The sequence below is a fragment of the Nocardia sp. NPDC051981 genome (assembly GCF_040680715.1).
Classification (GTDB): Bacteria; Actinomycetota; Actinomycetes; order Mycobacteriales; family Mycobacteriaceae; genus Nocardia.
Map to the genome: position 1 here is coordinate 115,849 of NZ_JBFAXK010000018.1, position 55,489 is coordinate 171,337.

Annotated in this window: 57 protein-coding genes, 2 tRNA genes and 3 pseudogenes (1 of these 62 cut by a window edge); 24 read left to right on the forward strand and 38 right to left on the reverse strand. The window is 67.0% G+C overall.

Features of this window, described 5'->3' with window-relative positions; translation table 11 throughout:
* Positions 1-96: 96 nt before the first annotated feature.
* From AB0L60_RS27875 to AB0L60_RS27885, 3 genes are all read right to left on the reverse strand, one after another.
* Positions 97-549 (reverse strand): universal stress protein, encoded by a 453-nt coding sequence (locus tag AB0L60_RS27875; RefSeq protein ID WP_364619463.1) that lies wholly within the window; start codon positions 547-549, stop codon positions 97-99.
* A 460-nt stretch (positions 550-1,009) separates the two neighbouring features.
* Positions 1,010-1,426, reverse strand: coding sequence for a DoxX family protein (locus AB0L60_RS27880; protein WP_364619466.1), 417 nt, complete (start codon positions 1,424-1,426; stop codon positions 1,010-1,012).
* An 87-nt stretch (positions 1,427-1,513) separates the two neighbouring features.
* Positions 1,514-2,341: a helix-turn-helix domain-containing protein gene (locus AB0L60_RS27885; RefSeq protein ID WP_364619468.1), complete on the reverse strand. Its 828-nt coding sequence runs from the start codon at positions 2,339-2,341 to the stop codon at positions 1,514-1,516.
* 125 nt (positions 2,342-2,466) lie between these two features.
* Here AB0L60_RS27885 and AB0L60_RS27890 point away from each other — a divergent pair, with 125 nt between their 5' ends.
* Complete coding sequence (locus AB0L60_RS27890) at positions 2,467-2,937, forward strand: VOC family protein (protein WP_364619470.1); 471 nt, start codon at positions 2,467-2,469, stop codon at positions 2,935-2,937.
* Between the two features lie 200 nt (positions 2,938-3,137).
* Here the strand turns inward: AB0L60_RS27890 and uvrB are convergent, their stop codons facing one another.
* A complete protein-coding gene (gene uvrB / locus AB0L60_RS27895) occupies positions 3,138-5,303 on the reverse strand; it encodes an excinuclease ABC subunit UvrB (protein ID WP_364619473.1) in 2,166 nt (721 codons plus the stop codon).
* Between the two features lie 606 nt (positions 5,304-5,909).
* On the opposite strand from uvrB, the gene AB0L60_RS27900 reads away from it, so the two are divergent.
* Entirely contained in the window at positions 5,910-6,287 is a 378-nt protein-coding gene (locus AB0L60_RS27900; RefSeq protein WP_364619475.1) for a DUF402 domain-containing protein, read from the forward strand.
* A 66-nt stretch (positions 6,288-6,353) separates the two neighbouring features.
* Here the strand turns inward: AB0L60_RS27900 and AB0L60_RS27905 are convergent, their stop codons facing one another.
* Entirely contained in the window at positions 6,354-6,776 is a 423-nt protein-coding gene (locus AB0L60_RS27905; RefSeq protein WP_364619478.1) for a hypothetical protein, read from the reverse strand.
* A 210-nt stretch (positions 6,777-6,986) separates the two neighbouring features.
* On the opposite strand from AB0L60_RS27905, the gene AB0L60_RS27910 reads away from it, so the two are divergent.
* Positions 6,987-7,511: a DUF402 domain-containing protein gene (locus AB0L60_RS27910; protein WP_364619480.1), complete on the forward strand. Its 525-nt coding sequence runs from the start codon at positions 6,987-6,989 to the stop codon at positions 7,509-7,511.
* Between the two features lie 73 nt (positions 7,512-7,584).
* Here the strand turns inward: AB0L60_RS27910 and coaE are convergent, their stop codons facing one another.
* Positions 7,585-8,556 carry a dephospho-CoA kinase gene (gene coaE, locus AB0L60_RS27915; RefSeq protein WP_364619483.1) on the reverse strand — a complete coding sequence of 324 codons (972 nt, stop codon included), beginning with the start codon at positions 8,554-8,556 and terminating at the stop codon, positions 7,585-7,587.
* A 268-nt stretch (positions 8,557-8,824) separates the two neighbouring features.
* Between coaE and AB0L60_RS27920 the strand changes: the two genes are divergently transcribed.
* Positions 8,825-9,043: a hypothetical protein gene (locus tag AB0L60_RS27920; RefSeq protein WP_364619486.1), complete on the forward strand. Its 219-nt coding sequence runs from the start codon at positions 8,825-8,827 to the stop codon at positions 9,041-9,043.
* Between the two features lie 144 nt (positions 9,044-9,187).
* Here AB0L60_RS27920 and AB0L60_RS27925 read toward each other — a convergent pair whose 3' ends face one another.
* On the reverse strand, positions 9,188-10,711 hold the full coding sequence (locus tag AB0L60_RS27925; RefSeq protein WP_364619489.1) for an alkaline phosphatase family protein: 1,524 nt from the start codon (positions 10,709-10,711) through the stop codon (positions 9,188-9,190).
* Between the two features lie 313 nt (positions 10,712-11,024).
* On the opposite strand from AB0L60_RS27925, the gene AB0L60_RS27930 reads away from it, so the two are divergent.
* The 3 genes from AB0L60_RS27930 to AB0L60_RS27940 all read left to right on the forward strand — a co-directional run bounded on the left by AB0L60_RS27930 (position 11,025) and on the right by AB0L60_RS27940 (position 12,183).
* Entirely contained in the window at positions 11,025-11,216 is a 192-nt protein-coding gene (locus AB0L60_RS27930) for an MMPL family transporter (protein ID WP_364619492.1), read from the forward strand.
* Complete coding sequence (locus AB0L60_RS27935; RefSeq protein ID WP_364619495.1) at positions 11,213-11,365, forward strand: hypothetical protein; 153 nt, start codon at positions 11,213-11,215, stop codon at positions 11,363-11,365. The genes AB0L60_RS27930 and AB0L60_RS27935 overlap by 4 nt, the downstream gene beginning before the upstream one ends.
* 62 nt (positions 11,366-11,427) lie before the next feature.
* Positions 11,428-12,183 carry an MMPL family transporter gene (locus tag AB0L60_RS27940; protein ID WP_364619498.1) on the forward strand — a complete coding sequence of 252 codons (756 nt, stop codon included), beginning with the start codon at positions 11,428-11,430 and terminating at the stop codon, positions 12,181-12,183.
* 170 nt (positions 12,184-12,353) lie between these two features.
* Here AB0L60_RS27940 and AB0L60_RS27945 read toward each other — a convergent pair.
* Both AB0L60_RS27945 and rpsA read right to left on the reverse strand, forming a co-directional pair.
* Positions 12,354-12,500, reverse strand: a pseudogene (locus tag AB0L60_RS27945) (TetR/AcrR family transcriptional regulator); the annotation flags it as partial.
* Between the two features lie 113 nt (positions 12,501-12,613).
* Positions 12,614-14,077, reverse strand: a complete 1,464-nt coding sequence (gene rpsA, locus AB0L60_RS27950; protein ID WP_040856871.1) for a 30S ribosomal protein S1 — start codon at positions 14,075-14,077, stop codon at positions 12,614-12,616.
* Positions 14,078-14,358: 281 nt separating this feature from the next.
* Between rpsA and AB0L60_RS27955 the strand changes: the two genes are divergently transcribed.
* Complete coding sequence (locus tag AB0L60_RS27955) at positions 14,359-15,231, forward strand: class I SAM-dependent methyltransferase (RefSeq protein WP_364619502.1); 873 nt, start codon at positions 14,359-14,361, stop codon at positions 15,229-15,231.
* 94 nt (positions 15,232-15,325) lie between these two features.
* Here AB0L60_RS27955 and AB0L60_RS27960 read toward each other — a convergent pair whose 3' ends face one another.
* The 3 genes from AB0L60_RS27960 to AB0L60_RS27970 all read right to left on the reverse strand — a co-directional run bounded on the left by AB0L60_RS27960 (position 15,326) and on the right by AB0L60_RS27970 (position 17,855).
* Entirely contained in the window at positions 15,326-15,484 is a 159-nt protein-coding gene (locus AB0L60_RS27960; protein ID WP_196054659.1) for a hypothetical protein, read from the reverse strand.
* Positions 15,484-16,362: an SPFH domain-containing protein gene (locus tag AB0L60_RS27965; RefSeq protein ID WP_354846126.1), complete on the reverse strand. Its 879-nt coding sequence runs from the start codon at positions 16,360-16,362 to the stop codon at positions 15,484-15,486. Before AB0L60_RS27965 ends, AB0L60_RS27960 begins: the two co-directional genes overlap by 1 nt.
* A gap of 128 nt (positions 16,363-16,490) precedes the next feature.
* Positions 16,491-17,855: an FAD-binding oxidoreductase gene (locus AB0L60_RS27970; protein ID WP_364619507.1), complete on the reverse strand. Its 1,365-nt coding sequence runs from the start codon at positions 17,853-17,855 to the stop codon at positions 16,491-16,493.
* A 71-nt stretch (positions 17,856-17,926) separates the two neighbouring features.
* Between AB0L60_RS27970 and AB0L60_RS27975 the strand changes: the two genes are divergently transcribed.
* Positions 17,927-18,847, forward strand: coding sequence for a LysR family transcriptional regulator (locus AB0L60_RS27975; protein WP_364619509.1), 921 nt, complete (start codon positions 17,927-17,929; stop codon positions 18,845-18,847).
* A gap of 120 nt (positions 18,848-18,967) precedes the next feature.
* On the opposite strand, the pseudogene AB0L60_RS27980 reads toward AB0L60_RS27975, so the two are convergent.
* A pseudogene (locus AB0L60_RS27980) lies at positions 18,968-19,348 on the reverse strand (DUF4383 domain-containing protein); the annotation flags it as partial.
* Positions 19,349-19,453: 105 nt separating this feature from the next.
* Between AB0L60_RS27980 and AB0L60_RS27985 the strand changes: the two are divergent.
* Together AB0L60_RS27985 and AB0L60_RS27990 are read left to right on the forward strand one after the other, a co-directional pair.
* Positions 19,454-19,885, forward strand: coding sequence for a helix-turn-helix domain-containing protein (locus AB0L60_RS27985; RefSeq protein ID WP_364619512.1), 432 nt, complete (start codon positions 19,454-19,456; stop codon positions 19,883-19,885).
* Complete coding sequence (locus AB0L60_RS27990) at positions 19,882-20,721, forward strand: alpha/beta fold hydrolase (protein WP_364619515.1); 840 nt, start codon at positions 19,882-19,884, stop codon at positions 20,719-20,721. The genes AB0L60_RS27985 and AB0L60_RS27990 overlap by 4 nt, the downstream gene beginning before the upstream one ends.
* 75 nt (positions 20,722-20,796) lie before the next feature.
* On the opposite strand, the gene AB0L60_RS27995 is transcribed toward AB0L60_RS27990, so the two are convergent.
* From AB0L60_RS27995 to AB0L60_RS28010, 4 genes are all read right to left on the reverse strand, one after another.
* Positions 20,797-21,549 carry an amino acid ABC transporter ATP-binding protein gene (locus AB0L60_RS27995; protein ID WP_364619646.1) on the reverse strand — a complete coding sequence of 251 codons (753 nt, stop codon included), beginning with the start codon at positions 21,547-21,549 and terminating at the stop codon, positions 20,797-20,799.
* A gap of 90 nt (positions 21,550-21,639) precedes the next feature.
* Entirely contained in the window at positions 21,640-22,590 is a 951-nt protein-coding gene (locus tag AB0L60_RS28000; protein WP_354846108.1) for an amino acid ABC transporter permease, read from the reverse strand.
* 6 nt (positions 22,591-22,596) lie between these two features.
* Positions 22,597-23,505, reverse strand: coding sequence for an ABC transporter substrate-binding protein (locus AB0L60_RS28005; protein WP_364619517.1), 909 nt, complete (start codon positions 23,503-23,505; stop codon positions 22,597-22,599).
* A gap of 153 nt (positions 23,506-23,658) precedes the next feature.
* Complete coding sequence (locus tag AB0L60_RS28010) at positions 23,659-24,744, reverse strand: isocitrate/isopropylmalate family dehydrogenase (RefSeq protein ID WP_364619519.1); 1,086 nt, start codon at positions 24,742-24,744, stop codon at positions 23,659-23,661.
* Positions 24,745-24,833: 89 nt separating this feature from the next.
* On the opposite strand from AB0L60_RS28010, the gene AB0L60_RS28015 reads away from it, so the two are divergent.
* Positions 24,834-25,349 (forward strand): 2'-5' RNA ligase family protein, encoded by a 516-nt coding sequence (locus AB0L60_RS28015; RefSeq protein ID WP_364619521.1) that lies wholly within the window; start codon positions 24,834-24,836, stop codon positions 25,347-25,349.
* Positions 25,350-25,430: 81 nt separating this feature from the next.
* Positions 25,431-25,796, forward strand: coding sequence for a thioredoxin (gene trxA / locus AB0L60_RS28020; RefSeq protein ID WP_120739276.1), 366 nt, complete (start codon positions 25,431-25,433; stop codon positions 25,794-25,796).
* 140 nt (positions 25,797-25,936) lie between these two features.
* Here trxA and AB0L60_RS28025 read toward each other — a convergent pair whose 3' ends face one another.
* The 3 genes from AB0L60_RS28025 to polA all read right to left on the reverse strand — a co-directional run bounded on the left by AB0L60_RS28025 (position 25,937) and on the right by polA (position 29,732).
* A complete protein-coding gene (locus AB0L60_RS28025; RefSeq protein ID WP_364619525.1) occupies positions 25,937-26,368 on the reverse strand; it encodes a 2-keto-3-deoxygluconate kinase in 432 nt (143 codons plus the stop codon).
* Between the two features lie 91 nt (positions 26,369-26,459).
* On the reverse strand, positions 26,460-26,603 hold the full coding sequence (locus tag AB0L60_RS28030) for a hypothetical protein (RefSeq protein WP_364619528.1): 144 nt from the start codon (positions 26,601-26,603) through the stop codon (positions 26,460-26,462).
* Positions 26,604-26,942: 339 nt separating this feature from the next.
* Positions 26,943-29,732, reverse strand: coding sequence for a DNA polymerase I (gene polA / locus AB0L60_RS28035; protein WP_364619530.1), 2,790 nt, complete (start codon positions 29,730-29,732; stop codon positions 26,943-26,945).
* 92 nt (positions 29,733-29,824) lie between these two features.
* Between polA and AB0L60_RS28040 the strand changes: the two genes are divergently transcribed.
* Positions 29,825-29,897: transfer RNA gene (locus AB0L60_RS28040), tRNA-Trp, on the forward strand.
* Positions 29,898-29,959: 62 nt separating this feature from the next.
* On the opposite strand, the gene AB0L60_RS28045 is transcribed toward AB0L60_RS28040, so the two are convergent.
* The 6 genes and pseudogenes from AB0L60_RS28045 to AB0L60_RS28070 all read right to left on the reverse strand — a co-directional run bounded on the left by AB0L60_RS28045 (position 29,960) and on the right by AB0L60_RS28070 (position 36,188).
* Positions 29,960-30,655 carry an ABC transporter ATP-binding protein gene (locus AB0L60_RS28045; protein WP_364619648.1) on the reverse strand — a complete coding sequence of 232 codons (696 nt, stop codon included), beginning with the start codon at positions 30,653-30,655 and terminating at the stop codon, positions 29,960-29,962.
* Positions 30,656-30,817: 162 nt separating this feature from the next.
* Positions 30,818-31,768 (reverse strand): annotated as a pseudogene (locus AB0L60_RS28050) (ABC transporter ATP-binding protein); the annotation flags it as partial.
* Positions 31,765-32,994 carry a branched-chain amino acid ABC transporter permease gene (locus AB0L60_RS28055; protein ID WP_364619532.1) on the reverse strand — a complete coding sequence of 410 codons (1,230 nt, stop codon included), beginning with the start codon at positions 32,992-32,994 and terminating at the stop codon, positions 31,765-31,767. The pseudogene AB0L60_RS28050 and the gene AB0L60_RS28055, both read right to left, overlap by 4 nt.
* A complete protein-coding gene (locus AB0L60_RS28060; protein ID WP_364619534.1) occupies positions 32,991-34,031 on the reverse strand; it encodes a branched-chain amino acid ABC transporter permease in 1,041 nt (346 codons plus the stop codon). Before AB0L60_RS28060 ends, AB0L60_RS28055 begins: the two co-directional genes overlap by 4 nt.
* A 75-nt stretch (positions 34,032-34,106) precedes the next feature.
* On the reverse strand, positions 34,107-35,291 hold the full coding sequence (locus AB0L60_RS28065) for a branched-chain amino acid ABC transporter substrate-binding protein (protein WP_364619536.1): 1,185 nt from the start codon (positions 35,289-35,291) through the stop codon (positions 34,107-34,109).
* Between the two features lie 273 nt (positions 35,292-35,564).
* Entirely contained in the window at positions 35,565-36,188 is a 624-nt protein-coding gene (locus AB0L60_RS28070) for an ANTAR domain-containing response regulator (RefSeq protein WP_213560578.1), read from the reverse strand.
* Positions 36,189-36,410: 222 nt separating this feature from the next.
* On the opposite strand from AB0L60_RS28070, the gene AB0L60_RS28075 reads away from it, so the two are divergent.
* Positions 36,411-36,497: transfer RNA gene (locus tag AB0L60_RS28075), tRNA-Leu, on the forward strand.
* A 225-nt stretch (positions 36,498-36,722) separates the two neighbouring features.
* On the opposite strand, the gene AB0L60_RS28080 is transcribed toward AB0L60_RS28075, so the two are convergent.
* On the reverse strand, positions 36,723-37,133 hold the full coding sequence (locus AB0L60_RS28080) for a helix-turn-helix domain-containing protein (RefSeq protein ID WP_364619539.1): 411 nt from the start codon (positions 37,131-37,133) through the stop codon (positions 36,723-36,725).
* Positions 37,134-37,239: 106 nt separating this feature from the next.
* Here AB0L60_RS28080 and AB0L60_RS28085 point away from each other — a divergent pair, with 106 nt between their 5' ends.
* From AB0L60_RS28085 to AB0L60_RS28110, 6 genes are all read left to right on the forward strand, one after another.
* Positions 37,240-37,728, forward strand: a complete 489-nt coding sequence (locus AB0L60_RS28085) for an SRPBCC family protein (protein ID WP_364619541.1) — start codon at positions 37,240-37,242, stop codon at positions 37,726-37,728.
* A gap of 550 nt (positions 37,729-38,278) precedes the next feature.
* Entirely contained in the window at positions 38,279-39,289 is a 1,011-nt protein-coding gene (locus tag AB0L60_RS28090) for a glycosyltransferase (RefSeq protein WP_364619544.1), read from the forward strand.
* A gap of 279 nt (positions 39,290-39,568) precedes the next feature.
* Entirely contained in the window at positions 39,569-39,898 is a 330-nt protein-coding gene (locus AB0L60_RS28095) for a hypothetical protein (protein ID WP_364619547.1), read from the forward strand.
* Positions 39,899-40,043: 145 nt separating this feature from the next.
* Positions 40,044-40,721: a phenylacetaldoxime dehydratase family protein gene (locus tag AB0L60_RS28100; RefSeq protein ID WP_364619550.1), complete on the forward strand. Its 678-nt coding sequence runs from the start codon at positions 40,044-40,046 to the stop codon at positions 40,719-40,721.
* 60 nt (positions 40,722-40,781) lie between these two features.
* Complete coding sequence (locus AB0L60_RS28105; RefSeq protein WP_364619552.1) at positions 40,782-41,471, forward strand: low molecular weight phosphatase family protein; 690 nt, start codon at positions 40,782-40,784, stop codon at positions 41,469-41,471.
* Positions 41,472-41,664: 193 nt separating this feature from the next.
* Positions 41,665-42,027, forward strand: a complete 363-nt coding sequence (locus AB0L60_RS28110; RefSeq protein WP_364619554.1) for a hypothetical protein — start codon at positions 41,665-41,667, stop codon at positions 42,025-42,027.
* Positions 42,028-42,209: 182 nt separating this feature from the next.
* On the opposite strand, the gene AB0L60_RS28115 is transcribed toward AB0L60_RS28110, so the two are convergent.
* The 11 genes from AB0L60_RS28115 to AB0L60_RS28165 all read right to left on the reverse strand — a co-directional run bounded on the left by AB0L60_RS28115 (position 42,210) and on the right by AB0L60_RS28165 (position 53,715).
* Positions 42,210-43,073, reverse strand: a complete 864-nt coding sequence (locus AB0L60_RS28115; protein ID WP_364619651.1) for an acyl-CoA thioesterase II — start codon at positions 43,071-43,073, stop codon at positions 42,210-42,212.
* 61 nt (positions 43,074-43,134) lie between these two features.
* Positions 43,135-44,559, reverse strand: a complete 1,425-nt coding sequence (gene pyk / locus AB0L60_RS28120) for a pyruvate kinase (protein ID WP_364619557.1) — start codon at positions 44,557-44,559, stop codon at positions 43,135-43,137.
* 90 nt (positions 44,560-44,649) lie between these two features.
* Positions 44,650-45,318 carry an amino acid ABC transporter permease gene (locus AB0L60_RS28125; protein WP_364619560.1) on the reverse strand — a complete coding sequence of 223 codons (669 nt, stop codon included), beginning with the start codon at positions 45,316-45,318 and terminating at the stop codon, positions 44,650-44,652.
* A 21-nt stretch (positions 45,319-45,339) separates the two neighbouring features.
* Positions 45,340-46,095 (reverse strand): transporter substrate-binding domain-containing protein, encoded by a 756-nt coding sequence (locus AB0L60_RS28130; RefSeq protein ID WP_364619562.1) that lies wholly within the window; start codon positions 46,093-46,095, stop codon positions 45,340-45,342.
* Between the two features lie 190 nt (positions 46,096-46,285).
* Positions 46,286-46,726 (reverse strand): NINE protein, encoded by a 441-nt coding sequence (locus tag AB0L60_RS28135; RefSeq protein ID WP_364619565.1) that lies wholly within the window; start codon positions 46,724-46,726, stop codon positions 46,286-46,288.
* A gap of 20 nt (positions 46,727-46,746) precedes the next feature.
* Entirely contained in the window at positions 46,747-47,925 is a 1,179-nt protein-coding gene (lgt, locus tag AB0L60_RS28140) for a prolipoprotein diacylglyceryl transferase (protein ID WP_364619568.1), read from the reverse strand.
* 193 nt (positions 47,926-48,118) lie between these two features.
* Positions 48,119-48,919: a tryptophan synthase subunit alpha gene (gene trpA, locus AB0L60_RS28145; RefSeq protein WP_364619571.1), complete on the reverse strand. Its 801-nt coding sequence runs from the start codon at positions 48,917-48,919 to the stop codon at positions 48,119-48,121.
* Entirely contained in the window at positions 48,916-50,226 is a 1,311-nt protein-coding gene (gene trpB / locus AB0L60_RS28150) for a tryptophan synthase subunit beta (RefSeq protein WP_364619574.1), read from the reverse strand. Before trpB ends, trpA begins: the two co-directional genes overlap by 4 nt.
* A gap of 8 nt (positions 50,227-50,234) precedes the next feature.
* Positions 50,235-51,053, reverse strand: coding sequence for an indole-3-glycerol phosphate synthase TrpC (gene trpC / locus AB0L60_RS28155; protein WP_354846048.1), 819 nt, complete (start codon positions 51,051-51,053; stop codon positions 50,235-50,237).
* A 149-nt stretch (positions 51,054-51,202) separates the two neighbouring features.
* Positions 51,203-52,183, reverse strand: a complete 981-nt coding sequence (locus AB0L60_RS28160) for a TIGR02234 family membrane protein (protein ID WP_364619577.1) — start codon at positions 52,181-52,183, stop codon at positions 51,203-51,205.
* Positions 52,180-53,715: an anthranilate synthase component I gene (locus AB0L60_RS28165; RefSeq protein WP_364619579.1), complete on the reverse strand. Its 1,536-nt coding sequence runs from the start codon at positions 53,713-53,715 to the stop codon at positions 52,180-52,182. Before AB0L60_RS28165 ends, AB0L60_RS28160 begins: the two co-directional genes overlap by 4 nt.
* A 328-nt stretch (positions 53,716-54,043) precedes the next feature.
* On the opposite strand from AB0L60_RS28165, the gene AB0L60_RS28170 reads away from it, so the two are divergent.
* From AB0L60_RS28170 to AB0L60_RS28180, 3 genes are all read left to right on the forward strand, one after another.
* Positions 54,044-54,247, forward strand: coding sequence for a hypothetical protein (locus tag AB0L60_RS28170; protein ID WP_364619582.1), 204 nt, complete (start codon positions 54,044-54,046; stop codon positions 54,245-54,247).
* Positions 54,248-54,424: 177 nt separating this feature from the next.
* Positions 54,425-54,880, forward strand: a complete 456-nt coding sequence (locus AB0L60_RS28175; RefSeq protein ID WP_364619585.1) for a peroxiredoxin — start codon at positions 54,425-54,427, stop codon at positions 54,878-54,880.
* Positions 54,881-55,068: 188 nt separating this feature from the next.
* A protein-coding gene (locus tag AB0L60_RS28180) for a permease (RefSeq protein WP_364619654.1) crosses the window boundary here: on the forward strand, positions 55,069-55,489 show its 5' portion. It continues 62 nt past the right edge of the window; 421 of the gene's 483 nt are visible here — the first part of the coding sequence; it begins with the start codon at positions 55,069-55,071; its stop codon lies beyond the right edge, outside the window.

Below are 55,489 nucleotides of genomic sequence, written 5' to 3' on the forward strand. Positions count from 1 at the left end.
GCCGTGCCGGGGGGATTGCCCGGGGGCCCCCCCCCCCCCCCGGGGGGGCCCCCCCCCCCCGGGGGCCCCCCCCGCTCCGCTGGAACCAGGATTCGCTCAGCGCACGGTGTGCACGATCAGCACGTCGCAGCGGGACTTGCGCGCCACATCCGACGGCACCGAGCCGAGCAGGCGGCCGGCCAGGGTGTTGAGGCCGCGGTTACCGACGACGAGCAGGTCGGCCTCCACCTCCTTCACCAGGTCCAGCAGCGACTCGACGGGCTCGCCGATGACGGCCTTCTCCACCACGTTCACCGCGCCGACGGCGACGGCCTTGTCCCGCGCGACGCGCAGGATCTCGCTGGTCGGCGCGGAGCCGCGCACCTGGTAGGCCTCGTCCTTCAGCACGTCCGCGGCCGCGGCCACATCGCGGTCGTCGGTCGGGAAATACGCGCAGGCGATGTACAGCGTGGCGCCCTCGTCGCCGGCCAGAGCCGCGGCCCGCTCGACGGCGACGTACGACGAGTCCGAGCCATCGGTACCGACGACGATCGTCCGGTAGGCGGTCATTTCTCCTCCAAGTACAAGGGTCGGGGCCGCGGAATCCTCGACAGTGGGTTTTCACCGCGGCAACTTCGCCTGACAATAGCGGCACAACCGGCGGAAATATTCGATATCGCAACACATCACACTTCCGTGGCGGGATCGGGTACGGACACATTCCGGTTCCCGCCGCGAAGACAGCCTGGGCTACCAGCGAATTTCCCGAGCGCCGCGACGTGGCCCACAATATGCCAACGGTGTTGCCTCCCTGGGAGATTCGTCACAAGCCCGATATCCCCCGGACCGGCCGCGGGCCGTTCGTTGTGACATCGCACAACGAACGGCCCGCGGAACAGTGACTTGGCGTTGCCTCACAGCTCGCGATATTCCGCCCACAACCAGCCGAGAATCGCGCTGAGGATGGACATGCGATCCTCTTCCCCTCCGGCCGATCAATGACGCGCAATACTAACGCGCCCGGATCGGATCAGAGGCTGAAAAGCGGTCCGGTGAGCGTCAATCCGAGATCCCCGCCGGTGTGGGCGAAGAAGGCGAACAGCATCAGCGCCGCGCCCGCGAGCGCGATGTCCTTATTGAAGTGGACCATCTCGGTCTGCTTGGCCTCCGCGTCGGTCTCCTTCCAGAAGGGGTGCATGAGGAGGGCGGTCGGAATCAGGAAGACGAGCAGCAGCAGCGTGCCCAGGTCGGCCCAGACGCCCAGCAGCACGCTCAGCCCACCGGCCAGCAGCAGCACGCCCGATGCCGGCACCGCCAACTCGGCCATGGGCACCCCCTTGAACTGCGCGTACTGCACCATCGTCTTCCGCTGCGCGACATGCCCGAAGCCCGAGCCGAGGAACAGCAGCGCGAACAGGATCCGTCCGATCAATACCAGCACGTCCATGGCCTGCTCCTTCGATGATCGATATGCCATTGGGTGACACGGCAACCAACTTCTGGGGTACCGACATTATTCCCGGACCAGCAGTTGTCAGGATGGTAGCGAGATGCGGGCGTATTCGAGCGGAGGCAATCCGATCTCCTTGGCGAACTCGTTGGAGAAGTGCGCCTGATCGAAGTAGCCGAGCTCGACGGCCAGCGCGGCCAGGTCCGAGGTGCGGCCCTCGGCCAGCAGATGTGCGCCGTCCTGGAGGCGATAGCGGCGCAGCACCCATTTCGGGCCCGCACCGACATAACGGCGGAACAGCCGCTGCAGGGTCCGGACGGGAATGCCGAAACGCTCGGTGACCTGGTCGACGCGGGTCAGATCGCGATCGTGCTCCATGGCCTCGATGACGGCCAGCACCTGGCGGTAGGCGGTGTCGTCGCCCCCACCGGCCTCCTCGCGCCGGACCCCGACCAGGAAATCCTCGATCAGATCCCGGCGGCGTTCGGCATCGGCGGTCGCGAGCACGGCCTCGGAGAGGGCGTCGGCCGCCGGGAAGATATCGGCTGCCGGGACCGAGGCATCACTGAGTGCACCGACGTCCAGGCCCGTGAACGCGCCGAAGCCGCCGGCCCGGAACTTGACGCCGAAAGTCTCGCCCTCCCCGGCCAATTCCCGCACGTACTTGGTGGTCCACACGCCGGTGACGAAGGCGCCGGTGCGTTCGTGGGTGCGTTCGAAGGTGAGGTTCACGCAGGGGTACGACAGCACCTCGGCCTGGAAGGGCGGCTGGCCCCGGCGATCCCAGCGCACCGCCCAGTACCACTCGACATAGCGGGACACCCGCGGGCTCGCGGGCAGCCGGGAGTGGTTGTTGGCCTGGTTCTGCTGACGGGGTCGCAGAATGCCCTTGGCGGTCTCCGGCGGCGGCACCGGCCGCGGTGAGAACCGGCCTCCGGCAGTGCTTCCTCCGACTCCTTCGGCAGTGTTTCCACTGGTCATCGCGCCTGTCGCTTTCTTACAAGACCATCGCCGCCGCGGCGGCGAGAGTGATGCACATGAGCAACGCAGTGAATCCGATCCCCGAGGGCTACCACTCCATCACCTGCTTCCTGGCCGTCCCGGACGCCAATGCGGCCATCGAGTTCTACTCCGCCGTCTTCGGCGCGAAGGTGCTGAGCCGCAACGATCTTCCCGACGGCCAGGCCGCACACGCCGAACTCCTCATCGGCGACTCCACCATCCAGGTCGGCATGCCCATTCCCGACGAGGGCCTGCGCGCCCCCGCCGATGACTGGGTCCACACCAGCGTCGTCCACTACTGCCCGGACGTGGACGCCGTCTCGAAGCTGGCCTCCGAGAACGGCGCCCGCTTCGTCGCCGAACCCGCCACCTTCGTCACCGGCGACCGCTTCGGCCGGGTCATGGATCCGTTCGGCCACCGCTGGATCGTCATGACGCGAGTTGAAGACGTCTCCCGCGAAGAGGCCGAACGCCGCGTAAACGAGTGGATGGCCCAGCAGGCCTGACAAAGTGACTCCCCCGCCCGGCAGACCATCTGCCGGGCGCGGAGCCTTGTCCGTCATCCGCGCGTGCGTTCGGCTGGAATCCAACCGATTTGCCGTGAATCCCGGCCGAGAGCATGAGGTCATGACAAGGGGCACTGCCGTCGGTCGCGCGGCCGGCCCGCCACCTGCCGGTCGAAGGTCCTTGCGCCGCAGGCTTTCTCTCACGAGAGACCGGCGGCATCCATGCCGCGTAGTTCCTTCTTCAGATCGGCGATCTCGTCGCGGAGTCGTCCGGCGAGCTCGAACTGCAGCTCACGGGCCGCGTTCATCATCTGCGCGGTCATGTCCTTGATGAGATCGGCAAGTTCGGCGCGCGGCATGTTCTTCACATCGCGGCCCTCGTAGACACCGGCGCTCACCGCCCGGCCGGGCTCGCCCTGGGCGCGGCGGCCGCGGCTGACATTGCGGCCCGAGCCACCCACCTCGACCTCGGTCTCCTCGGCCTCGCGATACACCTGGTCGAGAATGTCGGCGATCTTCTTGCGCAACGGTTTCGGGTCGATGCCGCGCTCTTCGTTGTAGGCGATCTGCTTGGCCCGGCGGCGTTCGGTCTCGTCGATGGCGTGGCGCATGGAGTCGGTGATCTTGTCCGCGTACATGTGGACCTCGCCCGAGACATTGCGCGCCGCACGGCCGATGGTCTGGATGAGGCTGGTGGCCGAACGCAGGAAGCCTTCCTTGTCGGCATCGAGAATCGCCACCAGTGAAACCTCGGGGAGGTCCAGACCCTCACGCAGCAGGTTGATGCCGACCAGTACGTCATATTCACCCAGCCGCAGCTGTCGCAGCAATTCGACGCGGCGCAGGGTGTCGATCTCCGAGTGCAGATAGCGCACGCGCACACCGAGACCTAGCAGATAGTCCGTGAGATCCTCGGCCATCTTCTTGGTCAGCGTGGTGACCAGCACGCGCTCGTCGCGCTCGGTGCGCAGCCGGATCTCGTGCACCAGATCGTCGATCTGCCCCTTGGTCGGCTTGACCACCACCTGCGGATCCACCAGGCCGGTGGGCCGAATGACCTGCTCGACGAATTCGCCACCGGTCTGACCCAATTCGTACGGGCCGGGCGTGGCCGACAGGTACACCGCCTGCCCGATCCGATCGGCGAACTCCTCCCAGGTGAGCGGCCGGTTGTCCACCGCCGACGGCAGCCGGAAGCCGTACTCCACCAGGTTCCGCTTGCGCGACATATCACCCTCGTACATGCCGCCGATCTGCGGCACGGTCACATGCGATTCGTCGATGACGAGCAGGAAATCCTCGGGGAAGTAATCCAGCAGCGTGGCCGGCGCGGTCCCGGCGGCACGACCGTCGATATGCCGCGAATAATTCTCGATACCGGAGCAGAAACCGACCTGCTTGATCATCTCCAGGTCGTACTGGGTGCGCATCCGAAGTCGTTGCGCCTCCAGCAATTTGCCCTGCTTCTCCAAATCCGCGAGCCGCTCGTCGAGCTCCGCTTCGATATCCCGCACGGCCCGCTCCATGCGTTCCGGTCCCGCCACATAGTGGGTGGCCGGGAAAATCCGGACCATATCCACCTGACGCACCACATCACCGGTGAGCGGGTGCAGATAATAGAGCGCCTCGATCTCGTCACCGAAGAATTCGATGCGCACCGCCAATTCCTCGTAGGAGGGAATGATTTCGACGGTGTCGCCGCGCACCCGGAAACTACCGCGGGTGAACGACATGTCATTGCGGGTGTATTGCACATCCACCAGCAGGCGCAGCAGCCGATCGCGATCGATCTCGGTGCCGACCTCCAGCTGCACCGACCGATCCAGGTACGACTGCGGCGTGCCGAGACCGTAGATACACGACACCGACGCCACCACCACCACATCCCGCCGCGAGAGCAGGCTCGACGTGGCCGAGTGCCGCAGCCGCTCGACATCGTCGTTGATCGAGCTGTCCTTCTCGATATAGGTGTCGGTCTGCGCGATGTAGGCCTCGGGCTGGTAGTAGTCGTAGTACGAGACGAAGTACTCGACCGCGTTGTTCGGCAGCATCTCGCGCAGCTCGTTGGCCAGCTGCGCGGCCAGGGTCTTGTTCGGCGCCATGACCAGCGTGGGCCGCTGCAACCGCTCGATCAGCCAGGCCGTGGTGGCGGACTTACCGGTACCGGTGGCGCCCAGCAGCACCACATCCTTCTCGCCGCCCCGGATGCGCCGCTCGAGCTCCTCGATGGCGGCGGGCTGGTCACCGGCCGGGCGATGCTCGCTGACGACCTGGAACTGCCCATCGACGCGCTCGACGTCGCTGATGGGCCGGTGCTCGGAATGGGCCAGCGGCAGGTCGTCCGGGATCTCGGTTGCAAACGCCATGACCCCAGCCTAGGACCCCCCACCGACAGTTCTGTCCGCCTCCCCGCGCCTTCAGCGGACGGCCGAGAGCCGTTGACCGTGACAACCCGTGCCGGCGGTTGGGCGCCGAACCGATTCTGGTCGTCCCCGGCGAGTTACCCTCGCCTCTCGAAATCAGTCGTCGCTTCGGGCACGGTTGCCGGGGTCCAACTCGGTGTCGACAGGGTCGCCCCCGCTCGGTTCCCCATGCATCACAAACGATTTCGTAAACCATCGGTAAATGTCCGAATTGACCGTTACCCCAAGGGTTTTCGTCCCGTCGATGTCGTGTAGATCTCAGTCGGTTCGCTACGGTTTGAATCGCGCTTCCCGGGTGTACTCTGAGCTCGCTGGTCGCACGATTCGAGAAGAGGCAGGGCGATGACCGGTCTGCATACGCCACAGCGGAATTCCATCAATGGCGCACACCCCTACGGCACGATCGGCAACACTTCTCCGGTGTCTCCGCATCGCCCAAGACTCGAATACTTCAATCTCGCGGATCTGTCGTGGACCGATTATCGCGGGTTTCTCCACCCTGTGGAGCGTTTACATGCAGAACCGTTCGGTCTGTATGTCGAACGGACAGTGGACAACCCACGTTTCCACTACATCGAGTCCTGGCTGCTGCCCGAGCTCACGCTGCGCGCCACGGTCTACCACCTGCGGCCCGGCCACGATCGCAGCCAGACCTACTACCTCGACATCGGCGAGTACGGCGCGTGCGAGGCCAAGAAGTGGCGGGCCGAGAGTCACTACCTGCACGTGGTGGCGCGCCGGGGCCAGGCGCCCGAGCTGGTCGGCATCGACCAGCTGCTGAGCGCCCATGCCGCAGGGCATTTCGACACCGCGCGCACCCATCTCGCCATCGAGCGGGCCACCGCCGTGGTGGACGGCATCGCCGGCTGCGGTCACGATGTCGACCGTTGGCTGGCCGGCCAGGGCATCACGCTCAGCTGGCTGTAGAGACACACCCGCCCGGTCCGTGCGGCACGGACCGGGCGGGCTCGAACGGGTCTGTCCGTCCTCCGACTAGCCGGACAGGCTCGGCAGCAGTCCGTTGAGGCCGCAGCCGAAGCTACCGAAGCTGCTGGCCGGATCCACCTGCACGGTGATCGACTTCGAGATGAGGGTCTGGGTGGCCTTCAGCTCATGCGAACCGGCGGTGCTCGGGGTCCAGTTGATGGTGACCTTGTTGCTCAGCAATGAGGGCGACACCGGGCTGCCCGTCAGCTCGACGCCATTGTCGGTGAACGACACCGAGGTCAGGCGGTCGACCTCGACGCTCGCGGTGAGCGTGTAGGAGCAGCCGACATTGTGAGCAGAGCCCGAGACCTCCAGATTGGACGGCCAGGCACCGGCCTGCGGAGCGACCAGGACGACGGTCCCTGCCACCGCGCCGAAGGTCGTCAATCCCATGCCGACCCGGCGAGCACGGGTTGTGTGTGCGTTCATGCAGTACTTCCCTTGGGTTGAGGCACCCGCCCAGGCGCGGCGAGTGTCGTGCGCGACGAAACGGCGCAGCCGCACATTAGCGAAACACTACCGCTTCAGATCGCGTTTTCGGAAAATTCGCCCCGGTCGGCGCCGGATTCCAGCAATCTGGCGGCGACGCGACATCCGCTCCCCTGGACGACCGCCGCCCGACACGCGATGCTGAATGGCATGACTCGGGCACCCGCGGTAGATCTGCACCGACCCAAGGTGGAGTACTTCAATATCGACGAGCTCACCAATATCGATCCCAAGGGTTTCGTGCGGCAGGTGGAGCGGTACCAGGTCGAGCCATGGGGGATGTACATGGCCCGCACCTCCGACCATCCCGAGTTCCACTACATCGAATCCTGGCTGCTGCCAACGGTGTCCATCCGCGCCACCGTGTTCCACTTCACCCCCGCACACCGGCGCGACCAGGACTACTACATCGACATCGGCGAATTCGCGCAGGTCGGCCCGAAGCAGTGGAAGTCTGTCGACCACTACCTCGATCTGGTGGTCCGCCAGGGCCGCGAGGTCGAACTGCTCGACGTGGACGAGCTGCTCGCCGCGCACGCCGCCGGCTACGTCACCCTGTCCGAGGCTCAGCAGGCCATCGAATCGGCCACCTCGACCATCGACGGAATCGCCGCGCACGGCCACAATTTCGAGGCCTGGCTGGCATCCAAGGGCATCACGCTGACCTGGATGTAGGCCCAAGACGGAGGGGCCGTCCGCACCGAGGGGTGCAGACGGCCCCTCTACCGTCGAGGCGGCTCCGGCCGGGTCAGACGCCGATGATCAGATTGACCGGGCGGCCCGGGTCGGCGTTCGCATGCAGCCATTCCCCTGCCGCAAGATCCACACCCGACGCGGCGAGCAGCGCGTCCCCCGCGGCGGCCGGCGGGAAACCGATGTCCGTCAGGCGATCCCGCAGGCCGTCCACGACGGCGCCGTCGGCGACCGTGATCCGGATGTCGAGGACATCGGCGGCCGGTTTGCCCGCCACCGAGGTCGGCCCGACGTGTTCGATGCTTCGCGCGTCCGCGCCGCACGCCACGGCGAGCCGCGCGATCACCCGCCGGGCCTGCGCGGGCCATTCCGGATTCGCCTCCGCCACGGGCAGTTCCGGCCGGGCGGCGGGTGTGCGGGTGCGCAGGTTGCGTTCGAAGGGAACCAGGCGCTCGTCCCACAGCCGGTGCACCTCGGCATCGATGACACCGGTCGCGCCATTGTTGTCGAGCAGCACGTCGGCCACGGCCCGGCGCTGGGCGTCGGTGGCCTGGGCGGCGATGCGGGCGCGGGCGTCGGCCTCGTCGATGCCGCGGAACTCCACCAGGCGGCGCAGCCGGGTCTCCTCGGCGGCGTCCACGATGACCACCAGGTTCATGAAGGGCGCGAGGCCGTTCTCGACCAGCAGCGGAATGTCCTGCACCACAATGCCGTCCGCGGGGGCGGCGGCGATGAGCGCGGCGGTGCGCCGGCCGACCAGCGGGTGCGTGATGCCGTTGAGGGTGGCACGGGCCTCGTCCGAGGCGAAGGCCTTGGCGGCGAGGGCCGGTCGGTCGAGGCTGCCGTCGGCGGCGAGGATGTCCGCACCGAAGGCCGCGACCAGGGCGGCCAGCCCCTCGGTGCCGGGCGCGACCACCTCGCGGGCGATGACGTCACTGTCCACCAGCACGGCTCCGCGCTCGGTGAGAATGCGGGCCACGGTGGATTTGCCCGCGCCCATGCCTCCGGTGAGACCGATTCGCAACATTCGTTCAGTCTCGCATCAGCGGCGGTCACCGTGCCCATCAGGGTTATCCCCTCCGGGCTGCGGTTTCACCTGCAAGTGCAGTACTTGGCCATTCCGTGACACCCATGAGACCATTTCGCAACTTTTTCGGAGAATACGGACCGTTTGTCGGCAAGATTCCGACACGCCGGGGTGAATGTCGCGCAATATTCGGTGACGCACACTTTTGTTCGGCTATGGTTCGCCGCAGGCGATCTTAGGCCGGTAACACGCAAGAGAAGGAACATCAGTGGGCACCAAAAAACTCCAGACGGGTCGCCACCGTCTGGGCCTGGCGGGCACCGTGCATTGCATCGAGATCCCCGCCGTCGCAGCCGCTCTCGTCGAGCACCGTCGCTCCTGGCTGAGCACACTGCTCAACCCGGCCCGGCACAGCGTCGCGGCCCAGCGAAAACGGTCGCCCGAGACTCGCGTCGTGCGGCGCTGGGTACCCGCCACCGCCGGCTGATCCGGCACGGTCGGCCGATCCGCCGCCCGAGTTGATCCGCTCCCCCGAAACACACAGTGGCCCGGTCCGATTCGGACCGAGCCACCCTTTTGCGTGCGTGTCACACGGTGCCGCTGGGCCGTTCGCCCAGCGGCACCGGAACTCCTACACGATTCCGCTGGGCCGGCGCCGTGTGCCGGGATCCTGCTTGGGCATGGAGTTCGGCGGCACCGGATAGGGCGTGCCGACGGTCGCGGTGCCCAGGGCGAGATTCGGCCCGCACTGCGCGATGGCCGCATCGACCTTCCGATTCGCCGGGGCGAAGGCGGGTTTCGTGGCGTCTGGAGCCGAGGCGAAGTCGAAGGCCGAGGTCATATCGCCGGTCACGCTCCGCCGCCACGCCGTCAGGTTGGGCACGTCCACCCCGAAGCGGCGCTCGATCAGGCGCAGCTGCGAGGTGTGGTCGAAGGTCTCAGAGGCCACCAGGCCGCCGCGGCTGTAGGGCGAGATCACAAAGCACGGCACGCGGTAGCCGAGGCCGATCGGACCGGTGATGCCCTCGAACTTCTTGTCCGTCGGCACCGTGACGAACTCACCCGGCGTGCCGGCGGGCGCGGTCGGCGGGGTGACGTGGTCGAAGAAGCCGCCGTTCTCGTCGTAGGACACGATGAGCGCGGTCTTCTCCCACACCGCCGGGTTGGAGGTCAGGATGTCGAGCACCTGCATGATGCCGACCGCACCGAAAGCCGGTGGCAGCGCAGGATGTTCGCAGTTCAGCAGCGGCGGGATCACCCAGGAGACCGAGGGGAGTGTACCGGCGGCCACGTCGGCGGCGAAGTCCTTCGGGTACTCCGGGGCCTTACCGCGCCGCGCCAGTTCGGAATTCGGGTCGGCGGCCTGCTTGAAGCAGCCCATCATGCCGTCCAGCAGCACCGAGGACAGCGGGCCGATGTCGCGGTTGTTGTAGATCTTCCAGCTGACGCCGGCCTCGGAGAGGTTCTCCGGCATGGTGCGCCAGCTGTAGGCGTTCTGCGGAATCAGCGTCGGGGTCTCGAGCAGCGGTCCGCCGTTGAGGCCGTCCGGATCGATGGTCGCCGAGACCCAGTACAGGCGATTGGGGTCGGTCGGGCCGAGCACCGAGCAGTGGTAGCTGTCACAGAGGGTGAAGGCATTGGCCAGGTCCCAATGCACCGGGATGTCGTCCTGGGTGTAGTAACCCATTGCGGCAGGGCCGTTTCCGGCACCGACGGAGGCGATGGACATGGGCATCCAGCCGTCGTTGCGCCCGTTGTTCCACGCCTTGTGCATGGCCGCCCAGCTGTGGTCCGGGTCGTTGATGCATTCGCCGTCGAGGGTCGCGCCGCGGGTGGTGTCGAGGCGGAAGGGGTTGAGGAAGCCGTCCGCGGTCGGGCCGACGCCAGGCGCGTACCCGTACTGGTTCCAGGCCGGGGACGGATCGTCGAAGCCGCGCACGCCGGACATGGCGCCGAAGTAGTGGTCGAAGGACCGGTTCTCCTGCATGAGCAGCACGATGTGCTCGATGTCGCCGAGCCCGCCCATGCCGGCCGGATCCGCGGCGTAGGCCCGCTCGATGATCGGTCCGGCCAGTGCGGCGAGCGAGGCCGCACCGCCCGTGGCCATGGCTTTCGCCAGAAAATCGCGCCTGTTGATTCCGGCGAACACGCCCATGCTCCGGTAGTGCCTTCCCGCTAGGAGTGAAAGGAATTGAACGCGGCGAACACGCCAGGTCGCTCGTCCAGTTCGCATCCAACCTTCGAATAGTGACGGCTCAGCGAACCATTCGTAACCGTAGTGGGTCCAGTCGTGGGTTCCTGACAGTGACTTGCACCTCATTGCCGGGTCCGCCTCAGCTGTCGGCCATACCTGAGAGTGACTTTCAGGTATCGACCGTGGGAGCCTCCATGACCCGTCCGGAGCTCGCCGATCCGCCCCGATTCCCGGACTCCGCACCGCGATTCGGCGGCGTCGGACGCTGGGGGGCGTGCTGTTCGGGCTGGCCGGTCTGCTGACCTTCGACTCCTTCGTGCTCTCTGTGGCGACCATGATCGGCACCGGCACCGCCATCGACTACGCCATGTTCCTGGCGAGCCGATTCAACGAGGAACTGACCCGGCGCGGGGTGCGAGATCGCAAGGCTCGCCGGGAGATTCGGGCCGCCGCGCATCCCGATTGACTGCCGGGCCGAGTTACGGCATCGACATGGGCCTGAACTCGCTGGGCGATCGGCCCACCGGGCAGGCGACTCGCCTGGCACAGAACGACTTCGGCCCCGGCCTGCTCTCCCCTATTCAGGTCGTGGCCGCCGGACCCTGTCGCAGCTGATCTCATGTGGCTTCCCGTGGGTCATCGCCCTGGTCCTGACGGCCTCGCTGGTCTTCCTGGCGGTGACTTTCCGCTCGATCGTGCTGGCGCTCGAGGCGATCCTGCTGAATCTGCTGGCCACCGGTGCGGCCCTGGGCATTACGGTCACCGTCTTCCAGCACGGTGTCGGCCAGGCCGTGCTGGGTTTCCACAGCGCCGGCTTCCTCCAGGTCTTCCTGCCCATGCTGGTCTTCGCCGTCCTGTTCGGATTGTCCATGGACTACGAGGTTTTCCTCATCCGGCGTATGAAGGAGGCCTGGGAGCGCACCCACGACAATGCCACCGCCGTCGCCGAGGGCCTGCAGCGGACTGCCCGGCCCATCACCGCGGCGGCCGCCATCATGGTCGCGGTGTTCGCCAGTTTCCTGAGCGCGGATGTCATGGAGCTGAAGGAGATCGGCTTCGCCCTGGCGGTCGCGGTCGCCATCGACGCGGTGATCCGTCCGCCTGATCCTGGTCCCGGCCTGCACGCGGCTGCTGGGCCGCTGGAACTGGTGGCTGCCGGCTCCGCGCCGTCAACGGAACATGGCCTCCAGCGCGACCACGATGGATTCGACGACTTCACGGTAGACGTCGCGCAGCCGCACGGCGAAACCCGTTCCGGCCCATGGTCCAGCGCCGCCATGGAACCCCAGATGGCGATCGCGGCCGCCAGCCGCATCTGCACGTCGTTGCGGTCGCGGCCGGTACGGTCGGCGAGCAGTATCCGAAACTGGTCCTCGAGCTCCCGCATCTGCTGCGCCTGTCCGAGTTTCACCTCGGGAATGGTCCGGACATAGCCCATGCGCAGCCGCGTCCGGTACTCGACCTCGTCGGTCACGATCTCGTCGATGAGTACGGGGATGAGTGGCCGCGCGGCCGCCAAAAGGTCGAGGGGAGCCCGGGTTTCGCCGCCGCCGACCGTCCGCACGATTTCCAGGAGCTTCGGATCGGTCTCGTCGTAGAGGACCAGATTCTCCTTGGTCCCGAAATACCGGTAGATCGAACTCGGTGACACACCCGCTCGACGGTGACCTCCCGATAGCCGTGCTCGTCGAACAGCTCCAGCGCTACCCGCTGGATACGGCCCATGGCCTCGATCTTGCGGCGCTCCCACAGCGATGGGCTCGACTCGACGGTGGATTCGGACATGTCATCTCAGAGAATAGCGAAGGTCCCCGAGCCATCGGCTCGGGGACCTTCGACTATCGCTTATCGCGTGTCAGCGAATCAGGCGTTGCCCGACAGCTTCTCACGCAGCGCGGCCAGCTGGGCGTCGCTCGCGAGCGAGCCACCGGCCGGCTCGGAGGACGAAGCCGCAGCCTGCGAACCCGACTCCGAGGAGTAGTTCGACGGACCACCGTTGGCAGCCTCGGCGGCGGCGTCGGCGGCCATCTTCTCCATCTGAGCGGTGTGCATCTTGTGGCGACGCTCGGCCTCGGCGTACCGGGTCTCCCACTCCTCACGCTGCTTCTCGAAGCCCTCGAGCCATTCGTTGGTCTCGGAGTCGAAGCCCTCGGGGAAGATGTAGTTGCCCTGGTCGTCGTAGCTGTCGGCCATGCCGTACTTCGACGGGTCGAACTCGGCGGTGTAGTCCTCGTTGGCCTGCTTCAGCGACAGCGAGATCCGGCGACGCTCGAGGTCGATGTCGATGACCTTGACCATGGCGTCGTCGCCGACGGCCACAACCTGGTCCGGGACCTCGACGTGGCGCTCGGCCAGCTCGGAGATGTGCACCAGGCCCTCGATGCCCTCTTCGACGCGCACGAACGCACCGAACGGAACCAGCTTGGTGACCTTGCCCGGCACGATCTGGCCGATCGCGTGGGTGCGGGCGAACTGGCGCCACGGGTCTTCCTGGGTCGCCTTGAGCGACAGGGAGACACGCTCGCGGTCCAGGTCGACGTCGAGAACCTCGACGGTGACCTCGTTGCCGACCTCGACAACCTCGGACGGGTGGTCGATGTGCTTCCAGGACAGCTCGGAGACGTGCACCAGACCGTCCACGCCACCCAGGTCCACGAAGGCACCGAAGTTGACGATGGAGGAGACCACACCCTTGCGGACCTGGCCCTTCTGCAGCTGGTGCAGGAACTCGCTGCGGACCTCGGACTGGGTCTGCTCGAGCCAGGCGCGACGCGACAGGACCACGTTGTTGCGGTTCTTGTCGAGCTCGATGATCTTGGCCTCGATCTCCTTGCCGACGTACGGCTGGAGATCGCGCACGCGACGCATCTCGACCAGCGATGCCGGGAGGAAGCCGCGCAGACCGATGTCCAGGATCAGGCCGCCCTTGACGACCTCGATGACGGTGCCCTTGACGGCCTCGTCCTTCTCCTTGAGCTCCTCGATCGTGCCCCAGGCCCGCTCGTACTGAGCGCGCTTCTTCGACAGGATCAGGCGGCCTTCCTTGTCCTCCTTGGTGAGAACGAGGGCCTCGACCTCATCGCCCACGGAAACGACCTCGGCCGGGTCGACATCGTGCTTGATGGACAGTTCGCGAGACGGGATCACGCCTTCGGTCTTGTAACCGATGTCGAGAAGGACCTCATCGCGATCGACCTTGACGATGGTTCCTTCGACGATGTCGCCGTCGTTGAAGTACTTGATGGTCTTGTCGATGGCGGCGAGGAAGTCCTCGGCAGTGCCGATGTCGTTGACGGCAACCTGCGGCGAGGTGACAGTGGTGGGCATGTGTTGGGAGGCTCCGGACGGATTGTGGTCGGTAGTGGACATGTGGACTTTCGGTATTGCTGCGAACAGCAGGCGTTGGAACTAACGTTGGTCATGCACAGCACACCGCTGCGACGCTGCACAACGCTGCCCTGAAAAGCATGCGGACTCACAGCACGATTATCTGCTCTACGCGGTCTCGAGAAACCGGGTACAGAAGACACTCGCGGAAAACAGCGTACGCGACGGGTGTTGTACCAAGCAAACATGGGTCCCGGCGCGCGGGTCGATAGGGTGAGCCCATGTCCGAAGATCACTCCGTCACCACCGACGATGCCCGGCACGCCGAAGCCAACACCCTGCTCGGGACGGTGGGAGTGACCCGGACCAAGGTCGACTCGCAGTCCAGTCAGCGCGCCAGCCGCAAGTGGTGGGACGCCGACGCCGCGGCCTACCACGAAACCCACGCCGACTTCCTCGGCGTGGACTCCCCCGCCGGCGAATTCGTGTGGTGCCCGGAGGGATTGCACGAGGGTGACTGGCATCTGCTGGGGGACATCGCCGGCAAGCGGATTCTGGAGATCGGCTGCGGGTCGGCGCCCTGCTCGCGCTGGCTCGCCTCGCACGGCGCGCACCCGGTCGGGCTGGACATCTCCCGCGCCATGCTCGACCGCGGGCTCGCCGCCATGGCCGCGGGCGGCCCCCGCGTCCCGCTCATCCAGGCGGGCGCCGAGGAATTGCCCTTCGCTGACGAGTCCTTCGATCTGGCCTGCTCCGCTTTCGGCGCGGTGCCCTTCGTCGCGGACTCCGCTCAGGTGATGCGAGAGGTCCACCGTGTCCTCCGACCCGGTGGCCGCTGGGTCTTCTCGGTGAACCACCCCATGCGCTGGATCTTCCCCGACGACCCGGGCCCGGAGGGCCTGCGTGCCACCATCCCCTACTTCGACCGCACCCCCTATGTCGAACTCGACTCCGACGGCGAACCCACCTACGTCGAACACCACCGCACCATCGGCGACCGCGTCCGCGAAATCGTCGCCGCCGGCCTGATCCTCACCGACATCATCGAACCCGACTGGCCCGAGTGGCTCGACCGCGAGTGGGGCCAGTGGAGTCCCCTCCGCGGTGAGATCTTCCCCGGCACAGCCATTTTCGTCACCGAGAAGCCGCGCTGACGGTCGCGGCGCGAACGCGTCCCGCCCAGCCGTTTCCACCGGCCGCAAGCGCGCCCGAGGCTGTCTGATCGACGGTTCGAACGTGGTGTCGTGACTATTTCGGTTCACGCCCAACCTGTTTCAGGGCGAGGCGCAGCGCGAATTCGATTTGGGCGTTGATGCTGCGGAGATCGTCAGCGGCCCACTTGGCGATGGCTTCGTGGACCGCCGGATCGAGCCGGAGCAGCACCTTTTTCGGCTCGCGCTTGACCATCAGGAGTAGAGGGTTCCGGCGTTGACGACGGGTGCGGCCGAGCGGTCGCCGCACAGGACCACCAGCAGGTTGGACACCATTGCCGCCTTGCGCTCCTCATCGAGTTCGACCACGCCCTGGTCGGCCAGTCGGTCCAGGGCCATGCCGACCATACCGACCGCGCCCTCGACGATGCGGCTGCGGGCGGCGACCACCTGGGCGGCCTGCTGGCGGACCAGCATGGCCTGGGCGATCTCCGGCGCGTAGGCGAGGTGGGTGATGCGGGCCTCGATGATCTCGATGCCGGCCAGTTCGGTGCGGGCGCGCAGTTCGGTGGTGAGCTCGCCGGCCACCTCGGACCCGTCGCGCAGGCTGGCGGTGTTCGCGTCGTCGGACTGGTACGGGTGGGTGGTGGCCAGGTGCCGGACCGCGGTCTCGGACTGGGTGCGGACGAAGTCCTCGTAGTCGTCGACGGCGAAGGCGGCCTTGTAGCTGTCGACCACCTGGTACACGACCACGGCCGCGATCTCGACCGGGTTGCCGTCCAGATCGTTGACCTTCAGCTTCTGGGTCTCGAAGTTCCGGACCCGCAGCGAGATGCCGCGGCGGCTGGACAGCGGGGTGACCCAGTGGAAACCGGATTCGCTGACCGAGCCGATGTACTGGCCGAAGAACTGGATCACCTTGGCCTGGTTGGGATTCACCACGATGAACCCGCTCGCCGCCAGCACCGCCGCCAGGAGCGTGACGGCCAGCGCCACACCCAGGACGGCCGACGAACCGCCATCGCCGCCCCGGGTGTTCAGCGTGTGCGCCTCGACGGCGATCGCGATGATCAGCAGTATCAAGACCCCCAGCATGAGGAATCCGTTCAGCCGGAAGGCTCGACGCAACTCCATGAGACTCTCCTAGTATCGAAGTGATATCACGACGATAGCGCGCAAGGCAGCTCGCGCCAAGCCCGGAAACACGGCTCGCCCCGCCACGGACAGGCGTGGCGAGGCGAGCGCGAGTGAATCCGATGCGGTCAGTGGGGACGAATGTTTCGGTTGTTGCGGAACAGGTTTGCCGGGTCGTACTTCGCCTTCAGACCCGACAGCCGGTCGTAGGTGGCGGCGCTGTATCCCGCCCGGGTCTGGTCCTCATCGGCCCGATCGCCGCCGCCGTAGAGGAAGTTCAGGTTCTGGCCGAGAGTCCAGGGCTGCAGGGTCTTCAGCATGAGCGACAGCCGGTCGTCGATCTGGTCCGCGTTGTCCGGGTTCGGCATGGTCAGAATGCGGGCGATGTACTCGGCGTCGCGGTGGTCCATGGCGATGCCGTTCGGCCCGGAGCGGCCCAGCGCGCCGCCCAGGTGGCGCAGCCCGGCGATCACCGGCACCGGCGACTCGGGGCCGGTGGCCTCCAGGAAGGCGTCGGTGGCGTCGGCGGGCAGGTCGGACAGCAGCGCGTTGGTGGCCAGGTAGGGGTGCGGGTGTTCCGGATCCCGGTAGATGGCATGGCTTTCCGTGTAGGGCATGGCCCGCAGGTCGTCGGTCATCCGCACGCCGACCGCGCGCAGCGGGGCGACCAGGCGCTCGCCCTCTTCGGCGGAACCGGTGTACGCGATATTGATGGTCGCGACGTACCGGCCGCGCAGGTGCGGCGGGAATGCCGGAATATCGGGAAAGGCCATCATGGTGATGGCCGAGGTCATCTGCTCGGGCATGTCCCGGGTCCACAGTCGCCACGCTTCCAGCGCGGGTGCGACCAGCGGGGTGTCGAATTGCAACTGGCCGCCGTACACCGTGGTGATCGGCAGCAGCGCCAGCTCCAGCGCGGTGACCACCCCGAAGTTGCCGCCGGTGCCGAGCACCGCGCCGAACAGCTCATCTCCGGGCTCCAGCCGGCGCAGCCGGCCGTCGGCGGTGACGATCTCGATGCCGCGCACATACTCTGCGGCATAACCGAATTCGCGGGCCAGGATGCCGATGCCGCCTCCGAGGGTGTAGCCGACCACGCCGACCGAGAGCGACGAGCCGTTCAGCGGCGCGAGGCCGTGCGCGGCGGCCGCCTCGATCAGGGCTCCGGCCTGGACGCCCGCCGCCACCCGGGCGGTCCGGGCGTCGGCGTCGATGCGGATGTCGGTCATGCGGCGGGTGGTGATGAGCACGCCGCCGTCGGTGGCGACCGAGAGGCCGTGGCCGGTGTTCTGCACGGCGACCGGAAGGCCGTGGCGCGCCGCGTATTCCACGGCGGCACGGACGTCCTCGGCGTGGACCGCGCCGACGACCACGGCGGGGCGGTGGGTGTAGGCGGTTTGGAATCCGGCGATCTCGGCGTCGTAGCCGGTGTCGCCGGGCTGGAAGACGGGGCCGGTGGTGGCGGGCAGTTCGGTGATCGCTGTCTTCGTCATGTCACCAACTCTGCTCGGCTCCGATCAAGAACTCCAACAGATAGTTTTTCTCGTAGCTAGAATCAACAGTTATGGAACTGCGCCAGCTGCGGTACTTCGTGACGGTCGCGGAGGAGGCCAACTTCACCCGGGCGGCGGCCCGTCTGCACCTGGCGCAGCCGGGGCTCAGCACGCAGATCCGGCAGCTGGAACGCGAACTGGGACAACCGCTTCTGGATCGTTCCAGCCGCTCGGTCACGCTCACCCCGGTCGGCGAGGCGGTGCTGCCACTGGCCCGGGCGGCCCTGGATCAGGTCGAGCGCATCACCCACACGGTGGACGAATTCACCGGTCTGCTGCGGGGGCACGTGCGGGTCGGGCTGATCTCCGGCGCTGCCGGCGAGGAGATCGACATCGCCCAGGTGCTGGCCGACTTCCATCGCGATCACCCGCAGATCGGCATCTCCCTGACCGAGGACACCTCCGAATCCATGCACACGGCGGTCCGCCGCGGTGACCTGGATATCGGGGTCCTCAGCGTTTCCGGCGACCTGGATCCGGGCATCGGCACCGAAACCGTCTACGACAGCGCCATTGTCGCGGCGGTAGCGGCCGGGGCCGAGGGCTTCGGCGAACGAATCACGCTGGCCGAGCTGTGCACCCATCCCCTGATTTGCCTGCCGAGCGGCACCGGCCTGCGGGGACTGCTCGAAAATGCCTGCGCCGCAGCCGATCTCGCTCCCGACGTGGCGTTCGAGGCCGCCGCTCCCCCACTGCTCATCCGGCTGGCCGCGCACGAGCTGGGCGTGGCCGTCATCCCGCGCATCCCCGCCGACGAGGCGGCCCAATCGGGGGTGCGCACCCTGGAGATCGATCCGGAGATGCGGGGCCGCCTGGTTCTGGCCTGGAATACCGAACGGCCACTGAGCCCGGCCGCGAAAGTCCTGCTCGGACAGCTCCGCATCGCGTTGACGCGCTGGAAGGATCCGGCGCCGATGCGCGTCAATCCCTAGCTGTTCGTCACGCCCCGGCCGCGAACACCGCCCGCAGGCCGCCGTCCCGGATCGCCTGGACACCGACAGCACCAGCAGCACCACACCGGTCACGATGTGCTCGACGGCATCGCCGCGGTGATTCGGGAAGCTGAACATCAGCACGCTGTGCGCGAACAGCGCCCGGACGCCGACCACGAATCCGCCTCCGACAGCGGCGATCACGCAATACCAGGCGGCCCAGCGCTTGCGCAGCGCGGCCACCAGCGCGGGCGTGAACAGCAGCAGTCCCGCGAGCCCGTGCCAGCCGTTGTAGTCCATGCCGAGCACGGGCGTGGCCGGGGCGTGCTCGCCCATGGCGAAGCTGGGTTCGGCGACCCAGCCCACGATCGCCCAGACGATGTGGACGGCTCCGACCATGAGGACCGCCCATTGCAGGAAACTCCACCGCGTCGATTCGACCGGAGGCTGGGCTACCGCCATGCACCCCATGTCGCTGCCTCCCACAGTGCGACCAAACATCTACTACACAATGTAGTTTAGTTTGACGGCCATCACACAAACCATCACATAGTTCCCCAAACTTCCCCATTGCGATCACAGATAGGGATGTTTAAGGTTGTTTTTGTGACAGATCGTCTGTACTCCGTCGACGAGGTAGCCGAGCGCCTCGGCCTGCACGTCCGCACCGTCCGCGGCTACGTACGCGATGGGAAGCTACCCGCCACCCGCATCGGCAAGCAGTACCGCATCGCCGCCACCGATCTGGCGGCCTTCACCGGCCTGCCCGAACCCCGCAGCCCGCGCGAATCGGTTGCCCGGCGCCGGCATTCGGAAGCATCGACCATCATCGAGGTCGACGCCATGGATCCCGGTACCGCCGACCGGGTCAGCACCCTGCTGACCGGCGCGGCGGCGACCCGGGGACCGGACGGGCAGCCCCTGCGGATCCAGACCTTCCACGACCGTGAACGCGCCCGCCTGAAGGTCATTCTCGTCGGCGGCCTGGGCGATACCGCCCGGCTGCTCGAATACATGGAAGGAGTCCTCGCGTCGTGAACGCGATCTACAAATCCGAGGCCGGCCGCGCCGCCATCCAGGCCCGCTACCGGGATGTCCTGCGGCAGTGGCCGGTTCCCGCTGAGCAGCTGCACCTGGCGACCCGCGAGGGCGACACCTTCGTGCTCGCGTCCGGCCCGCAGGACGCCCCGCCGGTGATCCTGCTGCACGGCTCAGGCTCCAACAACTCCGCCTGGCGCGGCGATATCGCCTCCTGGGCACGGGTTTTCCGGGTCTACGCGGTCGACCTGCCCGGCGAACCCGGCGGCAGCACCGAATCGCGACCGGCCCTCGGCTCCGACGCACTCGCCCAGTGGCTCGACGATGTCCTTGCGGGCCTTCAGCTTTCGTCCGCGAGCTTCGTCGGCATGTCACTGGGCGGCTGGACCGCGCTGGACTACGCCGTCCGCCGGCCCGACCGCGTCACGAAGCTGGCCCTGCTGTGCCCCGGCGGCATCGGCAAGCAGCGCTTCGGCTGGATCTTCAAGAACCTGGCCGACCACCTGTTCAGCAAGCACGACCTGCGCCGCTCCGCGGCCATTGTCACCGGCCTGAACCTGACCGACCACGCGGAGAACCTGGACGATGTGACCCTCACGTTCACGCACTTCACTCCACGCACGGGCAAGCTGCCGATCTTCACCGACGACCAGCTGCGCAGTCTCACGATGCCGGTCCTGGTGATCGTCGGCGAAGACGACGTCATGTTCAAGTCCGCCGACACCGCCCGCCGCGCGACGCAATCCATCCCGGACGCGACCACCCTGGTCCTCCCCGGCGTCGGCCACGCCATCCTCGGCCAGACCGCCCCCATCGAGGAGTTCCTCCGGAAATAACCCGATCAGGGAGCTGTCACCGCGGGGGATTCGGGTGAATTCCGCCGGGGACAGCTCCCTGATCATGTTGTGCGCCTACAGAATGCGCGACAGGAACGCCTTGGTCCGGTCGTGCTGGGGGTTGGCGAGCATCTCACGCGGGTTGCCCGCCTCGACGACGACACCGCCGTCCATGAAGACCAGCTGATCGGCCACCTCACGGGCGAAGCCCATCTCGTGGGTCACCACGATCATGGTCATGCCGGATGCCGCGAGTTCTCGCATGACGCCGAGGACCTCGCCCACGAGCTCAGGATCCAGCGCCGAGGTGGGCTCGTCGAAGAGCATGAGCTTGGGGTCCATGGCCAGGGCCCGTGCGATGGCCACGCGCTGCTGCTGACCGCCGGAGAGCTGGGCGGGGTAGGCATCGGCCTTGTCCGCCAACCCGACTCGGTCCAGCAGCTCCCGGGCCCGGGCGACCGCGGCGGGCCGCTTGAGCTTCTTGACCCGGGTCGGCGCTTCGATGATGTTCTCCAGCGCCGTGCGGTGCGGGAACAGGTTGAAGTGCTGGAAGACCATCCCGATGTCGCGGCGCTGCTTGGCGGCATCGCGCGGGTGCAGCTCGTAGAGCTTGCCGTTCTTCTCGCGGTAGCCGACCAGATCGCCGTCCACATAGAGCCGTCCGGCATTGATCTGCTCGAGATGGTTGATGCAGCGCAGGAAGGTGGACTTGCCGGAGCCGGAGGGACCGATCAGGCAGAGCACTTCGCCGCGCTTCACCTCCAGCGTGATGCCCTTGAGCACCTTCAGTGCGCCGAAGTTCTTGGCGACCCGGTCGGCGCGCACCATCGGCACGCTCGAAGGCCGCAGCGCGTCCTCGACGAGCGGAATCGAATCCTTGGAGAACGACATCGAGTCCTCGGACATATCAGCGTTCACCTATCCCGTTCCCCCGGCGACTTGCGCCTGAGCCAAGGCGCGCAACTGCTTTGCCGTCAACTGCCGCGACGAACCCCGCGAGTAGTACCGCTCCAGGTAGTACTGGCCGATCATGAGCACGCTCGTGATGAGCAGGTACCAGGTGGCGGCCACCAGCAGCAGCGGAATCGGCTGGAAGTTGATGCTGTAGATATCGCGGGCCCGGCCGTAGAGGTCGGTGGTGAGCGGGATGGCCGTCACCAGCGAGGTGGTCTTCAGCATGGAGATCAGCTCGTTGCCGGTGGGCGGGATGATCACCCGCATGGCCTGCGGCAGCACCGTGCGGGTCATGGTCTGCGACCATGACATGCCCAGCGCCACCGACGCCTCGCGCTGCCCCTCGCCCACGGAATTGATCCCGGCGCGCACGATTTCGGCCATGTAGGCCGCCTCGTTCAGACCCAGGCCGATCATGGCGAAGAAGAACGGCGCGGACCAGTGCTGCACATCGAAGTGCGTCAGCGACGGCCCGAACGGCACACCCACGGTCACAGTCTTGTACAACGACGGGAACAGACCCCAGAACACCAGCTGCACATAGACCGGCGTCCCACGGAAGATCCACAGGTACGCCCACGCCACCGAGCGCAGCACCGGATTGGGCGACAGCCGCATGACCGCCAGCAATACGCCCAGCACCACGCCGATCACCATGGCCAGCACGGTCAGTTCCAGAGTGACCAACGCGCCCTTGGCGATTCGCTTGTCACCGAGGTACTTGAAGTAGGTGTCCCAGTGGTACGCCTCGTTGGTCTTGGCGCCCCAGACGAACAGGGCCAGGGCAATCAGAATGATCGCGGCGGCGATCCACCGGCCCGGCCGTCGCAGCGGAATCGCTTTGATCGGCTCGGGCTCGGTGCTCGCGACCGCCGACGCAGCCGAGGCTGCGGAATTGGTCTCGTCCTGCGACATAATTCTTTAGCTCGTCGCCCCGTTGATGCCCGACTTGGTGATCGCGCCCTCCTGGACACCCCAGTTCTCGGCGATCTTCTTGTACTGCCCGTTGTCCATCAGGTACTGCACGGCTTCCTGCAGCACCGGCGCGAGCGGCGAGCTCTTCTTGACCGGCCAGCCGTAGGGCGCGGAGTCGAAGATCTTGCCGGCCGCCTCGATCTTGTCGCCGGCCTGCTTGATGGCGTACGCGGTCACCGGGGAGTCGGCGGACATGGCGTCGACCTGACCCTGCACCAGCGCGTTGGCGGCGGCGGACTGCTCGTCGTAGGCGACCTTCTGGATCTCCGGCTTGCCCGCGTCGGTGCAGGCCTTGGACTTGGCCGGGATCTCGTCGGTGTCCTGAACGGTGGTGCGCTGCACCGCGACTCGCTTGCCGCAGGCATTGTTCGGGTCGACCGGCTTGCCCTTCTGCTGGGCCCACTGGCTGCCTGCGGAGAAGTAGTCGACGAAGTCGGCGGTGGCCTCGCGCTCCTTGTTGTCGGTGAAGGAGGACATGCCGAGATTGAAGGTGCCCGCCTCGATGGAGGGGATGATCTTCTCGAAGTCGGCTTCCTTGTAGTCGGCCGACAGGCCCAGCACCTTGGCGACCGCGTCCATCAGATCGACGTCGAAGCCGACGATCTTGCCGCTGCTCGGATCCCGGTACTCGTTGGGCTGATAGGGCACGTTCACACCGACGATCAGCTTGCCGGAGGACTTGATGTCGGCGGGCACCTTGGCGGCGATGGTGTCGACCTTGGTCACGTCGACCTTGGCCACAGCGGGGCCGCTGGACTCGGAATTGCTGGTACACGCGGTCAACGCGAGAGCGCCACCGGCGACGACGACAACGGCCCGCAGGACACGCCCGCGAAGAGAGTTACGAACAGACACAGCAGTCCTCCACAGTTCGGGTGCGCGACATCCGGGCGTCGCCCGCCGTTTGAAATGTAAGCGAGTGACACCGTCCGTGTCGGTCGGTAACCGAACATTAATCGGCGACACGCCATCGCGTGGCCGAACACGCCCGGTCCCGGAAGTGCGCGCTCACCAGCGGTGCAGCCGGGCGCGCACCTGCTCGGTGAATTCGGAGGTAGAGGCTAGCCCACCCAAATCAGACGTCGCAACACCGGCCCGCAACGTCTCCGCAACCGCGTGTTCCACCCGGTCGCCCACCCGCCGCAGGGCGCTGTAGCGCGGGGTCCGGCTCATCCAGCGCAACATGCCCGCGGCGGAGTTGAACAGCGCCACCGGATTCGCGCGATTGTGCCCGGCCAGCGCGGGGGCCGCGCCGTGCACGGCCTGCGCCATGATCTGCCTGTCCGAACAGTTCACCGACGCCGCCATGCCGAGCGAACCGCTCAACTCCCCCGCCAGATCGGAAAGGATGTCGCCGAAGAGGTTTTCGGTGACGATCACGTCGTAGTCCTGGGGCGCGCGGACCAGATGCGCGGCCGCCGCGTCGACGTGCTCGTCGCCCACCTCGATGTCGGGATACTGCGCAGCCACCTCGTAGCAGACGTCGCGGAACATGCCCATGGTCATGGGCAGCACGTTCGCCTTGTGCACGATGGTCACCTTCTTGGAGCGCTCACTCGCGATCTCGAAACTCAGATGCGCGATGCGCTCGATCGCCGGGCGAGTGAACACGCCGACGGCCAGCGCCACGTCCGGCGACGGCTGGAATTCGCCGGAGCCCGCGGCCATATTGCGGTCGGCGTAGAGGCCCTCGGTGTTCTCGCGCAGGATCAGCAGATCCATGTCCGGTACGACCGAGCGCACGCCCTCGAGGGTGCGGGCCGGGCGGATATTGGCATAGAGCCCGAAGCGTTTCCGCACCGCGCCCGCCGGCGGCAGGCCGGTGCGGTGCTCGGGCGCGTAGGAGGCGCTGTCGTGCGGGCCCATGATCCAGGCGTCCAGTTCGGCCAGACCGTCGAGGGTCTGCTCGGGTACCGGATTGCCGTACTGCGCGATCGCCACGTGTCCCAGCGGCAGCGTCACCCATTCCACCGGCGGCATACCCGTGGCATGGAAGGCGTCGTCGACCACATCCCGGGTGGCGCGCACGATTTCCGGGCCGATGCCGTCGCCCTCCAACAGGCCCAGGCGTACTCGAGTGTCGCTGTCGCTCATAGGAGCCATCCTCGCGCAGCCCCCGCGGCGGCGGCGCCCCGGCACACGGCCGCGCATGTTTCGAGATCTCGGCGTAGGTTCGGGACACCATGGTGCAATCGGTGGAATTGGTGCTCGACGTGACGGCCGAGGCCGAGGTGCGGCGGCAGTGGGCGCTGCTGCGCGAAATCGGATTGCACGCGCCCGGGCCCGAGCACCGGCCGCACATCACCCTCGCGGTCGCCTCCGAGATCTGGCCGCGACTCGATAAAGCCTTGGCACGCCAGGAGTTTCGGCCCTTTCCGATCCGGCTGGGCGGACTGCTGGTGTTCGGCGCACGCACGCCCATTCTGGTCCGGGCCGTGGTGCCCTCCGCACCACTGATCGCCCTGCAGCACAGGCTGTTCCGCGTCATCGAGGAGTGCCCGGGCATTCCCGCCAACGTGCGCCCGGACATCTGGACGCCACACATCACGCTCGCGCGGCGGCTGCGGCCGGGACAACTCGAGGCGGCGCTCGACGCGGTGGCCTGGGACAAGGACTTCCGGGCTACCGTAGAGGGCATCCGGCGATGGGACGGTGACCGACGTGACGAGTGGCCCGTTTCCGGGACCGAACGACTCTGAACGACCGACCGGCCGATCACCCCGGGAAGATAACCAGCGGGCCCCGTGTTGGACCGGGGGACATCGATACGAGAGGAAACCATGGCCACCCAGACCCTGACCGAGCAGAACTTCGACGAGGTAGTCACCGGCAACGACGTCGTTCTCGTCGACTTCTGGGCATCGTGGTGCGGCCCGTGCCGCAGCTTCGCCCCGACCTTCGAGAAGTCGTCCGAGACGCACCCCGACGTGGTGCACGGCAAGGTGGACACCGAAGACCAGCAGGGCCTGGCCGCCGCCGCCAATATCCGCTCGATCCCGACCATCATGGCCTTCCGCGAGGGCGTGCTCGTCTTCGCCCAGCCCGGCGCGCTGCCCCCGGCCGCCCTCGAGGACCTGGTCACCCAGGTGAAGGCCCTCGACATGGACGAGGTCCGCAAGCAGATCGCCGAGCAAGAGTCGAAGTAGGCCACGCACCCCGCGAACTCAGCGCCGTAACCCCGGAAGGAGTTGCGGCGCTTGGCTTTTCAGCCGTTCACTGCTTTCAGCAGACATCTCACGCAGCCCGGCCCCGCTGCCTCAGCAGCGGGGCCGGGTTCCTGCTTCGCTCAGAAGTGCGAACCGAGCCGGTTGATGCCGGCGATCATGGCGCGGATGGTGGATTCGGCCGGATCGTCGGCGAGGGCGGCGCCCCAGCCGCGGCGGCCGTTGAACTCGCACTGGATGAAGGTGGCCATGCCGTCCGCGGTGCGGCGCTGGTGGAACGCGAGGATCTCCACCGGGTAGCCCTCGTCGTAGAGGGCCGAGGTCAGCGCCGCCACCGGGCTGCCCGTCGCCACGACGGTGCGCAGGTGATCGGCGATCTCCAGGGTGGCGGTGCCGGCGCGGTGGCCGACCGGAGTCCAGTCGCTGAGCTTGACCGGGCCCGTCGGGGCGCAGTACCGGTCGTGGAACTCGGCGGGCGTCAGGCCGATGCACTCGCTCCGCAGACTCGCGGGGGCAGCGGCGATGAACGTGGCGGTATCAATGGTGATGGTCATTGAACTAGGTCTTCCCGACTTCTTCCGAAGAAAGTGACAGAGGGGACCAGCAAGAAAAGTTCATTCGGCCGCAGCGAGGGGCCGGTCCGAGTCAGACCCCGCTACGGCGGAGAACTACGAGTACGCGCGCGCCAGCCACACTCGCGGTGAGCGAAATGAGCGCGGCGCGGTCGCGGTCGGCGACATCGAGCGCTGCGCTGCGGCTGTAGGCGGGATTCGGCACGACGTCGAGCATAGGGGGGCATCCTCGCAATGGCAACCATATTCGCAATCGACCCATGAGTAACTTCGCCGCAGGTCACCGGATATGCGACGGGCGCCACACCGGCCCGGGAAAGAGTGCGAGCAAACGCCATGGGGCGCGCAGACATCTGATGCGTGAACAAGCCCAGCTCACGGCTGGTCCGCCTCCCCGAAACTTCAGCGGACGGCAATGTGCCGTCCGGAGTCGCGCACCTGTGCCTGCGGTCGGGCGGGTACCCGAATTTTGGACGTACCCGGCGAGTTACCCATGGCGCGGCGAAATCGGTTGTTGCGTACCGAACGCCTCGACAGCGCCGACCGCGCTTGCCTCCTAGTGCGCGGCCGAATCCCAGCTGCGGCCCACGCCCACCGAGACCTCGAGCGGCACCGAGAGTTCGATGGCATTGGACATGTGCTCGCGCGCAAGCGATTCCAGTTGCTCGCGCTCGCCGGGAGCGACCTCGAAGACGAGTTCGTCGTGAATCTGGAGGAGCATCCGGGACTGCAGCCCGGCCGCCCGGATCGCCTGCTGGGTGTCGATCATGGCGACCTTGATGATGTCGGCGGCCGTGCCCTGGATGGGGGCGTTGAGGGCCATCCGCTCGGCGGCCTCGCGACGCTGCCGGTTGCTGGAATCCAGATCCGGCAGATAGCGGCGGCGGCCGAAGAGGGTCTCGGTGTAGCCGATCTTGCGGGCCTGCTCGACGGCGTCGCGCAGATAGTCGCGGATGGCGCCGAAACGGTTGAAGTAGATGTCCATCTGGACCTTGGCCTCGTCGGCGCTGATCTTCAACTGCTGGGACAGGCCGTAGGCGGACAGGCCGTAGGCCAGGCCGTACGACATGGCCTTGATGCGGCGGCGCAGTTCCGGATCCACCTCGGAGATGGGGATGTCGAAGGCCTTGGACGCGACGAAGTTGTGCAGGTCCTCGCCGGAGTTGAAGGCCTCGATCAGGCCCTCGTCCTTGGACAGGTGGGCCATGATCCGCATTTCGATCTGGCTGTAGTCGGCGGTCATCAGCGACTCGTAGGCGGTGACACCGTCGGAGCCCGCCCCGGTGCCCACCACGAACGTATCGCGGATGCGGCGGCCCATATCGGTGCGGATCGGGATGTTCTGCAGGTTGGGCTCGGTCGAGGAGAGTCGGCCCGTGGCCGCGACCGTCTGATTGAAGGTGGTGTGGACGCGGCCGTCGTCGGCGACCGATTTGAGCAGGCCGTCCACGGTCACCTTCAGCCGGGTGGCGTCGCGGTGCTCGAGCAGGTGCTGCAGGAACGGGTGCTGGGTCTTCTCGTAGAGACCCTCGAGCGCGTCGGCGTCGGTGGTGTAGCCGGTCTTGGTGCGCTTGGTCTTCGGCATGTCGAGCTCGTCGAACAGCACCACCTGCAGCTGCTTGGGCGAGCCCAGGTTGATCTGCCTGCCGATTTCACCGTAGGCGGCGTTCGCGGCGTCGGCGACGCGGTCGGCGAAGTCCCGCTGCAGCTCTTCCAGCTGGGCCGTGTCGACGGCGATGCCCGCGGCCTCCAGATCGGCCAGCACGCTCAGCAGCGGGAGTTCCATATCGCGCAGCAGGGCGGTGGACTCGATGCGCTCGAGTTCGGTGTCGAAGGCGTCGGCGAGGTCGGAAACCGCACGGGCGCGCAGCATCTGGGCATTGGCGACCTCGGCGTCGACCTGCTCCTCGTCGTCGAGCAGCGACAGCTGGCTCTCGCCGACATTATCGACGCGCAACTCCCGGCTCAGGTAGCGCAGCGACAGGTCCTCCAGGTTGAAGGTGCGCTGGCCGGGCAGGATCAGGTACGCCGCCAGCGCGGTGTCGCTGGTGAGCCCGCCCAGCTGCCAGCCGCGGCCGCGCAGCGCGTGCATGGCGGTCTTGGCCTCGTGCAACGCCTTCGGGATCTCGGCGTCGGCGAGCCAGGCGCCCAGCGCCTTCTCGTCCTCCGGGGCGAGGGTGTGCACGTCGATGTAGGCGCCCTCGCCGTCGGCGGCGGCCAGCGCGATGGCCTGGGTGTCGCCGTTGATCGGCGAACCGGTGCCGACCACCGAAACACCGTGCCGCACACCGGTTCCGGCGTGCTCGGCCAGCCAGCCGGCGACCGTACCGGCCGCGAGGGTCGTGCCGCTGATCTCGAAACCTGCCTCGGCCTCCGGCTCCACCGGGGCCAGGGTGTCGAAGAGGCGATCGCGCAGGACGCGGAACTCCAGCTCGTCGAACAGACGGTGGATCTTCTCCCGGTCCCACGGCTGCACGGCCAGCTGCTCCGGGGTGTAGGGCAGCGGCACGTCCTTCACCATCTCGGTGAGCTGACGGTTGAGCACGACGCTGGACAGGTTGGCGCGCAACGCGTCTCCGACCTTGCCCTTGACCTTGTCCACCTGGTCGACCAGCGTGGCCAGATCACCGTATTCGCGCACCCACTTGGCGGCGGTCTTCTCCCCCACGCCCGGGATGCCGGGCAGGTTGTCGCTCGGGTCGCCGCGCAGCGCCGCGAAGTCCGGATACTGCTGCGGGGTGAGCCCGTACTTCTCCTCCACCGCCGCCGGGGTGAACCGGGTCAGCTCGGAGACGCCCTTCTTCGGGTAGAGGACGGTGACATTGTCATTGACCAGCTGCAGCGAATCACGGTCACCGGTGACGATGAGCACCCGGAAACCCTCCGGTACGGCCTGCGTGGTGAGGGTGGCGATCAGATCGTCCGCCTCGTATCCCTCGATGGCCATCACCGGAATCCCCAGTGCCCCCAGCACTTCCTGGGTGGTCTCCACCTGGCCCCGGAACTCGTCGGGCGTGCTGATCCGGTTCGCCTTGTACTCGGGGAACGCCTCGGTCCGGAAGGTCTTCCGGCTCACGTCGAACGCCGCCGCCACATGCGTGGGCTTCTCGTCCCGCAGCAGATTGATCAGCATCGCCGTGAACCCGTACACGGCATTGGTGGTCTGCCCACTCTGCGTCTTGAAGTTCTCCGCCGGCAGCGCGTAGAACGCGCGATAGGCCAGCGAATGCCCATCCAGCAGCAGCAGGGTCGGCTGCTCCCCGGACGCAGATGCGGGCACAACACCAGGACGCTGATCAGTAGAGGCAGGGGTCACCCGACAGAGTCTAGGTATCCCCTCCGACATCCGTGGGCAGCGGGCATACCCGGCCCGTCGCCGCAGGTCAGCAAAACCGATTTCATCGCGGGCGGGCTACCTGGTAGCGTATGCCCTCGCCAAGGGGTGTAGCTCAATTGGCAGAGCAGCCGTCTCCAAAGCGGCAGGTTGCAGGTTCGATTCCTGTCGCCCCTGCAGAAGGCTTCGGGCCGATCACCGGAAGGTGATCGGCCCGAATGCTTTTCGGGGCCCGGGCGTCAGCCGACGCCGAGGTAGGCGGACTTGACGGCGGGGTCGTGCAGGAGGGCCCGGCCGCCGCCGGTTTTGGTGACCTCGCCGGTTTCCAGGATGTAGGCGCGGTCGCTGCGGGTCAGCGCCTGCTGGGCGTTCTGCTCGACCAGCAGGACCGTGGTGCCCTGGGCGTTGATGTCGGCGATGATGCGGAAGATCTGCTGGATCACCATGGGGGCCAAGCCCATTGACGGCTCGTCCAGCAGCAGCAGCTGGGGGCGGGCCATGAGGGCGCGGCCGATGGCCAGCATCTGCTGCTCACCGCCGGAGAGGGTGCCGCCCACCTGGCGCCGGCGTTCGAGCAGTCGCGGGAACAGCTCGTAGACCCAGTCCAGAGTGTGGGTGTAGTCGGCCTTGGCCTTGAACGGTCGTGCGTGGCAACCCATGTCGAGGTTTTCCTGGACCGTCATGCCGGGGAAGACGCCGCGGCCCTCGGGGGCCTGGATCAGGCCCGCCACGACGCGTTCGTGGGCCTTCATGCGGGTGATGTCGCGGCCCTGGAACATGATGCGGCCGCGAGAGAGCGGCAGCAGGCCGGACAGGGCACGCATGGTGGTGGTCTTGCCCGCGCCATTGGCGCCCAGCAGGGTCACCAGCTCGCCCTGGCCGACCGATAGCGAGATGCCGTGCAGGGCTTGGATTCTGCCGTAGTTGACCACCATGTCCTCGACCGTCAGCAGGGGCTGATCGGACGGGGTATCCGGTACGTCCGGCACCGGGACGGGCTTGCTCAGGTCCGGAATCGGTTGTACGCCAGGCTTGCCCGGGTCCACCTCCGCGCGGGCGTCCGACACGGCCGCGGCCTGCTCGGCGCCGCTGTCCGCGGCCTCCGCCTCGTCGGGCACGCCCAGATACGCATTGATCACCGCCGGGTCCTGGCGGATCTGGTCCGGCAGCCCGTCGGCGATCTTGCGGCCGAACTCGAGCACCACGATACGGTCGGTCACCCCCATGACCAGCCGCATGTCGTGCTCGATGAGCAGCACGGTGTAGCCGTCGTCGCGGATCTTGCGGATCAGATCCATGAGCGCCGACTTCTCGCTCGGGTTGAAGCCGGCGGCCGGCTCGTCCAAGCACAGCAGCTTCGGTTCCGTCGCCAGCGCACGGGCGATCTCCAGGCGGCGCTGATCGCCGTAGGACAGATTGCGCGCCTTCTCCACCGCGTGCGCGGCGATGCCGACGAATTCCAGGAGCGCCATGCCTCTTTCGAGCGAGTCGCGCTCCTCGCTCCGGTGCCGGGCGGTGCGGAAGATGGCGCCCGGGACCGAGGTCCTGTGCCGCGCGTCCGCGCCCACCACGACATTCTCCAGCGCGGTCATCTCGCCGAAGAGCCGGATGTTCTGGAAGGTGCGCGCGATACCCAGGCGGGTGATCTCGTTGCGCTTGGTCTTGGTGAGCGGCTTGCCGTCGAAGTAGACGGTGCCGCCCGACGGCCGGTACACGCCGGAGATGGCGTTGAAGCAGGTCGTCTTGCCTGCGCCATTGGGCCCGATGAGCCCGAGGATCTCGCCTCGGCGGATCTCGAAGCTCACGGCGTCCAGTGCGGTGAGACCACCGAACTTCACCGTCAGCCCGTCGGTGCGCAGCAGCGGCGCGCCGATCGCGGTCTCGATCTCCCGGTGCGGCGCAACGACTTCCGCGACCACTTCGTGGTCCTTGTAGACCGGCAGCACCTCGGTCACGTCCAGCGTGCCCGCGCTGGGCTCGACCTCCGGCGCCGCGTACCCGGCCGCCATGTCCTCGTTGTCGAAGAGCGCGTCACCCGGCCCCGTCATTGTCCCGCTCCCGTCGCCTGCGCGGCCACCGGCCGTCGCACCGCCCGATACACCTGCCGCCCGTAGGCGAGCAGTTTCTGCCGAGCCGGGAACAGACCCTGCGGCCGGAAGATCATCACCACCACCAGCGTGAGTCCGAAGAACAGATACTTGTAGTCGCCCAGCGACTGCCCGCCCACATTCACCGACATGAACCGGTTGGGCAGGTACACGATCAGGAACGCGCCGACGATCACGCCGAGCTTGTTGCCCTGGCCGCCCAGCACCACCGCGCACAGGAACAGCATCGAGTTGATGACGTTGAATCCGGCCGGGTTGATGAACTGCACCTGGCCCGCGTACAGCGCGCCGGACAGGCCGCCGATGGCCGCGCCGATGGTGAAGGCCCACAGTTTGAACTTGAAGGTGGGCACGCCCATGATCTCGGCGGCGTCCTCGTCCTCGCGGATGGCCACCCAGGCGCGGCCGACACGGCTGCGCTCGAGATTGCCGACCAGCATCAGCACACCGACCACCAGCACGATGCCGAGCCAGTACCACCAGGTGCCGGAGTTGGCCCGGTCCAAGGGATTCCAGCTGCTCGTGTCGCCGAGGTTGCCGGAGGAGAAATAGCCGCCGGGGTGACTGTCCGACTCACCGAGCTTCGGATACTGGATCCGCGACAGCCCGAGGCTGCCATTGGTGATCTCGGGCAGATTGTCTGCCAGCAGCCGCACGATCTCACCGAAGCCGAGGGTCACGATGGCGAGGTAGTCGCCACGCAGGCGCAGGGTGGGCGTACCCAGGATGAGCCCGGAAATGGCCGTCAGCAGGATCGCGATCGGCACGCACGCCAGCCACGCCCACTTGGGGTCCAGGAAGCCGCCGTTGGTCTGATTCCACGGGCTGTTCGGGCTGGTGAGCAGGCCCACCGAATACGCGCCGACCGCGTAGAAGCCGACATATCCCAGGTCGAGCAGACCCGCCTGCCCCACAACCACATTCAGGCCGATGGCGATGAGGGCGTACATGGCGAACTGCGCCATCACCCCGCCGAAACTGGTGCCGGGGGTGTCCAGCAGCGGCAGCTTGAACAGCGGCAGCACGGCCAGCACGATGACCGCCGGTACGCCGAACGCCCACTGCGCGGGACGGGACAGCCCGCCCCACCAGTTCCGGATGGCGTCGCCGACACCCCGTCCGGCGGCCGAATGCTGTGGCACGGGGGCCGGTTTCGTCGTCGTCATGCCCGCGCCCTCCCCAGGCTCTCGCCCAGAATGCCGGTCGGGCGAATCATCAGCACGCCGACCAGCACCACGAAGGCCACCACGTCACGCCACTGGGTGCCGAACAGGATCTGCCCGTAGTCCTCGGCCAGCCCCAGCAGCAGGCCGCCCAGCAGCGCGCCGCGCAGGTTGCCGATGCCGCCCAGGACCGCGGCGCTGAACGCCTTGATGCCCAGAATGAATCCGCCGTTGTAGATGATGCCGTTGGGGATCTTGAGCGTGTACAGCAGCGCGGCCGCACCCGCGAGCACGCCGCCGATGAGGAAGGTCAGCATGATGACCCGCTCCCGGGAGACACCCATCAGCGTGGCGGTATCAGGGTCCTGCGCCACCGCGCGAATGCTGCGGCCGAATTTCGTTTTATTGATGAGCAATTCGGTGGTGAGCGCGAGCGCGATCGCCGCCAGCACGATCACCAGCGAGATATTGGTGACCGAGGCGCCGAAGATCTGGAACTGCTCGGTGGGCTTCACCAGCACGATCGGCTGCTGCGCATTGGTGCCGCCGAGCTTGTTGCCGGTCAGCTTCGGCAGCACGTAGTGCACGAATTCCTGCAGTACGAAGGACATTCCGATCGCGGTGATCAGGAAGATCAGCGGTTTCGCGCCGCGTTTGCGCAGCGGGCGGTACGCGACCCGCTCCAGGCCCACCGCGGCCGCGCCGGAGACCAGCATGCCGAAGATCATGGCGGCGCCGAGATAGATGACGGTCGAGACGACGCCCTGGGAATACACATCGCCGCTGGCGGCGAATCCGAAGACCATCAGCCCGACCAGCTGGCCGAACATGCCCAGCATGAAAACTTCCGAATGGGCGAAATTGATCAGGCGCAACACACCGTAGACCAGTGTGTATCCGACCGCGACCAGGGCGTAGATCGAACCGTAGGTCAAACCTTCGACGGTCAACCGCCAGAATTGATCGACTACGCCGGAGACATTGAATTCGATGGAACTGCTCGCGAGGAGGGTCACATCGGCCAGAGCGGGTGCAGACATTCGTTACTTTCGCCGTCCGAGGAAAACAGCGTGCGCCGAAAACGATTCGGCACACGCTGTTCCGAATAGTGAGTGCTACTTGACCTGGTACATCCAGATCAAAGCGTTCGCCAATTCACCGGTGGGGCTCCACTTGTATTCGCGGGCCAGGCCCTGGCCGTCGTAGTTCCGCACGTAATCGACCAGATCGGGGCGGGTGACCTTACCGGCCTCGATGCCCTTGAGCACGATGGTGGTCAGGTCATAGCCCTCGGTCGAATAGGTGCCCGGGTCATAGTTGTTGAATGCCTTGTAGGCGGTGGTGAACTTGTCCGTCGCCGGACCACACGGGCACGACAGCAGCGCGTCCTTCGAGGCATTGCCCGCCTGCTTGACGAATTCGACGTCCTTGGTGCCGTCGTCGGAGATGAAGGTCGCGGTCACGCCGCCATTGCGCAGCTGGCTGACCAGCGGGGACGCCTCGGCGTAGTAGCCGGCGTAGAAGATGCCGTCCGGCTTGGCCGAGGCCATCTTCGACACCGTCGCGGAGAAGTCCTTGTCCTTCTGCTTCACGTTGGCCGCGCAGCTCGGGTCGGCGATCGAGCCCAGGCCCTCGGTGACGGTCTTGGCCAGGCCGGTGCCGTAGTCCGAGTCGTCGGCGATGACGCAGATCTTCTTGAATTTGCCGGTGCCCTTGAGGTATCCGGCCACGGCCGGACCCTGGATGCCATCGTTGCCCAGGCCGCGGAAGAAGTTGTTCCAGCCATTGGTGGTGAGGGTGACGTTGGTGGCCGACGGCGTCAGCGACAGCAGATTGGCCTGGTTGAGGATCGCGCCGGTCGCCTTGGTCTCGCCGGAGAAGGTCGGGCCGATCAGGGCCACGATCGACGGATCGCTGACGATGGTCGGGATGACCTGGGTGGCCTTCTGCGGGTCGCCCTCGGTGTCGAATTCCTTGACCGTCACCTGGCAGCCCGGGTTGGCCTTGTTGTGCTGGTCCAGCGCCAGTTTCACGCCGCGGATGATGTTCAGGCCGAGGTTGGCGTTGTCACCGGTCAGCGGGCCCGCCATCGCGATTGTCTGGGGTGCGCATTTCCCCTTGCCGTCGCCGGCCGGATCCGCGGCCGCGCTGGTGTCCTTCGCCGGAACTTCCTTGCCCTGGCCATCCACCTGCACGAGAGGCTGAATGGTCAGATTCGAGCCGCCGCCCGAATTATCCGTTGATTTGCTACTGCATCCCGCCGACGCCAGCGCGAGTACGGCCGCCGCTCCGATGACCACCGCTCGCGCCGTGCGACTGCGTCGCAGGGACGACGTGCGCGTCAATGAACCAAGCACGATTCACCTCATGTTCTGTGCTCCCCCGGGGTGACCGAGGAGGGCCGCCCCATCGATCGGCCCGTCCAGAACATAGCCCCGCCACGTTAGCTCCGCATCACATTCGAATCATCCATGTGACATCGCAACAAAAGCAGAAGGCCCCGCTGTTACCGCACTGTTAATTTCTCCAGTGCATTAGCGGCAACAGCAGGGCGACGACGCGGCAAATGCGGCCTACTTCGGCGCGAGGTTCTCCAGCACCACTTCCGCGACCGCCTTCATGGTGGTGCGACGATCCATGGCCGTGCGCTGAATCCACTTGAACGCCTGCGGCTCGGACAGCCCCTGGGTCTGCATCAGCACACCCTTGGCACGCTCGACCAGCTTGCGGGTCTCGAGCCGGTCGGTCAGATTCGCGACCTCGCTCTCGAGTGCCGCGATCTCGTGGAATCGCGATGCGGCCAATTCGATGGCCGGCACCAGATCCGACTTGGTGAACGGCTTCACCAGGTACGCCATCGCGCCCGCGTCACGCGCCCGCTCCACCAGATCGCGCTGGCTGAAGGCGGTCAGGATGACCACCGGCGCAACGCGTTTCGACGCGATCTCGGCCGCCGCGTCGATGCCGTCCCGCCGCGGCATCTTCACGTCCATGATCACCAGATCCGGCCGCAGCTCCTCGGCGAGATCCACGGCCTGCTGGCCGTCTCCCGCCTCACCCACCACGTGATAGCCCTCCTCCGAGAGCATCTCCACCAGGTCCATCCGGATGAGCGCCTCGTCCTCGGCAACCACCACCCGCTTGGGGGCGGACGCTGCAGCGTCCTTCTTCGAACCGCCCCCTGCTGTCGTTCCCATAGATGAACCCCTGTCGCTTCCGAATACCGATACCCGATGCCACCTCGCCTTGCGCCACCCTCGCAGGACCAGCACGCATCGAGTCACCCCAAAGAGTACCGTTCACCCGCCCCCACAACCCACGTACCCAGCGCAAACCGACCAGTATCACAACCCGGCAGTCCCCCGACCCCCTCGATTAGTCTCTTCCCCCCTCCACCCGCTATCATTTCTTCCCGGTGCGCCGGGTTGGCGGAACTGGCAGACGCGACGGTCTCAAAAACCGTTGTCCGAAAGGACGTGTGGGTTCGAGTCCCACACTCGGCACCACGGTCGATCCCGACTCCAGGGATCATCTTCCGGCACTCCCCCGATCTGACATGGGTGAAGTGTCCGGCTGCGGCAAGACTTCGATGATCCGAAGATTGCGCGGCGCAATGCCTTCTATCTGATTCGAATTCGCCCAGTCGCCCTTTGGAAGAAGTGCCCGACACCGGCCCGCCGGCTGTCTCCCGATTTCCGGTACCGATGGGAAACGTTGAGAGTCAACCGGATTCAGCCCTCCGGGGCAGCATCGGCATGCTTCTCGTCGTAACGCTGCCGTGCGACTGCAACCTGTGGCGAGAATTTGATAATCGTGGACAGCAGTTCACCTAGTGAGTCGACGACCGCCTCGCCAGTCGAGGTAAGGCTGTATTCAACGTGAGATGGAATGGAACGCACCAGCTTCCGATCCACCACGCCGTCACGCTCGAGGAGCTTCAAGGTCTGCGACAACCTGCGCTCGCTGACTCCGCCCACGGTGCGCTTGAGTTCGTTGTAGCGGAGCGTGCCATCGCGCAGCGCGACCAGAATGAGTAGCGACCAGGTGTTGGCAATGGTGTCGAAGGCCTCCCGCACGGTGCCCGCACGCGCGAGCACCTCACCGACCGACACTCGACGTCCCGGCCGCCGTTCGTCACCCATCACTCCCGCACTCCTTTCCGCACATGCAGCCTACACTTTGCGTGTACCTGCATATGGCATGTACTCTCATTGTGAGAGCGCTATTTCTTCCGAGGAGGTCTGCGACATGGGCACCGAGTACGACGACTGGACCGTGGGCGACAGCAATACCGTCACCTTCCATGCCCCCGCCCACGCCGTCTTCGATCTGGTCACACAGGCCCGCTTCTGGCCCGAATGGCATGTCGCCAGCCACGACGTCGGCGGCGTCACCGAACGCCCCTACCGCGTCGACGATGTGATCTACGAACACGGCCGCCTCGAGGACGGCAGCGAACAACATCTCCACTGGCGCGTTGTCGACCAGGAGTACGCCAAGTCCTCCCTGATCGTCGACGACAACGTCGGTGCGGGCCTGCAGTACTCGCTCACCGAGGACGGCGACGGCACCACCACGTTCACCCGCCGCACGCTCTACCACCCGGACTCCCCGTTCACCCCCGCCCAGCGCGCCCTCGTCGCCGAAGCCAGCGCCGAAAGCGTCCAGGGTCTGCACCGTCACATCACCGCCCTCCTGGACAAAGAACACAGCAGCATCCCCGCAGCCTCCGCATGACCGACCACTGCGGGCGGCTGTTGCCGAAGGTCCCCGCGAGCGCGCGGCCCTCGGAAGGGGCCCCGGACAGGTGAGGTTGCGCATTCCACCGTCGCCGGTTGCAGTCCAGTCTTCGGACCACCCGGGGGTCCATTCGGCCACGCAGACGACCTACACCCCAGCGGCGAAGGCGCCGCCGAATCCGGCTGATGGACAACGAATTCGCCGTGTCATTCAGCGAGTGAGGCGGACCATCGCGAGTTCGCATTCGATGTAATTGGTGACGCTTGTAGTAATCACTTGAAATTCAACGAAGTTCACGTAACCGCCGAAGGTCAGCCCCTGCATGAGATCATCCGCGGCGTCGGCGCCAGCCTCGCGGCGCGGTCCAGAGCGAAGTGAAGCGCACCGAAATCGACTGCGGTACAGGCCATCTGACGTCGTTACGGAACATGCTTTACCGTGGGTGGTGACACACGACCGCATGTTCCGGGGCGGGGTTGCGAGAAGTGGTGTCCGGCAGGAGGTTCGAGGGATGGTCAACCTTGGGTTGACGGGCTAGGGTGGCGGGATGCGCCTTGTGTTTGCCAGCCTTGCGACTGTGGGGCATGCGTATCCGCTGGTGCCGCTGGCGGTGGCGGCGCGGGAAGCGGGGTGCGAGGTGCATTTCGCGGTGGGGGCGGGGATGCACGGGGTGATCGAGCGGCATGGGTTGGGGGCGTTTCGGCCGGGGGATTGTTTTTCCGAGATGTATGCGGAGGATATTGCAGGGGATTTGGAACGGTTGCGGCCGGACCTGGTGATTCATGAGTGGGGGGTGCCGGGGGCGGCGATTGCGGCGCGGCGGGCGGGGATTCCGGCGGTGTGGCATGGGTTCGGGCGGATGTTTCCAGAGGGGATCGGGCTGGAGATGCCGACGCGGATCGCCGGGGTCGAGGGGGTGCCGCATATCGATATTTGCCCGGTCTCGCTGCAGGACAAGGAATTTCTGAAAGAGGAACGGATCGAGTTGCGGCCGGTTCCTTATCCGGAGACTGGGGAACTCGGCGCGTTGCGGGACATACCGTCGTCTCGACCACTGATCTACCTGACGCTGGGCACCGTATTCGGCACACCGGGACTGCTCACGCAAGCCTTGTCCGGGCTCTCTCGGCTCGACGCCCAGGTCATCGTCGCTGCGGGGCGGCTGGATCCGGACGAGCTCGGTGCGCTGCCGGGCAATGTCAGTGTTCACGGCTGGGTGCGGCAGTCTCGGCTACTGCCCCACGTCGATCTCGTCGTGCATCACGGGGGCAGCGGCACCACGCTCGGGGCATTGAATTTCGGAGTGCCGCAACTGGTTCTGCCGCAGGGGGCCGACCAGTTCGCCAATGCGGAGGCGCTGGAGGCGGTGGGTGCGGCGATTCCGCTCGGGGCGGGCGAGGTCGACACGGACACGATCGCCGATCGGGCGGCGCGGTTGCTGCCGCGACGGGGCAATTCTTATCGCGAGGCGGCCGAGGCGGTCGCGGCGGAGATCGCTCGGATGCCCGGGCCGGACGAAGTCGTCGAGCGGCTGCGCGACTACGTCGCGGGCAGATAGGGGGACCGGGGCTCCCATACCAGGGTCGGATGGGGGATAAATCGGGGCGAACAGTCGGATTTCACTACGGCGGGCCGCCGCGTCGCGCATCATCGGTGTCCGTAGGTCCGAGAGCATGGTGGAGGTTGCATGCGAATCCCGATATCCACGGTGGCGAAAGTGGGGCCGGCCGGGGTCGGCCTGGTGGTGGCGGTTATGGCATTGTGCGCTGGTTGCGGGACGGAAACGGGCGGGTCGGCGGTACCAGCCGGGAGCGGATCGACGGCGGGCGAGACGACCGTGGCCAAAGCTACGTCTTCGAAAGCATCGAACCAGCCGTCGGACGGGCTGCCGGTGGCCGCGAACGGGACCGATCTCAGCGCCTGCGCCAACGGCAATTGCGAGGTCCGGGTCGACGGGCCGACCACGATTCCGGTTCCCGGATTCTCCCGGATCAACAATGTCCGGATCGAGCAGATCATCCCGGGCATGGTCACCGCGTCGACGACCGTGTTCGGGTTGCCGGTGTTCAGCTCGACCGCAGTCGGCGGCACCATCGCCCTGAACGGCCTGAACGTGAAGATCGTTGCGGTCCACGGCAACTCGGCCGTGCTGCGGCTGAGTACCTAGCAGGCGCGCCGACCGCATCCACGTTCGGGCCGCGCATCGCACGGCGGACTAGACTTCGGGCAGGACGAGGAAACAGCGCCTTCGAACCGCGAGCACAGCGGCGCCGTAGTCCCGCACAGATCAGCGAAGCGTGCGGAGGTCACGAATGCGGGTGGAGAGAATGACCGCGGACCTGTCCGAATATCCGGATCTGGTCGTGATCCTGCTCGGAATGCGCGTGCGCAAGCCGCGTGGAATCCTGCGGCTGCTGGGCGTCGGCCCCAAGCTGTACCGGTCACATCACGACATGCCGGACGGGCTCCTGTCACACGAGGATGTGGTGTGGTCGCTGTGGCCGCCGCACTGGGGTGCACGGCAGTACTGGCGGGATCTGGAGAGCCTGGAACGGTGGACGCGGTCGGACCCGCACCGGCAGTGGTGGCAGCAATTCCTGCGGGATTCCGGCGGCACCGGATTCTGGCACGAAGCCTATTTCGCCAGGGGCGGAATCGATTCCGTGTACGACGATATGTCCACGGCCACCGGGCTGGCCCGGTTCGCACGCACCGTCCCTGCTCGGGGGCGGTTGTTCTCGACACGCGGCCGGGTCGGCGATACAGTCCATGCCGGAGATCGGGCTGTGCCCGAAATCGCGCCCGTGATAACGGAATCCGTGCTGTACGACACGGCGGATACCAATAGTTGTTCGGCTATTGATTTGCCGGACACGAACGGGCATGCTCACATTCCAGGGACGTTGACCTGTTGCCAACCGGACACTCCGGTAAACGAGAATCAACATCAGGTGAGCGACATTCGACCTCGCGATGAACATCGCGGTTGAAACGTGTGATTCGGTCACGGAACAGTTTCGAAGCGACAACGGCGGGCATAAGTTATCCGCATGCATGTGTTGTTCGTGTGCAGCGGAAATGTTTGCCGATCCGTCATTGCCGAGCGCCTCGCCCTGGCGGTGGCCGCTGACCACGGACTACAGGAGCTGTCCGCCGAGAGTGCCGGCGTACGCGCACTGGTCGGATTCCCCGTGGAACCCCTTGCCGCACAGACGATTGTGGGCCTCGGCGGCAACGCCGACAATTTCAAGGCCCGCCGCCTCAAGGCGGAGATGGTGCACCGCGCCGACCTGGTGCTGGCCATGACCGAGAAGATTCGCGACCAGGTGCGCGAACTCGTGCCCGAGGCGCTGCCCCGCACCTTCACGCTGCTCGAGGCGTACCGGATCGCCAAGGTCAGCGGCGCACGCACCGTGGTCGGACTGCACGCCGCACGCAACGATCTCGCGTACGTCGGCCGGGAGAACATCTCCGATCCGGTCGGCCTGTCGCCGCAACAGTTTTGCGAGGTCGGCGACCGCATCGCCGAGGCGCTGGTGCCGCTGCTGCTCGCCCTGCACGCCCATCAGCATCCGCAGGCCACATTGCGCCCGCGCAGCGCCGCGGACGGGCAGCCGCCGCTGCTGGTGATAGACGGCGGCCGGGGCGAGCAGGGCAGGCGAGCCGCGTACCCGCGGCCGGCCGAATACTCCGGGCCGGCAGTCGAACCGACCCGGCACGCGGCGGAATCCGCCGGATAGCAGGCAAATCCGGCATCCGAGCCCTGGACCGTCGCGTGTCAATGCACCTTGCTGCCTGGTTGGTCCGGTAAGGGATTACACTCTCGCGCGGAACACTTATCCGTTCCGCCGAACGCCACTGCCGGTGGTTCGACACAAGAACAGGACCAAGGACATGCCGAAGCGAATTTCGGATGTTTCGCTCCATGTTTACGTGACACCTCAGACCCTGCACCGCGTCACCAAGACGGTGTGCCGGGTGGTCGATGACTACGTCGCCGATCGAGATATATTCGCGTGGCGCTTCACCCTCCCGGTGGAGTGCGACGAACCCACCCACACTGTGCTCGAAACCCAGTGGCGGCTGGACAATCCGGGCGTGGAGCCCGGCACCCGCCGCACCTACGAGATCGCGCTCAGCCTGGTGGGCGAGGCCCGTCAACTAACCAAGGCGGGCATCGCCAAGCTCGAGCAGCGCCTCGTGCTGGAACTGTCCGCCGACGAACCGATCCCCTACATCGTGCATGCCCTGCAGCGCGAGAACTTCGAGCTCGAAGAGAACCGCGAGCTGATCTAACTCTCAGAGCTCTCAGGGGCTTCGCCCCCGAACAACCTCGAGATTTCGGGAGCTCCGCCCCCGGACCCCCGCGATTCGCCGTGCCCATCACCCGGAGCGCGCCACGCCTGGAAAGCACGTCGGGCCGCACCCTGGAGGGCACGGCCCGAGCATGTATGCGTCGTTGTCCGAGCGATCGCGTGTCAGCGGCGCGCTGGGAAGTGGCGGATCACGCCTTCCTGCACGGTTGTCGCGAGCAGGTCGCCGTTCCGGGCGTAGAAGTGGCCGCGGGCCAGGCCGCGGGAACCCGCCGCCACCGGGGACTCGGTCGCGTAGAGCGACCAGTCGTCGAAGCGGAAGGGCCGGTGGAACCAGATGGAGTGGTTCACCGTGGCCGCGATGATGCGGTCCCAGCCCCAGGACAGCCCGTGCGTGGTGATGATGGAGTCCAGCACCGTGGTGTCGGACGAATATGCCAGCGCCGCAACGTGAATCAGCGGGTCGTCGGGCAGCTGCCCGTCGGTGCGCATCCAAACCCGGTTGTGGCCGAGGCTCTCGCCCTTGCCCTTGAGGATCCAGGCCGGGTCGTTGGTGTAGCGCATCTCGATGGGATGCGGTGCGTCGACGAACATCTGGAGCTTGTCCTCCAGACCCGCGAACGACTCCTCCACGCGCGGAAGGTCGTCCGGCCCCGGGACGTCGGGCAGGGGCGCGCCGTGCTCGAGCCCCTTGCCCCAGTCCTGGAAGGCGGCGAGCATGACGAACAGCTCCTGCCCGTCCTGGTACGCCGTCACCGTGCGGTTGGCGATGGAGCGGCCGTCCCGATGCCGATCGACGTGGTATTCGATGGGCTGCTTCGGGTCACCGCCACGGACGAAGTGCGCGTTGACCGCGTGGATCGGACGCTCCGGACCCACCGTCCGTCCCGCGGCGATGATCGCCTGCGAGACCAGCTGGCCGCCGAACGTGCGGCTCCACACCTTCTCGGGATGGTGTCCGAGGAAGAGGTCGGGGCCGTTCTCCTCCAGATCGAGCAGGCGCAGCAGCTCCCGCAGATCGTCGGACAGACCGGTCCCCTCGGGGTCCGCGACGACGTCCGAAGACGTCTCGTCCAGCGACGCACTCAAATTAGTGGTCCTCCTCGCCGATGCGATGCACGTGGATCAGGTTGGTGGACCCGACAGTACCCGGCGGCGAGCCGGCCACGATGACCACGAGGTCACCCTTCTTGTACCGGCCGATCGAGAGCAACGCGTTGTCCACCTGGTGGATCATCTCGTCGGTCGTGCCCACCGGAGGAACGATGAACGTTTCCACGCCCCACGTCAAGGCGAGCTGACTGCGAATCGCGGCCTGCGGGGTGAAGGCCAGCAGCGGCAGCGGGGTGTGCAGGCGGGCCAGGCGGCGCACCGTGTCACCGGACTGCGTGAAGGCAACCAGCGCTTTGGCATTCAACCGCTCGCCGATGTCGCGGGCGGCGTAGGAGATGACACCGCGCTTGGTCCGCGGCACGTGGGTCAGCGGCGGCACCCGGGTCGAGGACTCGGATTCCACGGCGTGCACGATGCGGGCCATGGTGCGCACGGCCTCGATGGGGTAGTCGCCGACCGAGGTCTCACCGGAGAGCATGACCGCGTCCGCGCCGTCGAGCACGGCGTTGGCCACGTCGGAGGCCTCGGCCCGGGTCGGGCGGGAGTTGGTGATCATGGACTCCAGCATCTGGGTGGCCACGATGACCGGCTTGGCGTTCTCGCGCGCCATCTGCACCGCGCGCTTCTGCACCAGCGGCACCTGCTCGAGCGGCAGCTCCACGCCGAGGTCGCCGCGGGCGACCATGATGGCGTCGAAGGCCAGCACGATGGCTTCCAGATTGTCGATGGCTTCGGGCTTTTCGAGCTTGCCGATGACCGGCACCCGGCGGCCCACGCGATCCATGATGTCGTGCACCAGCTCCACGTCGGAGGGCGAGCGCACGAAGGACAGCGCGATGAAGTCCACGCCCAGGTTCAGGGCGAATTCCAGGTCGTCGATGTCCTTTTCGGACAGCGCGGGCACGGACACGTCCATGCCGGGCAGCGAGACGCCCTTGTTGTTGGAGACGGGGCCGCCCTCGGTGACCCGGCAGATGACGTCGTTGTCCTCGACACGCAGCACGGTCAGCCCGACCTTGCCGTCGTCCACGAGCAGCCGGTCGCCGGGCTTGGCGTCCTTGGCGAGGTGTTTGTAGGTGGTGGAAACCCGGTCGTGAGTTCCTACGATGTCGTCGACGGTGATACGGACTTCCTCGCCGGTGTTCCAGACGGTCTTGCCGTCGCCCTCGAACCGGCCCAGCCGGATCTTCGGGCCCTGCAGGTCGGCGAGGATACCGACGGCGCGGCCGGCCGTATCGCTGGCAGCGCGCACCTTCTTGTAGTTCTCGGCATGATCGGAGTGCTCGCCGTGGCTGAAGTTCAGGCGCGCAACGTCCATGCCACTTTCGACGAGTTCACGAATCCGGTCCTCGGATGACACTGCTGGTCCGAGGGTGCACACAATCTTCGTTCGTCGCATCACGCGTTCAACCCTAGACCTGTGACAACCCTCATGCCGACCCCGGCACACACATATACAGATCTCGTAAGCAGCCGTTCAGCTATCTCACGATCAACGCGCAACGTGCCGGGCCAGACGGGTCTCCAGCCGAGTCTGACCGAAGCCGAGGACCAGGCATATTACCCAGTAGTAGATTGCCGCGACGCCGTAGAGCGCGAAGAAGTCGAAGGTGGGCGCGGCGGCCATTTGCGCGGTGCGCAGCAACTCGGTCACCAGAATGGTGGAAGCGAGCGACGTGTCCTTCACCAGGGAGATGAGGGTGTTGGACAGCGGGGGCACCGCGATGCGGGAGGCCTGCGGCAGGATGACCAGCCGCAGCGCCTGCGCGTAGTTCATGCCGACCGAGTAGGACGCCTCCCACTGCCCCTGGGCCACCGAAAGGATCGCGGCCCGAATGATTTCCGCCGCATAGCCGCCGACATTGAGGCTGAACGCGATGATCGCCGCCGGAAACGGCTCCAGCACGATATTGAAGGCGGGCAGGCCGAAGAAGATGATGAACAGCTGCACCAGCAGCGGCGTGCCGCGGATGATCGAGATGTAGAAGCGCGCGGCCGCGTGCAGCGGCCACACGCTCGACATCCGGGCCAGCGCCACGAACAGCGCTATCGCCAGGCCGATCACGAAGCTGATGACGGTCAGCGGCAGCGTCTTGGTGACCGTGGCCTCCAGCATGGGCCAGAGGTTGTGCCGCACCAGCGCCCAGGTGGCGTCGTCCATCGTCGAATTGCCCTGTACCGCTTACTTGCTGACGTCGGTGCCGAAGTACTTGTCGGAGATCTTGGCGAGGGTGCCGTCGGCGCGCAGTTCGTCGAGCGCCTTGTTTACCTGATTGGTCAGCGCCTGCGAGTCCTTGCGGGCGGCGAAGGCCTGCTTGGAGACCTCACCGGTCTTGCCGACGACCTGGATGGTGCCGGTGCCCTGCTGCTTGGTGTAGGCGTTCACCGCGAGGGTGTCGTTGACGGTGGCGTCGGCGCGGCCGGTCTTGAGCAGCTGCACCGCCTCCACGAAGCCGGGGATGGCCTCGACCTTGCAGCCGGCGCCCTTGGCGGTGTCGGCCCAGTTGGAGGTCTCGGACTGGGCGCAGGTCTTGCCGTTCAGATCGGCCAGGGCGTGGACGCCGTCATTGCCGGTCTTGGTGACGATGACGCCCTCGGACACGGTGTAGGGCTGGGAGAGCGAATACTTCTGCTCGCGTTCGGGTTTGATGGTGACCTGGTTGGCGATGAGGTCCACGCGCTTGGATTCCAGTGCGGCGAACAGCGAGTCCCAGGGGGCGGTGGTGAATTCCACCTTCTTGCCGATCTTGTCGCCGACGGCCTTGATGACGTCGACGTCGTAGCCGGTGAGGGTGCCGTTGTCCTGGTAGGTGAACGGGGAGTAGTTGCCCTCGGTGCCGACTTTGAGCGTGTTCGCGTCGTCCTTGCTCGAGCTGCATGCGACGAGCCCTGCAGCGGCGACAACGGCGAGCATGACGGCGGCGAGCTTACGGCGCACGACGGGGACCTCTCCTCGGGCGTGGCTGACCACGCGACAGAACAACCGACAAAGGGTACGCCCCGAACCGACCGGGCGGCACGGCAACCATCATGATGCGCGAAACACTGGCGCTGAATCGCGCCCGATGATAAGCGCCAACGGCCGCCACCCGGTCGGGCGGCGGCCGTTGGACGCGGAAGTATCGCCGTCAGTCGCGCAGCGGACGTCCCTGCAGGTCGGGGACCTTGCCGGTGAGCATGAGAATGCCGTCGATCAGCGACCAGACCCCGCAGCCGCCGCAGGTGATCAGCTGCAGCACACCGATCGTGGTGTAGCCCAGGTAGAACCGGCCGACACCGAAGTGCCCGATGAAGATCTGCAGCAGGCCCGCGGTGAGCTTGCTCTTGTCCGAGAACGGAACTCCGAATTGGTCGCGGCCGAACGGGGCTTCCGGGTCACCGCCGTAGGGCCCGGCCGGGCCCGGGATCGGATACGGCATCGGTTGGTCGTACGGCTGACCCGGCTGGCCGTAAGGCTGCTGGCCCGGGTACGGCTGCTGGCCGTAGGGCTGCCCGTACTGCGGGCCGGTGCCGGGAACGCCGTACTGCGGCCCGTCCTGCGTCGGCGGCTTGTCGAATGGGTCGGTCACTCACGTCCTCCTGGTCGCGGTCAGGAGCCATTCTTGCCGGACTCGACCGTCTTCGCCTGGTCGACCGCGGTGGACTCCGTCGCCTCCGGCTCGGAATCGCCGGTTTCGGAAGAGATATCGCGCTCGGTCTCGGATTCGTTGCCGGCGGCCGGGGATTCCGTTCCGGTGTCACCCGCGGACTTTTCGGTGGTCGGCTCGTCGACCTCGGTGACGGCCGCCTGCGAATCCCCTGCCGCCGAGCCGGTTCCGGCCGTCGCACCCGCCGCCCCGAACGCTCGCAGCGCACCGATCTGCCACGGCCAGGGCCGTTCCACGCCGGCGCGCAGCTGGTCGGCGGTCTCACGGCCCTTGGTGGCGAACAGGAAATAGGCCACGGCGCAGACGAATACGATCGCCGAGGTGAAGGTATTGATACGAAGACCGAGGACGTGGGTGGCCTCGTCGTCACGCAGCAGCTCCACGAAGAAGCGGCCGAAGCAGTAGACCGCCACATAGAGCGCGAACAGGCGGCCGTGGCCGATGCGGAACTTGCGATCCACGTAGAGCAGCACGGCCACGCCGAGCAGGTTCCAGATCAGCTCGTAGAGGAAGGTCGGCTGCACGATCTTCTCCGCCGGGCCCGCGGCGGTGCCGTTCATCATGTCCAGCTGGCCGCTGTGGTCGTAGCGCAGGAAGATCTCCAGGCCCCACGGCACCTTGGTCTCGCGGCCGTAGAGCTCCTGGTTGAAGTAGTTGCCGAGCCGGCCGATAGCCTGGGCCAGCAGGATGCCCGGGGCGATGGCGTCGCCGAAGGCGGGCAATGGAATCCGGTACACCCGGCAGCCGATCCAGGCCCCGATGCCACCGAGCAGCACCGCGCCCCAGATGCCGAGGCCGCCCTCCCAGATCTTGAGCGCGTTGATGGGGTGACCGCCGGCGCCGAAGTACTTCTGCCAGTCGGTGGCCACGTGGTAGAGCCGTCCGCCGATCAGGCCGAACGGCACCGCGAACATGGCCACGTCGAGCACCATGCCGGTCTGGCCGCCGCGCGCCACCCACCGCTTCTCACCCAGCCAGATAGCCGCGATGATGCCGAGGATGATGCAGATGGCGTACGCCCGCAGCGGGAACGGCCCAATGTTCCAGACCCCGCGCGGCGGGCTGGGAATGTAGGCCAGGACATCGGCGCCGGTGCTCTCGGCAAGGGCTCGTATGGTCACGAGTCCCCACCGTAGCCCAACAGGCCCGCGGCGTGCTGTCTCAGGTCAGCGCGCGCCGTGGGATTCGCCGCGATCGGTGGCGCCGGCAGCCGGTAACGCAACGGATATACGAAGCGGCGCGCATCCCCGCACCGCCGGACAATGCCCAAGGGTGCGTACCGAATTCGGTACGCACCCTTGGGGATTGCCTTGGTTACGAGGAAACCGCCGCCGAGCGGACGCCCTGCGCCAGCTCCGCCGTCAGTGTCCGGACCGCGTCCAGACCCTGCGCCGCCGCGGTCACCAGGGCCGAGCCCACGATGACGCCGTCGGCGTAGGAGGCGATTTCGGCCGCCTGCGCGCCATTGCGCACACCCAGGCCGACGCCGATCGGAATATCGGAGTGGGTGCGCACCCGCGCGCACAGGGCCGGGGCCATGGAGGACACCGCGTCGCGCGCACCGGTCACACCCATGGTCGAGGCCGCGTACACGAAACCCTTGCTGGCTTCGAGCGTCTTGACCAGGCGCTCCTCGGTGGACGACGGCGCGACCAGGAAGATGCGATCCAGGTTGTGGGTCGAGGACGCCACGAACCAGTCGTCGGCCTCCTCCGGAATCAGGTTGGGCGTGATCAGGCCGAGGCCGCCCGCCGCCGCCAGATCGCGGGAGAAGCTGTCGACGCCGTACTTGAGCACCGGGTTCCAGTAGGTCATGACGACGGCCTTGCCGCCCGCCTGGGAGATGGCCTCCACGACCTTGAACACGTCGCGCACCCGGACGCCGCCGGCCAGCGCCTGCTCGGCGGCATGCTGGATGGTCGGGCCGTCCATCACCGGATCGGAGTAGGCGACGCCGACTTCGATGATGTCGCAACCGGATTCGACCATGGCCTTGCACACGTCGATGGAACCCTGGAGGTCCGGGTAGCCGGCGGGCAGGTAGCCGATGAGCGCGGCCCGATTCTCCTCGCGGGCGGTTGCGAAGGTGTTCGCGAGGCGGGACTGCTGGCTCACTGCTTCTCCCCTGCGTTCTCTTCGGCCTTGTCGAACAGCCCGAACCACTCGGCTGCGGTGTCCATGTCCTTGTCACCGCGTCCGGACAGGTTCACCACGATGATCGCGCCCTCGCCGAGCTCCTTGCCGAGTTTCACCGCGCCCGCGACCGCGTGCGCGGACTCGATGGCCGGAATGATGCCCTCGGCACGGCTCAGCAGCAGCAGCGCGTCCATGGCCTCGGTATCGGTGATCGGGTAGTACTCCGCCCGGCCGATGTCCTTGAGGTAGGCGTGCTCCGGGCCGACGCCCGGGTAGTCCAGACCGGCCGAAATCGAATGGGATTCGATGGTCTGGCCGTCTTCGTCCTGGAGCAGGTAGGAGTACGCGCCCTGGAACGCACCCGGGGTGCCACCGGTGAAAGTCGCTGCGTGACGGCCGGTTTCGACACCGTCGCCCGCGGCCTCGTAGCCGATCAGGCGCACGCCCGGATCGTCGATGAAGGCGTGGAAGATGCCGATGGCATTGGAACCGCCACCGACGCAGGCGGTTACGGCGTCGGGCAGGCGGCCGGTCAGGGCCTGCACCTGCTGGCGCGCCTCCAGACCGATGATGCGCTGGAAGTCGCGCACCATGAGCGGGAACGGGTGCGGGCCCGCGGCGGTGCCGAAGCAGTAGTAGGTCTGCTCGGCATTGGTGACCCAGTCGCGCAGCGCCTCGTTGATGGCGTCCTTGAGGGTCTGCGAACCCGTTGTCACACTGATGACTTCGGCGCCGAGCAGCCGCATGCGGGCCACGTTCAGCTGCTGGCGCACGGTGTCGACCGCGCCCATGTAGATGACGCACTCGATGCCGAGCAGCGCGCACGCGGTGGCGGTCGCGACGCCGTGCTGGCCCGCGCCGGTCTCGGCGATGACGCGGGTCTTGTTCATGCGCTTGGCCAGCAGCACCTGACCGAGCACATTGTTGATTTTGTGAGAACCGGTGTGGTTCAGGTCTTCCCGCTTCAGCAGGATGCGCGCGCCGCCGGCGTGCTGCGCCAGGTTCCGGCACTCGAACACCGGCGACGGGCGCCCGGTGTAGTCACGCTGCAGGCGATCCAGCTCGTCGAGGAAGTTGGGATCGACGCGGGCCTTGTCGTATTCGGCGGTGACCTCTTCGATCACGGCCATCAGCGCCTCGGGCACGTGCCGCCCGCCGTACACGCCGAAGTGCCCGCCCAGATCGGGTTCGTGGCTCTTGTGCGTGATGCCGTCACTGGCCTGCGGGAGGCCGAGAACGTTCTTGCCGGAGGCCATTTCGGAAGAAACTCCGTGAGTGTGCGTCATCGGCTCTTTCACCGTCCCCGGCGAACCGGCTTCGGGCACGACGGGTGGGTTCCGGCGGTCACCAGCTCGGCCACCGCGGCGCGCGGGTCGCCACTGGTCACCAGGCCCTCGCCGACGAGCACGGCGTCCGCGCCCGCCCCGGCGTAGGCCAGCAGGTCGGCGGTGCCGCGAATGCCGGACTCGGCCACCCGGATCACTTCACTGGGCAGGCCGGGGGCGATGCGCGCGAACACATCCCGGTCCACCTCGAGGGTCTTGAGGTTGCGGGCGTTCACGCCGATCACGCTGGCGCCGGCCTCGAGGGCGCGGTCGGCCTCCTCCTCGGTGTGCACCTCGACCAGCGCGGTCATGCCGAGCGATTCGGTGCGGTCGATGAGCGAGGACAGCACGTCCTGTTCCAGGGCGGCCACGATCAGCAGGATCACGTCCGCGCCGTGCGCACGGGCCTCGTGGATCTGGTACGGGCCGACGATGAAGTCCTTGCGCAGGATCGGAATGTCAACCGCCACGCGAACCGCGTCGAGATCCGCGAGCGAACCGCCGAAGCGGCGCTGCTCGGTCAGCACGCTGATGATGCGCGCGCCGCCGTCCTCGTAGGCCCGGGCCAGGTCGGCGGGGTTCGGGATGTCCGCGATCGCACCCTTGGAGGGGCTGGCCCGCTTCACCTCGGCGATCACTCCGATCCCCTCCGCGTGCAGGGCGGCCTTGGCGTCACGCGGGGATTTGGCCTGCGCGGCGGCTGCCTTCACCGCCTGGAAATCCAGAAGGGCTTCCCGAGCGGCCACATCCGCGCGGACCCCGTCGAGAATCGAGTCGAGTACCGTCATCTGGCTCGAATCCTTTCTGGGGAGACGGACTTGCTGCCTGAGAATCCCCCCAGGCGCTGTCTCACCGATGCTGATAAAGAGTAAATGGCTATGCTCCCGTGCTTGACGGCGGGGCGGGTACCGGCGGCGCTGCCGGTCCCCCACCCAGCTCAGGGGCGGTTGTCACGCGCTGCCCCGTTACCCGGATCATCGTGCGCGGCAGGGTGATTGGTTTCATCGTCGGTCGGGTCGACGCCCTCGTCGAGGGCATCCCACAGCACCCGACCCGACAACTGCTTGTCGGCGCCGGCCGGGGTCCCGGATTCGTGGTCCTGAACCCGGGCCTGATGTGCGGCAACCTGCTCGGCCGCCGACAGCTTCCGCGCCGCCGGACTGTCGTACCTACCGGACATCCGGGAGGTCCCGGACGACTGCCGGACCACGAGCAGACCGGCCACGAACGCGGCCACCGCACCGGCCAGGCACACCACGGCCGGCAGCGTCGAGGTCGTCACCGCGCCCGCGTGGTCACCCCCGTGCAGTTCGGCCAGCCGGGTGGCGCGATCGGCGGTCCCCTTGTGCATGAGCAGGGCGTACGCGGGCACCGCGGACACCGCGGCCAGGACCGCGACCACCACGCCGACGCCGCGCCGCCACCAGCCGTGGGTGGCGAACACCGCCGCGATGGTGGCCAGGAAGACCAGCGCCAGTGGCGTCAGGGCCCCGAACCAGACACCGCCGTTGAGATCTCGATGGCGCGGCAGGCCGTAGTCACTGGTGATCTCGAGCCGGGCCCACGTCATGCGCGACGATCCCCACAGCAGCGCCGCCGCGATCGCCAGCAGCGCCACCGCGGCGATCGGCCGCGACCGCGTGCGCGCCCCCGCGGCGTTCGTGTCGGCTTCCGCCGCAGCGGCATTCGCCTCGGCCTCGGCCAGGTCCGCCGCCCGCGCGCGCTCGGCAGTGCGCGCGGCGTCGGTCTCGGCGTGTGGATCGGCGCCGGCGGCACCGGTTTTCCCGGTGTCCGCCCCGCCGGGCTTCGAATCGGCTTGCGCCGCTCCGTTTCCCCGCTCCGCGCTGTTTTCCGGTGTTGCGCTGCCCTCGGGTGTCGCTTTCCGTTCCGGACCCCTGTCCGGGTCCTGATCGCTCATTGATCCGCGCCGTTCGGGCGATAGGCGCGCACGGTCTCGGCGGCGGCGATGGCCTTGAGGACCGCCATGGCCTTGTTGCGGGATTCGACGTCCTCGTAGTCCGCGTCGGAGTCGGCGACGATGCCGGCGCCGGCCTGGACATAGGCGGTGCCGCCCTTGAGCAGGGCGGTGCGGATCGCGATCGCGGTGTCGGCGTCACCGGCGAAGTCCAAGTAGCCGACCACACCCGCGTAGACACCACGGCGGGTGGGCTCGAGCTCCTCGATCAGCTCCATGGCGCGGACCTTGGGCGCGCCGGAGAGGGTGCCCGCGGGGAAGCAGGCCTGGACCGCGTCGAGGGCGATCTTGCCGGCGCGCAGGCGGCCGGAGACCGTGGAGACCAGGTGCATGACGTGCGAGTAGCGCTCGACGTGGCGGTACTCGGTGACGCGCACGGTACCGGGCTCGCAGACCCGGCCCAGATCGTTGCGGCCCAGATCGACGAGCATGAGGTGCTCGGCGTTCTCCTTCTCGTCGGCGAGCAGGCCCTTCTCGAGCAGGAGGTCGTCCTCCTCGGTGACGCCGCGCCAGCGGGTGCCCGCGATCGGGTGCGTGGTGGCCACGCCGTCCTTCACCGTCACCAGCGATTCGGGGCTGGAGCCGACGATGGAGAACGCGGTGCCGCCCGAGCCGTCCGGAATGTGCATGAGGTACATGTACGGGCTCGGGTTCGAGGCCCGCAGCATGCGGTAGAGGTCCAGCGGGGTGCCGCTGTAGTCCATCTCGAAGCGCTGCGAGAGCACCACCTGGAACGCCTCACCGGCCTCGATCTCCTTGACCAGCCGCCGCACGCCCGCGCCGAATTCCTCGGAGGTGCGCTGCCGGCGGTAGTCGGGCTCGGGGCGGTCGAACACCGAGACGGTGGAGTCGGCGGGGACGGCCAGCGCCTCGGTCATGCGGTCCAGGCGGGCCATCGCGTCGTCGTAGGCCGCGTCCACGTGCTCGTCGGTGCCGTTCCAGTTGACGGCATTGGCAATGAGGGTGATCGCGCCCTCGTGGTGGTCGAAGGCGGCCAGGTCGGTGGCCAGCATCAGGACCATCTCGGGGACCTGCAGGTCATCGGTGGCGATGCTGGGCAGGCGTTCGAGGCGGCGCACGGTGTCGTAGCCGAGGTAGCCGACCAGGCCGCCGGTCAGCGGCGGCAGACCGGGCAGGCGCTCGGTGCGCAGCACCTGCAGCGACTCGCGCAGCGCGGCGAGCGGATCGCCGCCCACCGGCGCGTCGGCGGGAGTCTGGCCGAGCCAGGCCGCCGCGCCGTCGATCACGGTCAGCGCGCTGGGACTGCCCGCGCCGATGAACGACCATCGCGACCAGGAGCGGCCGGTCTCCGCCGATTCCAGCAGGAAGGTGCCGGGCCGGTCCGCGGCCAGTTTGCGGTAGGTCGAGAGCGGAGTCTCGGAGTCCGCCAACACCTTTCGGACCACCGGGACCACCCGGTGATCAGCCGCGAGCGCCCGGAACTGCTCCCGGGAGGTGGTGGTATCGATAGCCACGTTCAGAGGCAAACCATGCGCGCCGTGCATTCACCCATCATTCCAGGCCCGCCCGGCGCGATCTAAATCGCGCTCCCCGCCCAGCCGAGCGAGCGGCTGCGGCGAATACCTGAAGCGGTCATCACTACGCGCGCGGCGGTCTCCACACGCGGTGGATCGCCACTGCTCCGGCAGCAAGATGCAGAGGTCGCCCGCGGTTATCCCCATTCTCGAGAGGAGTTCAACACAGATGTACCCCTCGCATCCGATGGCACCGGAGGGTCCACGCCATACCGCTCCGCCGCTGGCTCCGGGCGGGCTACCCGGCCAGCCGGCGCGGATGATGCCTATGAACCACGGCGGGCACTCCGCCATCGCGTCGTTCGTGACGTATGTGAAGGCCCTGGAAGCGCTCGATCCGCGCAACTTCCCGGACGAGTACGCCGAGCACAGCGACCGCATCAGGGAACTCAGGCCGTTCCTGCGCGCCCACGGGATCCTGGACGTCATGGATATCAAGAACCCGGAGGTCGCCGCCCTCATCGGCGTGTGAGGCAGGACCGACGCCCGGTGTCCGGGGTGGTTGGGGCTCCGGGGGCTGTTCCCCGGACCCCCAGGCAGAGGACCGGTGGGGGCCCGGTTCGCGAGGCGCCAAGGCCGAAGCCCAGCAAAGGATTTCATCCGAGGCTCTAATAGCTCGTGCACGATGGATTGGGGGTAGGGTGCGGGTATGAAGGTTGGTCAGCTCGCACCCAATTTCGAACTTCCGGACCAGTCGGGGACCGTGCGGTCGCTGGAGTCGCTGCTCGCGGACGGACCGGTGGTGTTGTTCTTCTATCCCGCGGCGAACACGCCGGTGTGCACGGCCGAGGCGTGCCACTTCCGGGATCTGGCAACGGAATTCAAGGCCGCCGGGGCGACCTGCGTGGGGATCAGCGCGGATTCCGTCGAGGTGCAGTCCGGGTTCGCGGAGAAACAGGGACTGAGCTATCCGGTGCTGTCCGATCCGGGAGCCAAGGTGGCCGCCGAGTTCGGCGTGAAGCGCGGCCTGCTCGGCGCGCTGGTGCCGGTGAAGCGGACGACCTTCGTCATCGATCCGGACCGGACCGTCGCCAAGGTCATCAACAGCGAGATGCGCGCGAACGTGCACGCCGACGAGGCATTGAAGTTCCTGCGCGAGCGCTGAGCAGGTTCCCGCGCGAGCGCTGAGCCGCCACCGCGTCGCTCCTGGGCGCGCCGACAATTCGGACATACGCTGAGCGCATGACTACGCCCAGCACCGACCAGGAGCGAAAGCCTTCAACCTTCGTCACGTGGCGCAATCGCATCATTGGCGGAGTGGTGGCCGCGGTCGTTTTGTGGCTGGTGTATCTGATGCTGGCCGCATTCATTCCACGGTGGTGGGCGCAGCGCCTCGGCGAATGGGTGAGCGGGAGTTTCGCCAAGGGCATCTGGTACGGCCTGATAATGGGCGCGATATGTACGGCCGTGCCACTTTTCCTGTTCCTGGCCGCAGGACTCAGCTGGCGTAAACGGGGCGGCATGTTTATCGCGGGCGGCGCGGCGGTTCTCGCGATCGTCATCGCCATCCCGAATTTGATGACGCTGACCATCGTGTGGGGCAACTCGAATGCCGCACACGCCGGTGAGCGCATTCTCGATGTCGACGGGCCGGGATTCCGCGGCGCCGCGCTGGCGGGTGCGATCATCGCCACACTGCTGTTCCTGCTGGTGGCATTTCTCTTGGGACGCAGGCGATTCCGCCGGTACCGTGCCGAACGTCGGCAGGCCGAAC

Bases quoted from the DNA above. Each gene is read 5' to 3' on its own strand.
- AB0L60_RS27875 (WP_364619463.1), bottom strand. From the start codon at position 549: ATGACCGCCTACCGGACGATCGTCGTCGGTACCGATGGCTCGGACTCG.
- AB0L60_RS27880 (WP_364619466.1), bottom strand. From the start codon at position 1,426: ATGGACGTGCTGGTATTGATCGGACGGATCCTGTTCGCGCTGCTGTTC.
- AB0L60_RS27890 (WP_364619470.1), top strand. From the start codon at position 2,467: ATGAGCAACGCAGTGAATCCGATCCCCGAGGGCTACCACTCCATCACC.
- uvrB (WP_364619473.1), bottom strand. From the start codon at position 5,303: ATGGCGTTTGCAACCGAGATCCCGGACGACCTGCCGCTGGCCCATTCC.
- AB0L60_RS27905 (WP_364619478.1), bottom strand. From the start codon at position 6,776: ATGAACGCACACACAACCCGTGCTCGCCGGGTCGGCATGGGATTGACG.
- AB0L60_RS27910 (WP_364619480.1), top strand. From the start codon at position 6,987: ATGACTCGGGCACCCGCGGTAGATCTGCACCGACCCAAGGTGGAGTAC.
- coaE (WP_364619483.1), bottom strand. From the start codon at position 8,556: ATGTTGCGAATCGGTCTCACCGGAGGCATGGGCGCGGGCAAATCCACC.
- AB0L60_RS27925 (WP_364619489.1), bottom strand. From the start codon at position 10,711: ATGGGCGTGTTCGCCGGAATCAACAGGCGCGATTTTCTGGCGAAAGCC.
- rpsA (WP_040856871.1), bottom strand. From the start codon at position 14,077: ATGCCCACCACTGTCACCTCGCCGCAGGTTGCCGTCAACGACATCGGC.
- AB0L60_RS27955 (WP_364619502.1), top strand. From the start codon at position 14,359: ATGTCCGAAGATCACTCCGTCACCACCGACGATGCCCGGCACGCCGAA.
- AB0L60_RS27960 (WP_196054659.1), bottom strand. From the start codon at position 15,484: ATGGTCAAGCGCGAGCCGAAAAAGGTGCTGCTCCGGCTCGATCCGGCG.
- AB0L60_RS27965 (WP_354846126.1), bottom strand. From the start codon at position 16,362: ATGGAGTTGCGTCGAGCCTTCCGGCTGAACGGATTCCTCATGCTGGGG.
- AB0L60_RS27970 (WP_364619507.1), bottom strand. From the start codon at position 17,855: ATGACGAAGACAGCGATCACCGAACTGCCCGCCACCACCGGCCCCGTC.
- AB0L60_RS27975 (WP_364619509.1), top strand. From the start codon at position 17,927: ATGGAACTGCGCCAGCTGCGGTACTTCGTGACGGTCGCGGAGGAGGCC.
- AB0L60_RS27995 (WP_364619646.1), bottom strand. From the start codon at position 21,549: ATGGTGCGCGCCGACCGGGTCGCCAAGAACTTCGGCGCACTGAAGGTG.
- AB0L60_RS28000 (WP_354846108.1), bottom strand. From the start codon at position 22,590: ATGTCGCAGGACGAGACCAATTCCGCAGCCTCGGCTGCGTCGGCGGTC.
- AB0L60_RS28010 (WP_364619519.1), bottom strand. From the start codon at position 24,744: ATGAGCGACAGCGACACTCGAGTACGCCTGGGCCTGTTGGAGGGCGAC.
- AB0L60_RS28015 (WP_364619521.1), top strand. From the start codon at position 24,834: ATGGTGCAATCGGTGGAATTGGTGCTCGACGTGACGGCCGAGGCCGAG.
- trxA (WP_120739276.1), top strand. From the start codon at position 25,431: ATGGCCACCCAGACCCTGACCGAGCAGAACTTCGACGAGGTAGTCACC.
- AB0L60_RS28025 (WP_364619525.1), bottom strand. From the start codon at position 26,368: ATGACCATCACCATTGATACCGCCACGTTCATCGCCGCTGCCCCCGCG.
- AB0L60_RS28030 (WP_364619528.1), bottom strand. From the start codon at position 26,603: ATGCTCGACGTCGTGCCGAATCCCGCCTACAGCCGCAGCGCAGCGCTC.
- polA (WP_364619530.1), bottom strand. From the start codon at position 29,732: ATGTCGGAGGGGATACCTAGACTCTGTCGGGTGACCCCTGCCTCTACT.
- AB0L60_RS28045 (WP_364619648.1), bottom strand. From the start codon at position 30,655: ATGGTGGTCAACTACGGCAGAATCCAAGCCCTGCACGGCATCTCGCTA.
- AB0L60_RS28055 (WP_364619532.1), bottom strand. From the start codon at position 32,994: ATGACGACGACGAAACCGGCCCCCGTGCCACAGCATTCGGCCGCCGGA.
- AB0L60_RS28060 (WP_364619534.1), bottom strand. From the start codon at position 34,031: ATGTCTGCACCCGCTCTGGCCGATGTGACCCTCCTCGCGAGCAGTTCC.
- AB0L60_RS28070 (WP_213560578.1), bottom strand. From the start codon at position 36,188: ATGGGAACGACAGCAGGGGGCGGTTCGAAGAAGGACGCTGCAGCGTCC.
- AB0L60_RS28080 (WP_364619539.1), bottom strand. From the start codon at position 37,133: ATGGGTGACGAACGGCGGCCGGGACGTCGAGTGTCGGTCGGTGAGGTG.
- AB0L60_RS28085 (WP_364619541.1), top strand. From the start codon at position 37,240: ATGGGCACCGAGTACGACGACTGGACCGTGGGCGACAGCAATACCGTC.
- AB0L60_RS28090 (WP_364619544.1), top strand. From the start codon at position 38,279: ATGCGCCTTGTGTTTGCCAGCCTTGCGACTGTGGGGCATGCGTATCCG.
- AB0L60_RS28100 (WP_364619550.1), top strand. From the start codon at position 40,044: ATGCGGGTGGAGAGAATGACCGCGGACCTGTCCGAATATCCGGATCTG.
- AB0L60_RS28105 (WP_364619552.1), top strand. From the start codon at position 40,782: ATGCATGTGTTGTTCGTGTGCAGCGGAAATGTTTGCCGATCCGTCATT.
- AB0L60_RS28125 (WP_364619560.1), bottom strand. From the start codon at position 45,318: ATGGACGACGCCACCTGGGCGCTGGTGCGGCACAACCTCTGGCCCATG.
- trpB (WP_364619574.1), bottom strand. From the start codon at position 50,226: ATGACGCACACTCACGGAGTTTCTTCCGAAATGGCCTCCGGCAAGAAC.
- trpC (WP_354846048.1), bottom strand. From the start codon at position 51,053: ATGACGGTACTCGACTCGATTCTCGACGGGGTCCGCGCGGATGTGGCC.
- AB0L60_RS28160 (WP_364619577.1), bottom strand. From the start codon at position 52,183: ATGAGCGATCAGGACCCGGACAGGGGTCCGGAACGGAAAGCGACACCC.
- AB0L60_RS28170 (WP_364619582.1), top strand. From the start codon at position 54,044: ATGAACCACGGCGGGCACTCCGCCATCGCGTCGTTCGTGACGTATGTG.
- AB0L60_RS28175 (WP_364619585.1), top strand. From the start codon at position 54,425: ATGAAGGTTGGTCAGCTCGCACCCAATTTCGAACTTCCGGACCAGTCG.